The following is a 46,153-nucleotide window of genomic DNA, read 5'->3' as shown; positions in this document are numbered from 1 at the left end:
CACGCTCGACGCGGCCGGTCACAACCGTACCACGGCCCGAGATCGAGAACACGTCTTCGATCGGCATCAGGAACGGCTGGTCGATCGGACGCTCAGGCGTTGGGATGTAGGCGTCGACCGCTTCCATCAGTTCGCGGATCGCGTCTTCGCCGATCTTCTTGTCCGAATCTTCGAGAGCGGCCAGAGCCGAGCCCTTGATGACCGGGATGTCGTCGCCCGGGAAGTCGTAGGACGACAGAAGTTCGCGAACTTCCAGCTCGACGAGCTCGAGGAGTTCTGCGTCGTCAACCTGGTCGACCTTGTTGAGGAACACGACGATGGCAGGAACGCCAACCTGACGAGCCAGCAGGATGTGCTCGCGGGTCTGCGGCATCGGGCCGTCGGCAGCCGAGCAAACCAGGATCGCGCCGTCCATCTGGGCAGCACCGGTGATCATGTTCTTGACGTAGTCGGCGTGGCCGGGGCAGTCGACGTGCGCGTAGTGGCGGTTCGGCGTCTCGTATTCGACGTGTGCCGTCGAGATGGTGATGCCGCGTGCCTTTTCTTCCGGAGCAGCGTCGATCTGGTCGTACGCCTTGAACTCGCCGAAGAACTTCGTGATCGCTGCCGTCAGAGACGTCTTGCCGTGGTCAACGTGGCCGATCGTGCCGATGTTAACGTGCGGCTTGTTGCGCTCAAACTTACTCTTTGCCATTTAGGCTCTCCAATTCTGCTAGTCCCCGAGGGGATCTAATTCTTGTTATCGGTCAATTGGTATTCCGGTCACTTCTGACCGGAATACTTTGCCTGGATCTCGTTTGCGACGTTCGACGGGACCGGCGCGTAGTGATCGAAGGTCATCGTGTACTGGGCGCGGCCCTGCGACATGGAGCGCAGGTTGTCGACGTACTTGAACATGTTCGCCAGCGGGACGTTCGCGTTGATGACAACAGCGATACCGCGGGTTTCCTGGCCCTGGATCTGGCCACGACGCGAGTTCAGGTCGCCGATAACGTCGCCGACGTAGTCTTCCGGCGTTACGACTTCGACCTTCATCATCGGCTCGAGGAGCTGAGCGCCGGCCTTCTTGGCTGCTTCACGGAAGCAGGCACGCGAAGCGATTTCGAACGCCAGAACCGACGAGTCAACATCGTGGAAGGCACCGTCGATGAGCGTCGCCTTGACGCCGAGCATCGGGAAGCCAGCCAGCGGACCGGAGGACAGAACGCTTTCGATACCCTTCTGAACGCCCGGGATGTATTCCTTCGGAACTGCACCGCCGACGATCTTGGATTCGAACTTGAAGTCTTCGCCTTCCGGGTTCGGTTCGAAGATGATCTTGACGCGCGCGAACTGACCGGTACCACCGGACTGCTTCTTGTGCGTGTAGTCTTCTTCGTGCTGACGCGTGATGGTTTCGCGGTAGGCGACCTGCGGAGCACCGACGGTTGCTTCGACCTTGAACTCACGACGCATACGGTCGACGAGAATGTCGAGGTGAAGTTCGCCCATACCGGCGATGATCGTCTGACCGGATTCCTGGTCAGTCTTCACGCGGAAGGACGGATCTTCAGCAGCCAGACGGTTGAGCGCGAGACCCATCTTTTCCTGGTCGCCCTTGGTCTTCGGCTCGATCGCGATCTGGATGACCGGCTCGGGGAATTCCATGCGCTCGAGGATAACCGGCTTCAGCGGATCGCAGAGCGTATCGCCAGTGGTGGTTTCCTTGAGGCCGGCAAGAGCAACGATGTCGCCTGCGAAGGCTTCTTCGATGTCTTCACGCGAGTTGGAGTGCATCTGCAGCATGCGGCCGACGCGCTCGCGCTTGTCCTTGACCGTGTTCATGACCGACGCGCCCTTTTCGAGCTTGCCGGAGTAGATGCGGGCGAAGGTGAGCGAACCGACGAAGGGGTCGTTCATGATCTTGAACGCGAGCATGGAAAGCGGCTCGGCGTCGTCAGCATGACGTTCGATTTCGGCTTCCGTCTTGAAGTCGATACCCTTGATCGCCGGAATGTCGAGCGGCGACGGCAGGTAGTCGACAACAGCGTCGAGGAGCGGCTGAACGCCCTTGTTCTTGAAGGCGGTGCCGCAGAACATCGGGTGGAACTTGACGTCGATCGTGCCGCGACGGACGAGCGCGCGGATCTGGTCGTTGTCGGGCATGTTGCCTTCGAGGTAGGCTTCCATCGCGGCTTCGTCGATCTCGACAACGGTCTCGATCAGCTTTTCGCGATATTCTTCAGCCTTTTCCTTCATGTCGGCAGGGATTTCGACAACGTCCCACTGGGCGCCGAGCGATTCATCGCGCCAGATGAGCGCGTTCATCTCGATCAGGTCGACAACGCCCTTGAATTCGCTTTCAGCGCCGATCGGCAGCTGCATGACGACGGCCGTTGCACCGAGACGGGTCTTGATCATCTCGACGGAGCGGTAGAAGTCAGCGCCGGTCTTGTCCATCTTGTTGCAGAAGATCATGCGCGGAACGTTGTACTTCTCAGCCTGACGCCAGACGGTTTCCGTCTGCGGCTCTACGCCTGCGTTGGCGTCGAGAAGGGCAACAGCACCATCGAGAACGCGCAGCGAACGCTCGACTTCAATGGTGAAGTCGACGTGGCCGGGAGTGTCGATGATGTTGAAGCGGCGCATCTTGCCGTCGCGACCCTTCCAGAAGGTCGTGGTCGCAGCGGAAGTGATCGTGATGCCACGTTCCTGTTCCTGCTCCATCCAGTCCATCGTGGCCGCGCCATCGTGCACTTCGCCGATCTTGTGCGACTTGCCGGTGTAGTAAAGGATACGCTCGGTCGTCGTCGTCTTGCCGGCGTCGATGTGCGCCATGATACCGAAATTACGGTAGTCTTCGATTTTATATTCGCGAGCCATAATGGACTGCCTTTCGGAACCGTTCGGGATTACCAGCGATAGTGCGAGAACGCACGGTTGGCATCAGCCATCTTGTGCGTGTCTTCGCGCTTCTTGACGGCGCTGCCACGGTTGTTGGATGCATCGAGAAGCTCGCCGGACAGGCGATCGACCATCGTCGTTTCATTGCGCTTGCGAGCGGCAGTGATCAGCCAGCGAATTGCGAGGGCCTGACGACGCTCGGGACGAACATCGACTGGAACCTGATACGTAGCACCACCAACGCGGCGCGAACGGACTTCTACGTGCGGAGCAATGTTGTCGAGGGCGGCGTGGAAAACAACCAGCGGCTCCTGCTTCGACTTGTTCGCTACGGAGTCAAACGCGCCGTAAACAATGCTTTCAGCGACGGACTTCTTGCCGTCGAGCATGATCGCATTCATGAACTTGGTGACGATGAGATCGCCGAACTTCGGGTCCGGGTTGATCTCGCGCTTTTCTGCTCTGTGACGTCTGGACATACTTCTCGTCTCTTAACCGTTAAGGCGCTTTACCACGCGGAGGACCTCACGCAGCGCCGAATTCAAAAAAAGTCCGAATTACTTCGGACGCTTCGCACCGTACTTGGAACGACGCTGCTTGCGGTTCTTGACACCCTGGGTATCGAGAACGCCGCGGATGATGTGGTAACGGACACCCGGAAGGTCCTTTACGCGGCCGCCGCGGATCATGACAACGGAGTGTTCCTGAAGGTTGTGACCTTCGCCAGGAATGTAACCGATGACTTCAAAGCCGTTGGTGAGACGAATCTTGGCGACCTTACGGAGAGCCGAGTTCGGCTTCTTCGGCGTCGTGGTGTAGACGCGGGTGCAAACACCACGCTTCTGCGGGTTTTCCTGCAGTGCAGGAACCTTGTTACGCTTTACGTTTGGCTGGCGCGGCTTGCGGATCAGCTGGTTTACGGTAGGCATTCAACCATCCCTTACGTTTCTATCTCAGAACCCTTGCGGGCGTAACTCACGCCGTCTCCGGCAAGATCACACGCTTGTCTCAATGCGCAAAACGTGGCCCGATCTGTTTTTGCAGATGGACCACCGAGAGCAGAGGACGCAAAAGAAATGCGTCATGCGTGCAGGCAACATATCTTCAACGTGCGTTTCGAACCTTGTTTGAGGTGATATCAGGGGCGCGTCGCTCCCGATGGCCATGCCTCACATGGGTTCCGATGGCGCGGGTACTACTGGTTTCCCGTCCTCGCGTCAAGGCTGTTAAGAAATAATCTTCGGCGGAACGCCTTGAAACGCAGCCTTTCGGCCCTCTTTGGGGAGCTTATGGCAAAATCGGCGGGAGACGCCAAGTTAAACTTGGGCATTGCGGCGAAAGCGGCTAAGGAATCACAGATTGCAAGGGCCAAGTGCCTGAAAACAGATTCAAATCCGAATCGAAGGACTTAGGATGATTACTTCTCCCGACAACGACAACAATTCCGAAGGCCCGATGGTCTTCATCATCATCGGCAAAGGATATGAAACCGATGCCAGTGAGGGTGTCGACCTTCACATCATGCTGAGGGGCGCCGACGAGGACAGCGCCGTACGCACGGCGCTCAACGCACTGGCCGAAGAAGGCTTCATCGAGGCCGACCTCGACCAGATCGGTATGCTGACGGAAGTACCGGCGGAAGAGCCGCACGCTTCCGCCTATCAGGGCGCCGTCGACGGCGAAGTCGCCATCATCCGGTTCAGCTGAGACGGGCATGGAGCCGGATGCGCTGAAAGTGCTGATCTACGCCACATGGCGTGACCGGCTTCTGGTTTTCGATGAGCCTGAGTTTCCGGACGTACGGCATGGAACATTGCCTGCCAATGATCGGCTGAACCACGCAGCCCCTGCCCGCTTCAAAATCTGAAACGAAAAAGCCGCCCGGATCGCTCCGGGCGGCTTTCTTGTCTTTTCCATCGCGCGGACCGCGCTGCCGATTACTCGGCAGCCGGTGCGTTTTCGCTGGCGAGATCCTGGAGCATCGGGGTTGCGACATCCGCACCCGTACCCTTGCGGCGCTCTTCCAGGATCAGCTCGTCGCGCGAGGTCGCGATACGGCGGATCTGCGTCATGGTGCCACCGGTACCGGCCGGGATGAGGCGGCCAACGATGACGTTTTCCTTCAGACCCTGCAGGCCGTCGGTCTTGCCGGCGATCGCAGCTTCCGTCAGCACCTTCGTCGTTTCCTGGAAGGAAGCGGCCGAGATGAAGGACGGCGTCTGCAGCGACGCCTTGGTGATGCCGAGCAGAACCGGATCGCCGTAGGCCGGCTTCTTGCCCTGTTCGATCAAGCCGTCGTTGACGTCTTCGAGCTCGATACGGTCGACGTTGTCGCCGACGATATAGGTCGAGTCGCCTGCATCGGTGATTTCCACCTTCTGCAGCATCTGACGGACAATCACTTCGATGTGCTTGTCGTTGATGACAACGCCCTGAAGACGATAGACTTCCTGGATTTCGTTGACCAGGTACGAAGCCAGAGCCTCGACGCCCTTGATCGCCAGGATGTCGTGCGGAGCCGGGTTACCGTCGAGGATGTAATCACCCTTTTCGATGTAGTCGCCTTCCTGAAGGTGGAAGGGCTTGCCCTTCGGGATCAGGTATTCGACAGGCTCGACACCGTCTTCCGCCGGCTCGATGATGACGCGACGCTTGTTCTTGTAGTCGCGGCCGAGGCGGATCGTACCATCGATCTCAGCGATGATGGCGTGGTCCTTCGGACGACGCGCTTCGAACAGTTCGGCAACACGCGGCAGACCACCGGTGATGTCCTTGGTCTTTGCGCTTTCCAGCGGCGAACGTGCAAGCACGTCACCCTGGGAAACCTTCTGACCAGGCTCGACCGACAGGATCGCGTCGACCGACAGCTGGAAGCGTGCATCGGCACCGCGCGGCAGCTTCATGACGCTGCCGCTGGCATCGAGAATGACGATTGCCGGCTTGAGGTCCGAACCGCGCGGGGTCGAACGCCAGTCGATAACCTGACGCTTGGTGATACCCGTGGATTCGTCGGTCGCTTCGAGAACGGAGAGACCGTCGACAACGTCTTCGAACTGAACGGTACCAGCCACTTCCGTCATCATCGGACGGGTGTAGGGGTCCCACTCTGCCAGACGCTGACCGCGCTTGACCTTGTCGCCTTCGTCCACATGCAGCTTCGAACCGTAAGCAACACGCTGCGAGGAGCGCTCGACACCACGCTCGTCCAGGATCTGAACGGTCATGTTGCGGCCCATCGCGACGAGGACGTTGTCCGAGTTGCGCAGAACGTTGCGGTTCTTGATCTGGATCGTACCTTCGTACGAGGCTTCCAGGAACGACTGGTCGACCACGTTTGCCGTGCCACCAAGGTGGAACGTACGCATGGTGAGCTGCGTGCCCGGCTCGCCGATCGACTGAGCCGCGATAACGCCGACGGCTTCGCCCATGTTGACGGGCGTACCGCGTGCAAGGTCGCGACCGTAGCAGACGGAGCAAACTCCGGTCTGAACTTCGCAGGTCAGAGCCGAACGGATGCGGATCGACTGGATACCAGCCTTTTCGATCTCGATGACATCGGGCTCGAGGATCATCTTGCCGGCGTCGACGAGACGTTCGCCGGTAACCGGATGATCGATATCGTCGAGAGCCGTACGGCCGAGGATACGAGCGCCGAGCGAAGCAACGACCTGACCGGCATCGACGATGGCGGTCATGGTGAGGCCCTTGTCGGTGCCGCAATCCACGAGGTTGACGATGCAATCCTGGGCGACGTCGACGAGACGACGGGTCAGGTAACCGGAGTTAGCCGTCTTCAGAGCCGTGTCCGCAAGACCCTTACGTGCACCGTGGGTCGAGTTGAAGTACTCGTTGACGGTCAGACCTTCCTTGAAGTTCGACGTGATCGGCGTTTCGATGATTTCACCCGACGGCTTGGCCATGAGACCGCGCATGCCGCCCAGCTGACGCATCTGGTTCGGAGAACCACGGGCACCCGAGTGCGACATCATGTAGATGGCGTTCATCGGCTTCTGGCGACCGGTCTTGTCGTCGAATTCGACGGCCTTAATGCGGGCCATCATGTCTTCGGCGACCTTTTCGGTTGCCTTGCCCCATGCGTCAACGACCTTGTTGTACTTTTCGCCCTGAGTGATCAGGCCGTCATTGTACTGCTGCTCGTATTCCTTGACGAGGTTTTCGGTGTCGCCAACGATCTTCGCCTTGGAATCCGGGATAACCATGTCGTCCTTGCCGAACGAAATGCCGGCGCGGCAGGCGTGGGTGAAGCCGAGCTGCATGATGCGGTCGCAGAAGATGACCGTGTCCTTCTGACCGCAATGACGGTAGACCGTGTCGATCATCTTGGAGATGTTCTTCTTGGTCATTTCCTGGTTGCAGATGTCGAAGGTCACCTTGCCGTTCTTCGGCAGCAGTTCGCCGATGAGCAGACGACCAGGGGTCGTTTCATAGATCTTCGAGTAGGGCTTGCCATCCTCGTCAATCGACTTGAAGCGGCCGCGGATCTTGGAGTGCAGCGTCACGACCTTGTTTTCGAGCGCGTGATGCAGTTCACCGAGGTCGGAGAAGGCCATGCCTTCGCCCGGCTCGTTCTGGTTCATGATCGCGAGGTAGTAGAGGCCGAGAACCATGTCCTGCGACGGAACGATGATCGGTGCACCGTTTGCCGGGTGCAGGATGTTGTTCGTCGACATCATCAGGACGCGGGCTTCGAGCTGGGCTTCGAGCGACAGCGGCACGTGAACGGCCATCTGGTCACCGTCGAAGTCGGCGTTGAAGGCCGTGCAGACGAGCGGGTGCAGCTGGATGGCCTTGCCTTCGACCAGGATAGGTTCGAAGGCCTGGATACCCAGGCGGTGCAGCGTCGGTGCGCGGTTCAGGAGAACCGGATGCTCGCGGATGACCTCATCGAGGATATCCCAGACCTCAGGCTTTTCCTTTTCAACCAGCTTCTTGGCCTGCTTGACGGTCGAGGAGTAACCCTTGGCGTCGAGGCGGGCGTAGATGAACGGCTTGAAGAGCTCGAGCGCCATCTTCTTCGGCAGGCCGCACTGGTGCAGCTTCAGTTCCGGACCGGTCACGATGACCGAACGGCCGGAATAGTCGACGCGCTTGCCGAGAAGGTTCTGGCGGAAGCGGCCCTGCTTGCCCTTCAGCATGTCGGACAGCGACTTCAGCGGACGCTTGTTGGCGCCGGTGATGACGCGGCCACGGCGGCCGTTGTCGAACAGCGCGTCCACAGATTCCTGCAGCATGCGCTTTTCGTTGCGGATGATGATGCCGGGAGCGCGCAGTTCGATCAGGCGCTTCAGACGGTTGTTACGGTTGATGACGCGGCGGTACAGATCGTTCAGATCGGACGTCGCGAAACGGCCGCCATCGAGCGGAACCAGCGGGCGCAGGTCCGGCGGGATGACCGGGACGACCTTCATGATCATCCATTCCGGACGGTTGCCCGACTCCATGAAGTTCTCGACGATCTTCAGGCGTTTCATCAGCTTCTTCTGCTTGAGATCCGACGTGGTGTCGGCCAGATCCGAGCGCAGGTCGCCCGCGATCTTCTCAAGGTTCATCGATGCCAGCATCTCGAAGATGGCTTCGGCGCCGATCATGGCTGTGAACTGGTCTTCGCCGTATTCATCGACGGCCAGCATGTACTCTTCTTCCGTCAGGAGCTGGTGCTCCTTGAGCGCGGTGAGGCCCGGCTCGGTGACGATGTAGTGTTCGAAGTAGAGAACGCGCTCGACATCCTTTAGCGTCATGTCGAGCAGCGTCGAGATGCGCGAGGGCAGCGACTTCAGGAACCAGATGTGGGCAACGGGAGCTGCGAGCTCGATATGGCCCATGCGCTCACGGCGAACGCGCGACAGCGTAACTTCGACGCCGCACTTTTCGCAGATGATGCCCTTGTACTTCATGCGCTTGTACTTACCGCACAAGCATTCGTAGTCCTTGATCGGTCCGAAGATGCGGGCGCAGAACAGACCATCGCGTTCAGGCTTGAACGTACGATAGTTGATCGTTTCCGGCTTCTTGATCTCACCATAAGACCAGGAGAGAATCTTCTCCGGAGACGCAATCGAGATCCGGATGGAATCGAAATTCTGCGCAGGCACCTGCGGATTGAAAAGATTCATGACCTCTTGGTTCATGCCTGTCTCCTTCATGGGCTGAAAGCCCTCAAACTGCGATGGTCAGCGGCAAATCCCGGGCGCCGCGCCATCGCGAAAAAACGACAATAACCGCAGAATGCGGCGAAATCGTCCCTTCCCGGCCAACACGTTACGGGGCCAGAGCTGGGACGGTGCGCGCTGCAGGACAGCGCGCACCCTATCAGGTGGTTACTCGGCGGCGTCCGGCAACTGGCCGGTCTGCTGCTCGTCAACCTTCGAGTTCTCGAGCTCGACGGAAAGACCCAGTGAGCGCATTTCCTTGACGAGAACGTTGAAGCTTTCGGGAATACCCGCTTCGAACGTGTCGTCGCCACGGACGATGGCTTCGTAGACCTTGGTACGACCGGCGACGTCGTCGGACTTGACCGTGAGCATTTCCTGCAGCGTGTAAGCTGCGCCGTATGCTTCCAGAGCCCAGACTTCCATTTCCCCGAAGCGCTGACCGCCGAACTGCGCCTTACCACCGAGCGGCTGCTGGGTGACGAGCGAGTAAGGACCGATCGAACGAGCGTGGATCTTGTCGTCGACAAGGTGGTTCAGCTTGATCATGTACATGTAGCCGACGGTGACCTTGCGGTCGAAGGGTTCGCCCGTGCGGCCGTCGTACAGAACCGACTGACCACTTTCGTGCAGACCTGCCTTCTTCAGCATCGAGGCAACGTCAGGCTCATGCGCACCGTCGAAGACCGGCGTTGCGATAGAGACGCCACGGCGGGACTGTTCGGCCAGCTTGACGAGCGAGTCGTCGTCGAAGTTGGCGACTTCGTCCTTGGCCTGCGACGAGTAGACGTCCGTCAGCTCTGCCTTCAGGTCGGCGATGTCCATCGTCTTGCGGTACTGGTCGAGCAGCTCGCCGATCTTCTTACCCATGCCGGCGCAAGCCCAGGCAAGGTGGGTTTCGAGGATCTGGCCGACGTTCATGCGCGAAGGCACGCCCAGCGGGTTCAAGCAGATGTCGACATGCGTGCCGTCTTCGAGGAACGGCATGTCTTCGACAGGCACGATACGCGAGACCACGCCCTTGTTACCGTGACGGCCGGCCATCTTGTCGCCCGGCTGAATCTTGCGCTTCACAGCGACGAAGACCTTGACCATCTTCATGACACCAGGAGGCATTTCGTCGCCGCGCTGGACCTTCTCGACCTTGTCCATGAAGCGCTGTTCAAGGCGCGACTTGGATTCGTCGTACTGGCCACGCAGGGCTTCGAGCTCGGACTGAACCTTTTCGTCCTCGACGGCGAACATCCACCACTGCGAGCGGGGGTATTCGGAGACGACGGCGTTCGACAGCTCAGTGCCCTTCTTGAAGCCCTTCGGGCCCGCGATGGACGACTGGCCGCGGAGCATCTCGATCAGACGGCCGTAGACGTTACGGTCGAGGATCGCCTGCTCGTCGTCGCGGTCCTTTGCGAGACGTTCGATCTCTTCGCGTTCGATCGCCATTGCGCGTTCGTCTTTTTCAACGCCGTGGCGGTTGAAGACGCGGACTTCGACGATCGTGCCGTAGGTGCCCGGAGGCATGCGCATGGACGTGTCGCGAACGTCGGAAGCCTTTTCACCGAAGATGGCGCGCAGAAGCTTTTCTTCCGGCGTCATCGGGCTTTCGCCCTTCGGCGTAATCTTGCCGACGAGGATGTCGCCCGGCTGAACTTCAGCGCCGATGTATACGATGCCTGCTTCGTCGAGGTTCTTCAGCGCTTCTTCCGAAACGTTCGGAATGTCGCGCGTGATTTCTTCCGGACCAAGCTTGGTGTCACGGGCCATCACTTCGAATTCTTCGATGTGGATGGAGGTGAACACGTCGTCAGCGACGATGCGTTCCGACATCAGGATCGAGTCTTCGTAGTTGTAACCGTTCCACGGCATGAACGCGACGAGCGCGTTGCGGCCGAGAGCCAGGTCGCCCAGGTCCGTCGACGGACCGTCGGCGAGGATATCGCCACGGTTGACGACGTCACCGACGGTAACCAGCGGGCGCTGATTGACGCAGGTGTTCTGGTTCGAACGCTGGAACTTCTGCAGGCGGTAGATATCAACGCCGGACTTGCCGGCATCGAGGTCTTCCGTCGCGCGGATAACGATACGCGTCGCGTCGACCTGGTCGACCACACCGCTACGACGGGCACCGATGGCGGCGCCGGAGTCGCGAGCAACGACCGGCTCCATGCCGGTGCCGACGAACGGAGCTTCGGCACGCAGCAGAGGCACGGCCTGACGCTGCATGTTCGAGCCCATGAGCGCGCGGTTGGCGTCGTCGTTTTCCAGGAACGGGATGAGAGCGGCTGCGACCGAAACGACCTGCTTCGGCGAGACGTCCATCAGGTTCATGCTGTCGCGCGGTGCGAGCATAACTTCGCCGGCGTGACGGCAAACGACGAACTCGTCGACGAACTCGCCGTCGGCCGACAGTTCCGCGTTGGCCTGTGCGACGTAGTACTTGGCCTCCTCCATTGCGGAGAGGTAAAGAACGTCGTTCGTGACCTTGCCATCGACAATGCGGCGGTACGGCGATTCAATGAAGCCGTACTTGTTGACGCGCGCGAAGGTAGCCAGCGAGTTGATCAGACCGATGTTCGGTCCCTCAGGCGTTTCGATCGGGCAAATACGACCGTAGTGGGTCGGGTGAACGTCGCGGACTTCGAAGCCTGCGCGCTCGCGGGTCAGACCACCCGGGCCAAGAGCCGAAAGACGGCGCTTGTGGGTGATTTCCGAAAGCGGGTTCACCTGGTCCATGAACTGCGACAGCTGCGAGGAGCCGAAGAATTCGCGAACAGCGGCTGCTGCCGGCTTGGCGTTGATCAGGTCCTGCGGCATGACCGTGTCGATCTCGATCGAGGACATACGTTCCTTGATCGCACGCTCCATGCGGAGCAGGCCGAGACGGTACTGGTTTTCCATCAGTTCGCCGACGGAGCGAACACGACGGTTGCCGAGGTTGTCGATGTCGTCGATCTCGCCCTTGCCGTCGCGCAGTTCGACAAGCATCTTGACCACGGCCAGAATGTCTTCCTTGCGGAGCGTGCGAACGGTGTCGGCGACGTCGAGGTCGAGACGCATGTTCATCTTCACGCGGCCAACGGCGGAGAGGTCGTAACGCTCCGCATCGAAGAACAGCGAGTTGAACATGGCTTCGGCCGATTCCATGGTCGGCGGTTCACCCGGACGCATCACGCGGTAGATGTCGAACAGAGCGTCCTGGCGGTTCTCGTTCTTGTCGGCGTTCAGCGTGTTGCGGATGTAGGCGCCGACATTGATGTGGTCGATGCCGAGAACCGGGATTTCGTCGAAACCGTGCGACAGGATGACCGGCAGGGTCTTCTCGTCGATTTCGTCGCCGGCCTCGAGGTAGATTTCACCCGTCGAGTAGTTGACGATGTCTTCGGCAAGGAAGTTGCCGTACAGGTCTTCGTCGGTCGCCTTGAGAGCCTTGAGGCCCTTTTCGGAGAGCTGGCGAAGCAGACGCGGGGTCAGCTTCTTGCCGCCTTCGACGACCACTTCGCCGGTGTCGGCGTCGATCATGTCGGTGATCGTCTTCGCACCCTTGAGGGTCTCAGGGGTGAACGGAATACGCCAGCCGTCGCCGTCGCGCTCGTAGTTCGACTTCGTGTAGAAGGTCGACAGGATTTCTTCGCCGTCCATGCCGAGGGCCATCAGCAGCGACGTTGCCGGAATCTTGCGGCGACGGTCGATACGGGCGTAGACGATATCCTTGGCGTCGAATTCGATATCGAGCCAGGAGCCGCGATACGGAATGACGCGAGCCGCGAAGAGCAGCTTGCCGGAAGAGTGGCTCTTGCCCTTGTCGTGGTCGAAGAACACGCCCGGCGAACGGTGCATCTGCGAAACGATGACGCGCTCGGTGCCGTTGACGATGAACGTACCGTTATTGGTCATGAGCGGCATGTCGCCCATGTAGACGGACTGTTCCTTGATGTCCTTGATCGACTTCGCGCCCGTATCCTCATCGATATCGAACACGATCAGACGAAGCGTCACCTTCAGCGGCGCCGCATAGGTCAGGTCGCGCTGCCGGCATTCATCGACGTCGAACTTCGGCGGCTCGAATTCGTAGGACACGAACTCCAGCATCGAAGCGCCGGAAAAATCCGTGATCGGGAAAACGGACTTGAAAACTGCCTGAAGGCCCTCGTCAGGGCGACCGCCCTTGGGCTCTTCAACCATCAGGAATTGGTCGTAGGACGCCTTCTGAACCTCGATGAGGTTCGGCATCTCTGCGACTTCTGGGATCTTACCGAAAAACTTGCGTACGCGCCTACGACCATTGAACGAAAGGGTCTGAGCCATCGTCGCTCCTTCAAAATTGCATCCGGGCCTGCAACGGACGGGAACCGATGGCCAGTCGACCCCGTCGATCATGAGTAATTCAATCTCGTCTCACTTCCCGAAACACGAGGCCGGATTGCCTTCGCGTCTTGGTTCGAGACTATCCTCTTGAAGAACCCATTACCCAAAAGCCGTTTTCACGCGGCTTTTGGGTAATTCGTTCAACGAAACGACAAATGGGAGGTGAGAAACCTCACCCCCCACATGTAGTTCAAGATTACTTAACGTCGACCTTAGCGCCGGCGTCTTCAAGCTTCTTCTTGATGTCGGCAGCTTCAGCCTTCGAAACGCCTTCCTTGACAGCCTTCGGAGCGGCTTCAACGAGGTCCTTGGCTTCCTTGAGGCCGAGGCCGGTGATGCCACGGACTTCCTTGATGACGTTGATCTTGTTAGCGCCGGCGTCAGCCAGGATAACGTCGAACTCGGTCTTTTCTTCTTCAGCAGCAGCCGGAGCAGCGCCACCGCCAGCAGCAGCAACTGCTACCGGAGCAGCAGCGGAAACGCCCCACTTTTCTTCGAGAAGCTTGGACAGTTCTGCAGCTTCCAGAACGGTCAGCGAGGAGAGGTCGTCTACGATCTTTGCGAGATCAGCCATTGTATCAATTCCTTTTGTTCGGTTCGAACCGGTTGTTTATAAACAGCAAAAAACCGCCTTATGCGGCTTCGTCCTTCTTGGCGTAAGCCGAAAACACGCGAGCAAGCTGGCTTGCCGGTGCTGCAACAACGCCTGCAATGCGGGTAGCCGGAGTCTGGATCATGCCCAGCAGCTTCGCGCGCAGTTCGTCCAACGAAGGCAGGGTCGCGAGCGACTTGACTGCATCGGCGTTGAGCGTCGTTGTTCCCATGGCGCCGCCCAAAACAACGATCTTATCGTTGGTCTTGGCGAAATCCACGACGACTTTCGGAGCGGTGATCGGGTCATTGCTGTATGCAATGAGCGTCTGACCGGTGAAGAGACCAGAGATCCCTTCCGCTTCCGTACCCTGAAGGGCGATTTTGGCCAGGCGGTTCTTCGCGACTTTGACGGTACCGCCAGCTGCGCGCATCTTGGAACGGAAGTCGTTCATCTGCGCGACTGTAGCACCAGCATAGTGGGCCACGACAACCGAGCCCGAAGCCTTGAAGACTTCGTTCAGTTCCGTGACGAATTCGCGTTTTTCCGCTCTTTCCACTGCCTATCTCCAGTAGATGAGACCGTGACCGGCCCCATCGGGTTGCCTTTGCCTCCTGAGATCACGAATGATCCCAAGCGACGCTTGAGGATCCTGTCCCCTCGCGCTCCGCGCCAGAAAGGCTAAGAGGCACAAGGCATCCAAGGTTCGAACCAAATCGATGAAGCGGAGCTTCAAAAATTCGGGCCTTACCCGTCTCATGCAGGCCAAGTGATTAAGGGAAAACCACCTGCAATCTCGGACAGGATTCCGGATTTCTCCGGAATATCCCGGCCCCTTGCGAGGCCGGAATCTGATGAGCCGGGCCGAAGCCCGGCGAAACTTGATTAAGCGGTCGTGACCGAAGCGACTTCGATCTTGACGCCCGGGCCCATGGTCGAAGAGATCGCTACGCGCTTGACGTAGTTACCCTTGGCGCCAGCCGGCTTTGCCTTGATGACGGCGTCAGCGAAGGCCTTGATGTTTTCTTCAAGAGCCTTGGCGTCGAACGAAGCCTTGCCGATGCCGGCGTGGACGATACCAGCCTTCTCGACGCGGAACTCGACAGCGCCGCCCTTGGAAGCCTTGACGGCACCGGCGACGTCCATGGTGACGGTACCGACTTTCGGGTTCGGCATCATGCCACGCGGGCCGAGAACCTTACCGAGGCGGCCGACGAGCGGCATCATGTCCGGGGTCGCGATGCAGCGATCGAAGTCGATCTTGCCGCCCTGAACGATCTCGACGAGATCTTCAGCGCCGACAACATCAGCACCTGCAGCCTTGGCTTCATCAGCCTTGGCGCCACGTGCGAAGACGGCGACGCGAACGTCACGGCCCGTGCCGTTCGGCAGGTTGACAACGCCGCGAACCATCTGGTCGGCATGACGCGGGTCAACGCCGAGGTTCATCGATACTTCGACGGTTTCGTCGAACTTGGCGACAGCCCGTTCCTTGACCATGCTGATAGCGAGGTCGAGAGCGTAGAGCTTCGTGGGATCAACACCTTCGTTGATCTTCTTGGTGCGCTTGCCTGCCATGGTCTTATCCTACCACTTCCAGGCCCATGGCGCGGGCAGAGCCCTCGATCATCGCCATTGCGCCTTCGATATCAGCTGCGTTCAGGTCCTTCATCTTGGCTTCGGCGATCGACTTGATCTGAGCCTTGGTGAGCTTGCCTGCGTTGGCGCCCTTGCCAGGCGTCTTCGAGCCGGACTGGATCTTCGCTTCCTTCTTCAGGAAGTAGCTGACAGGCGGCTGCTTCATGATGAAGGTGAAGGACTTGTCCTGGTAGTAGGTGATGACGACCGGAATCGGCATACCCTTTTCCATTTCCTGCGTGGCGGCATTGAACGCCTTGCAGAATTCCATGATGTTAATGCCACGCTGACCAAGCGCCGGGCCGATCGGCGGGGACGGGTTAGCCGATCCTGCCTTGACCTGAAGCTTGAGCTGGCCTGCAACTTTCTTAGCCATATCTCTCTGCCTTTCACTGACGGCCGGTTGCCCGGCCAATAAATGCCGAATTACTCCGGCGGCTGCGGTTGCGTGGTTCGGATTTTAGGACCCGGCTAAGGTGCCCTCACCTTCCACGCGCTTCGCGGCTTGCGCCGCAGGAAAACAAGTCGCTTACGACCGCCTCCCGGCTCAGACCTTCTCGACCTGAGCGTATTCGAGTTCGACCGGCGTAGCGCGACCAAAGATGGATACTTCGACCTTCAGACGCGAACGCTCTTCGTCCACATCCTGCACAGTGCCGTTGAACGATGCGAAAGGACCGTCGGAAACACGGACCTGCTCGCCGATCTCGAAGGTAACCGAAGACTTCGGACGCTCGACACCTTCCTGGACCTGACCAAGAATGCGCTCCGCTTCGGAGTCGGGAATCGGAACCGGACGATTGTCGGAACCGAGGAAGCCGGTGACCTTCGGCGTGTTCTTGATCAGGTGATAGGCCTCGTCCGTCAGATTCGCGCGAACCATGACGTAGCCCGGGAAGAACTTGCGCTCGCTATCGACCTTACGGCCGCGACGCACTTCGACCACCTTTTCGGTCGGCACGAGAATCTTCTCGAACAGGTGCTCAAGCCCCTTCTGGCGAGCCTTGTTCTCGATGTCCTCAGCGACCTTCTTTTCAAAATTCGAATATGCGTGGACGATATACCAACGTGCCGCCATGTTATATCTCCACCCTATCAGTTGCCGACGTTGAGCACGAAGCTCAGGAGCCAACCGATAAGCTGGTCCGCGGCAAAGAAGAACAGCGCGGCAAATACCACCATTACCAGCACCATGATCGTCGAGATCATCGTCTCGCGGCGCGACGGCCAGGTAACTTTCGACGTTTCCGTGCGAACCTGCTGAAGAAACGTAAACGGATTGGATTTGGATGCCATCGACTGCCCACGCAATTACGGCGCGTAAAGCTGAAATATCAGCCCCACGCACCGCGTGTCTGTTGAACCCTACATAACCACCGCTTCCCGTTAACACAAGAGGGGAAACCGAAGTTTAACGAAATTAACGGATACGCAGCATCAAGCCCTGAGGCAACGCCGGCGCTTCGCAAGACACGGAACATTTCCATGCCGAGGGGCCCTGTTAACATAGACTGCCTTCGCTTTGCAATGCGCCGATCTCATCTTTTGCCGGATACTTTTCAACATCAGGGAGGCGACCGCTCGAAGAGCCGAGCTTTCACGAGGCCGAATGCGAGTTCTTCAGCCAAGCGACCCATCCGCGCAACGGCGGTGAGAGCGAGACTGTCAGGATCGTACAAATCAGATCGGCGAGTGACCAACCAGATGCGGGAGTAACCGGCCAGCCGCTCGTCAAGATCGGCCACATCGCCGGCGATGACCTGTGGCGCTCCAAGATTACCTACGTGGCTTCGGCTGCCGGCTTGAGCAAGATAGGGAAAAGGGCCTGGCAAATAGATCACCGGCGGAGAGCGCGATGCCGATCCATAATAGTCAAAAGCGACATTGAGTTCATTGGGAATGGCAATGACGATATCGCCGGGACGGGCACGTGCGGTCAGTTCCGTGCTCAGTGCGCGAAAATCCTCGGTCGGCACCGCCGCATAGTCCTGCGTCACCATCCGGAGACTTGCGGCGAGAACGACGCAGCAGACGACGAACCTGATCGGCGGGCTCTTGAACACGCAGACAATGCCACATGCCGCCAATAGCATTAGCGGCGGGGCCATCCAGCCAAAAAGCCGGTCCAGATAAATAGGCTTCATCAGGAAGCTCAGCGTCAGGACGAGTGACAGCGGCAAGACAAGCACGACGCAGAGGCCGGCAAGCAACGGCCGGTGACGTTGCCACAGCGCCAACGCGCCGGCGCCGGCAAGAAGAAGGGCGAGAGCGGCAGGCCCGAGCCCGCCGCCCGCCAGAACCCAGGCGCTGGCGAGATCGTATGGCATCGGCGTGATCCAGAACCGCATCGCGCCGAAGCTCTGGCTTTGCCGGATGAACCAGGGAAGAAACGGCGCCCAGATCAACAAGGCGCCGATGCCCGCCAAACAGGCTAGCGCGAACATTCGCCCTCTGTGAATGGAACCGGACACCAGGATCGCCACACCCAACGCGCACCAAATGCCGAAGGCCACGAAGAGCGCCGTGTTGTGCGACCACAGGAGAAGCCCGCCGGACAATGCAAGCGCCATCGCCCAAACAGCCGCACGCGGACGGACGACATGGCGCCCGAACGCCGAGACAAATCCCGCCGACGCGACAAGGGCGCAAGTCACCGCAAGCGTTTCAAGCGCGTAGGGCCGCGCCTCCTGTGCATATTTGATGCTTCCAGCATTGACGGCGAGCAACAGTCCGGCAATCAACGACACGGCCTCGCCCGTCGCCCCGACCCGAAGCAGGCGCCCGGAGATCGAGAGAAGGAAAACGGTCGTGACGCTTGCCAGCACGGAGAAACTTCGCAGCCCAGCCTCGCTGGGACCGAAGAAGAAGCGCCAACCCTTCAGGAGCGAATAGTAGAGCGGCGGGTGGGTTTCATAAGCCGGAACTTCGCTCCAAAGCTCGCGGAGCGGCAACGCGGAAAACCAGGCGCTGTAGGTTTCATCCAACCAGAGCGGGCGACTTGCCAGCATCGGGAGCCGCAACCCCACGGCGATCAACAGGATGCCGGCCGCGCATAGCCAGAAGAGAGACGTTCCAAGAGCTTGGCTGCTCTTCTCGGGTCCGGGCTCCACCGCCGTCAAACCCTGCTCCCGTGACGGCCTTTCACGATGTAGATCGGTCGCCCCTTTACCTCGAAATAGATCCGGCCGACATACTCGCCGAGAATACCGATGCCGATCAGCTGCACGCCGCCCAAAAGAAGGATCGCGGTGGCAAGCGAAGCATAGCCCGGAACATCCACGCCCCAGATCAAGGTCCGCACCGTCAGCATGACGGCGCGAATGACCGCGCAGAAAGCGACGAAGGTGCCGATGTAGGTCCAGATGCGCATCGGCAGCGTGCTGAAACTCGTGACGCCCTCCATCGCGAAGTTCCACAGCTTCCAAAAAGAGAACTTGGTCTTGCCCGCCGCGCGTGGTTCGCGGCGATATTCAATTTCCGCCGTTCGAAAACCAACCCAGGCGAACAGGCCTTTCATGAAGCGATGCCGCTCAGGCAATTGCGCCAGGGCATCAACCACCTCGCGGGTGATCAGGCGGAAATCGCCGGTGTTTTCGGGGATGGCGACATCAGACAATGCATTGTGCACGCGGTAGAACGCCGAAGCCGTCCAACGCTTGAGCACGGTGTCGGCCGACCGATCCATCCGTTTCGCGAGCACGACATCATATCCTTCCCGCCATTTTTCGACCATTTGGGCAATCAGTTGCGGAGGATCCTGGAGGTCGGCGTCGATCGGCACAATGATATCGCCACGCGCCTCGGCAAGTGCTGCGGAAAGCGCGGCCTCTTTGCCAAAATTCCGGCTGAGATCGATAACCCGGATACGGGCATCGGCCCGACAAGCGCCGAGCAACACCGCCAGAGTCCCGTCCCTGCTGCCATCGTTGACGCATACGATCTCGAAATCGATACCGTCGATCCGCTCGAGTTCATCGACCACGCGCGAAAAAAACAAGGGAAGGACATCCTGTTCGTTGAAACAGGGGACGACCAGGGAAAGAAGTGGGGGGACTTTCTCGACGGCGGACTTTGGTGCAATGCCATCCGGCACGGCCGAGGCGGAGCGCACCTCCGCCGGCAGCGGCCGCTTCTTGCGACCGGCTTTCGTGCCTTGCCTCTCCACGGATTGTGGCGTCAACTTCCTTCTCCGGCACTGATCGACCGGTGACTGTGAAAACGCCACAACAAACCAGCCGGTTCAATTCCAGCTAGACATAGACGGACAATGTATAAAGAAGTCTGAAAATGGCAGGGGCAGAGGGGCTCGAACCCACGACCTGCGGTTTTGGAGACCGCCGCTCTACCAGCTGAGCTATACCCCTTCGCGCTTTGCATTCACTCCTGTGGCCGCTTGGCCTCAGGACGTTCGTGCAAGCATGGCGCACCCTTTACGGCGACTACGCAGGAATGGCAAGTGCGTTTTTCGATTTTTCCAACGCCGCATCCACTCCCGAAGCGGCGCTCAAGCTTTCACATAGTTTCGCCAGTCGTGCTCCTCCTTGAAACCGAGCACCTCGCGGATCTTGCGGTTGGACAGCAGGCCTTCATATTCGCCGATCTCGCGGGTGAAGGGAACGTTCGGATAGAATCGCTCGGCGAGCTTTCTCGAGGGAGTATTGGCCGAAACGGTGTCGTTCGCCGCGTTGAAAACCTGGAAGCCAAGACCGTCTTTCTCGATGCAGAGATGGCAGATCTGGCCAAGGTCGCGCGCGTCGATGTAGCTCCACGCGATCCGCTTGCGCATCTCGGGATTGGCGAAATAGGTGGGAAAATTTTCGTATTCATGCGGCTCGATGACATTGCCGATTCGCAGCGCGTAAATATCCGCCCCGCTGCGGTCGGCGAAAGCGCGCGCGGTCTTCTCGTTGACGACCTTGGACAGGCCGTAGGAGTCCATCGGATCCACGTCGTAGTCTTCATCGAGCGGGAACTGATGAAAATCGCGATGCCCCTCGGCGAAGCAGACGCCATAGGTCGTTTCGCTGGAAGCGACGACGATCTTGCGAACGCCCAGCTTCACGGCCGCCTCTATGACGTTGTACGTGCCCATCGTATTGATTCGGAAGGTCTCGTTGTCGGGCTTGATGAGGATGCGCGGGATGGCAGCGAAATGGATGACGGCATCATATGGCCGCACACCCCTGCCCGCCTCCAGATCCGGAAAGTCCGTATGCATGGAGAGCGCGTTGAAGACCTGACCGCTATCGGTAATGTCGGCGATCAGGTTTGTGACGCCGGGGCTCTGCAACGGCACGAGATCGACATTATGCACCTCGTAGCCGGCATTGACGAGCCACGGCACCGCGTGACGGCCCGCCTTGCCCGAGCCACCGGTAAACAGAATACGCTTGGCCATGAAACTTCTCCTCATCCTGCCTGACAATTGGCAGTATTCGACGGACAAGGCAAGCAATGCCAAGCCCCGCCAATCTTTTCCTTCCGGGGATGACGCCGACGCCAGCATCCTCTATCCATGACACTTGGGAAATGAGGATCGGACCGAAACTACGATGCGGATGCAAGGGGAAGACTTTGAGGCCATTCTGGCCGACTATGAAATGGTAGCGCTGATCGCCAACAGCGAAGCCGTCGACATCGATGCCATCACACGGTCTTTGCCTGAACGTACACTCTATGTATTTTTCACCGGCTGCGCCAAGGTCTTGTCACGCCCGTTCGAACATGATGCGATACTCTGCCACCGGCTTGTTGCCGGCGGCACCCGGTTCCTGAAGTCACAAAAACACTTCAACCGGGCCTACAGCCTGTTTTCGAAACCGCTCAAGGCGGAGGTCGGCGTGCTTGCAAGCCCCGGCGTCCCCGACGGGACGCCGCCTATCCCCGCCGCGCGGTCAAGCGACTTGGTGCCTTACACGCTCGATTTCGACTACAAGATCGGCCACATCTATCCGATCAAACGCGTGCCGACTACGGGCTTTGCAGTCGCCATGTGGATCGCCGAGACGATGCCGAAGGCGCAGGTCTGCCTCTGCGGCTTCACCGGCGTTGCCAGCCTGAACCTGAGCATGTACGCCGAACATGACTGGACGTGGGAGCAGATCCTGCTGCAGCTCTTCGTCAAGAAGGGACGCATCCTGCGGTTCGAAGAGACACTCGGCGAGGCGACCGGTTCCAGTGCGCGTATTCACGCCCGTTTTCCCGAATTCAGCGAGGCTACGATCGCGCTCGTCGCCTCCAATGTATTGGCCAACCGCTTCACGGGCATGGAACGGCAGATGGCCAAACTCTGGGGGATGACAAAGTTCCAACGCCGGGTACGCGGTTTCGTGCGACGCTTGGGCAATCGTTTGAAGCGCTTCAAACGATAAGGCCCGCCACTGTGTGACGGGCACTACCGATCGGAAACATCCGTCGGTCGAAATCAGCGCTGAGCGACGGAAAGCACCCGCTCGCGCGCGGCGAACCATTCCTCGGCATAGTCATCGTTCTTGTATGCCTCGAAGTACGGGCCGCCATCGGTGAAATGCACGAGATCAGCCTGCTCGTTGTAGTCATATTCATTGACGAGCCAATTCCATGTCGGCGGCAACTCACCGATCAGATCTTCGGATTCCAGCCACTTGAACTGATGCAGCTGCAGGCCGGTTGCCTCGTTGACGTAATCCTTGGTCAACGCGCGGCATTTCGCATTATTGAACAGGATGACGCTCGACCAGTTCTTCTTCTCGTATTTCGTCTGCGCGTTTCCGAGGAACTTGGTCTCCACCTTCGGAGTATAGTCGTGCTTGACGCACATGGCGGCGTAGCGATCGTCACGTAGCGCCCATAGCTTGGCGATATCGGTACGCATCAGCATGTCGCAATCCGCAAACAGGCTCCAACCTTCATAGCTACTCAGGTATGGAACCAGGAAACGCGAAAACGAAAATTCGGTCGACTGCAACGCATTTCGTTCACGTGTGAAGATTCCGCCAAGGCTGGTCAGCGAAATCGGCAGGAACTCGACCGGTATCGAGCTTTTCTCAAGAATACTCTGGCAAAAGACATGATAGGCAACGACCTCCTTGCTGTCGAAACCAATAAATACGCGCGCATTGTCCGCCATCTCTTCTCCCATCGAAACATGTTAACGGCTGCTTCGAACACGAAGCAGCACCTCGTTCCATATTGTTCATCCCGTGCGCTCCCATCCGCGGCATCGGGAATAACGTAAACACTTTATTAGCGCCGACGGATAACTCAACCGCACGGCCGTCAAGATTTGGAGCGCATGGAATGATTGTAAAGGGCGGATATTTCGGCGGAGCAGCATGCGTATATGCCATGGGTCGAAGCTGACCGTCGCCGAGCGCAGCAAAAAAGGCCCCGCCGTCGCCGGCGAGGCCTTTCCAAAATCATGGTAATCCGAAGATTACTCGACGATCGAAGCGACGATGCCGGCGCCGACGGTGCGGCCGCCTTCGCGGATCGCAAAGCGCAGCTTTTCTTCCATCGCGATCGGAACGATCAGCTCGACGGCAACGGTGACGTTGTCGCCAGGCATAACCATTTCCGTGCCTTCCGGCAGCGAGACGATACCGGTCACGTCAGTCGTACGGAAGTAGAACTGCGGACGGTAGTTGGTGAAGAACGGCGTATGACGGCCGCCTTCTTCCTTCGTCAGGATGTAGGCTTCGGCCATGAACTTCTTGTGCGGCTTGACAGAGCCCGGCTTGCACAGGATCTGACCACGCTCGACGCCATCACGGTTCACACCGCGAACCAGTGCGCCGATGTTGTCGCCGGCCTGGCCCTGATCGAGCAGCTTGCGGAACATTTCAACGCCGGTAACCGTCGTCTTCGAGGTCGCGCGGATGCCGACGATTTCGACTTCTTCGCCAACCTTGACGATGCCACGCTCGACGCGGCCGGTCACAACCGTACCACGGCCCGAGATCGAGAACACGTCTTCGATCGGCATCAGGAACGGCTGGTCGATCGGACGCTCAGGCGTCGGGATGTAGGCGTCAACAGCAGCCATCAGTTCGCGGATCGCGTCTTCGCCGATCTTCTTGTCCGAATCTTCGAGAGCGGCCAGGGCCGAACCCTTGATGACCGGGATGTCGTCGCCCGGGAAGTCGTAGGACGACAGAAGTTCGCGAACTTCCAGCTCGACGAGCTCGAGGAGTTCTGCGTCGTCAACCTGGTCGACCTTGTTGAGGAACACGACGATGGCAGGAACGCCAACCTGACGAGCGAGCAGGATGTGCTCGCGGGTCTGCGGCATCGGGCCGTCGGCAGCCGAGCAAACCAGGATCGCGCCGTCCATCTGGGCAGCACCGGTGATCATGTTCTTGACGTAGTCGGCGTGGCCGGGGCAGTCGACGTGCGCGTAGTGGCGGTTCGGCGTCTCGTATTCGACGTGTGCCGTCGAGATGGTGATGCCGCGTGCCTTTTCTTCCGGAGCAGCGTCGATCTGGTCGTACGCCTTGAACTCGCCGAAGAACTTCGTGATCGCTGCCGTCAGAGACGTCTTGCCGTGGTCAACGTGGCCGATCGTGCCGATGTTAACGTGCGGCTTGTTGCGCTCAAACTTACTCTTTGCCATTTGAATGCTTCCTGTGAACGAAATGGGTGACCCCGGCGAACCGGTTTAGTGCCGCCGTTTAAGGGTTTCGGCGGAATTGCGCAAGACTTAATTGCGGACGCCATTGGACGCTGCGCCCGCATATAAGAAGGTAGCCTTCAATCGGCAACCTCCGTTGCGGGAGGCGACGCTCGAGCATTGCCGGCAATTAGACACAACCATCTGATTATATGGTACAACTTCGCGACCGCGCTTGAGGAAAGCGCATCGTGAGGGCAAACAAATGGAACAGATGCAAATCGCCAAACGATCGGCAAGCAACTTTCTGATCTTCGCCGCCTGCGCATTCGTCTTGTGGATACTTGCCGCGGCGATCGATTGGTTCGCTCAGATCATTCGCCTTTCGACGCCCGAGCGACTGCCGGCGCTGGCGGCATCGATCGTCAGTTCCTCGACATTGCAGGCAATCGTCGCCATCTGGCTGCTGACGGCCGCCTTCGCAATCGCTTTCCCGCGCATGCTGACGCCGCTATCAGCGACCACCAATCTTATGTTCGACGTCGGATACGGCATTCTTGGCGCGCTTGCCGGTTTCGGCATCGCCATCGGGCTCTTCGGCGGCGGCTGGGCAATCCTTTTGCGGGCGCTCATCTACAGCGCGATCATCGCGGTGGGCTTCGCGGCGGTGCGCAAGTGGCTCGGACGCGAGGAACTCAAAGCCTACGGCAGCGCGCGCTGGACGGCCGCGGGTATCATCGCACTGGCCTCGCCATTCGTTCTCTTGTGGGGATGAGATCGAGACACGAACCCGCCGCGCCGGAAAGCCGGTCAGCAAGCCAGATCGATAAAGAAAGTGGAGCGGGTAGCGGGAATCGAACCCGCGTATTCAGCTTGGAAGGCTGCTGCTCTACCATTGAGCTATACCCGCGGGGTTGGTCCGATCCAAGGACGAATGGTGGAGAGAGTTGGATTTGAACCAACGTAGGCTGAGCCAACGGATTTACAGTCCGTCCCCTTTAACCACTCGGGCATCTCTCCAGTTTTTCGTCCGGATCGTTAGACCAAGTCTGCAAGCCTTCGAAGCGTTGCCGCCCCTCGGTCTGCGCCGCGTATATGACCGGACGACTTCCGCATGTCAACACGATGACGGTGGAAAAAATGTGAAAAATTTCATCGACGATCGAAAGGCGCTGCACTGTAAAGAAATCCTATGCGGACAGAAGTGCCGCCGTTATAAAGCGGCATGAGCAAAGACAACAAGACAGGCGGCCCGTCCGCCGAAGACCGATCCGCCAAGGACACGCATTACGCGACGCTGCGTCGTGCGCACCGCGACAACAAGCGCGAGCGTGGCGAAATCCCAACCCCTGCCCCGCAGAAGCGCAGACGCGGCAGCGATGACTGGAAGCCGCCGGCGTTGGCGCCGGACCAGGTGTTTCTCTACGGCCTGCACACGGTGCGCGCCGCGCTCGAAAACAATGAGCGCAAGAAGATCAAGCTATCAGTGACGCAGAATGCGCTTGCGCGGCTTGAGATCGATGCCGAGACGTTGGGCATTCCCATCGAGATGGTCTCGCCACAGGATATCGACAAGGTTCTCGGCCCCGAAGCCATCCACCAAGGCGTCATGCTCGAGACCCGACCACTGCCCGTGCGCCGCCTTGAGGCGCTGAAGAGCAGCCCGTTGCTCCTGGTGCTCGATCAGGTGACAGACCCGCACAATGTCGGCGCCATCATGCGCTCGGCCGTCGCCTTCAATGCCGGCGCAGTTATCACAACGCAGCGCCACAGCCCAACCGAATCGGGCGTGCTCGCCAAATCCGCCTCCGGCGCGCTGGAAATGATCCCCTATATCCAGGTCACCAACCTCGCCGACGCGCTCGGCGAATTGCACAAGCTCGGCTTCTTCACGATCGGCCTCGATTCGGAAGGACCGGCTCCGCTGGAAGGCACCTTCTCCGGCGACAAGGTCGCGCTGGTTCTCGGCGCCGAAGGCAAGGGACTGCGTCAAAAGACCCGCGAGACGGTGAGCGCGCTCGCCCGACTCGACATGCCCGGCGCCATCAAGTCGCTCAACGTGTCCAACGCGGCGGCGATCGCGCTCTATGCCGCGCGACTACATTTGAGGAATTGAGGTCGACAAGGATGACGGCGGCGAAAGCGCCGCCGTCATCCGGAACTTGGCGCGCTAACCAAGCGAGCACCCGAGAAAATCTTCGGCTGCCTCGGTTTCGACTCGGCTTTCTGCTAAAAGCTGCCATTCCCGAACGGAAGGAACAGCACTCGATATGGCAGGACGCTCCCTCATATTCGGCATTCTCTTTGTCGCCACTTTCGTCGCGCTTATCGTCAGCATCGCCTGGATCGACAAGACACAACCGCTGCATCAGCCGGATCCCCTGTCTGCAGACCGTCCCCAGCCCGTCCCCCCGCCTCCCACCCAATAGTCGCCTCGGTCCCCTCGGAACCTAGTGGCCGTGCCGCGCGTTTATCGGTGCCTCAACAAGGAGACTTCACGTGCGGATAATGATCGCAGTCATAGGCGTCATGGTGGTGTCGGTGCTCAGCATCATCGTCATGGCACCGTCGGGTTCGGACGAAAGTACAGCTGGCGGCAACCTGCAGACCAGCGTGCGGCAAACAGCGACGAACTGACCTCGCGGCGGCGCGAAGAGTTTCAACAGCGAAATCAACATATCGCCGATTTCTCCTTTACAGGACCGCAGAATCTGGTAGTTGGCAGGCATTGCCCTTGTAGCTCAGTTGGTAGAGCACCTGATTTGTAATCAGGGGGTCGCGGGTTCGAACCCTGCCGGGGGCACCATAAATCTCTGTTAGAAATCGATGCTTTACAGTCGCCGACAAGCCTCGGGAAGCGAGCTTTTCGTGTTGCAGTCAATCACCCTTGGTTTTCCAAGGTTCCCCAGCATTCCCGGCTTTTCCGTGCAGGATGCGATACAATATTCCAAGAGGTTCCCGAAATGTTGAAACTAACCCCATCTCAGACGGCGGGACTTAAACTCGCCCGTGACGGCGACCTTTACCCGCAGCCGGGAAGCAAGTGGACGCATGAGAACGCTACCGTCACCTATGCGAAGAACGACCGCTGGAAAGAACGTCCCCAGAAAATCAAGACAGTCACGGCGAAGACGCTCGTGGATTTGTGCGAGCACGGTTTTCTGGAGCGCCGTAACCTGACCCAGGATGGTGTAACGGACGCTTATGGTATCTCGATGGCGGGCAAGATCTGGTTGCTGCAGAACAAATAACGCACGCCGTCAGGACGACACGCGAAACTCGTTATTCGGTGCCGGACGCGCGTGCCTAACCTGCTCGTGCGATCGGCCCTCGGCGCCCCCTCGAACAACGGCAGACGCAATTTCACTTCACGATTGTTTCCGCCGTTTGCGCGAGCGCAAACACGCAAAAGTATTACAATTCATAAAATCTTCCTTTGCATCTCACCCGCTCGAAACCTAAGTAGGCAGTAGCGAACTCTCGCACTCGGTGGGTGGCATTCCACTTCGAGCTGGGTCAAACCTTGTCCCGGCCTCCTGAATAGATTTCGAAAGGACGAATTATGACAATCTCCGGCGACCTTCTAATCGGCGGCGTTGCCGTGCGCGGCACGGCGAAGGAATTCAAGGGGGTGAACGCTGCCACCGGCGGGTCTCTCGAACCTGGCTTCGCGGGCGCCACGACGGATGACGTGGCGAAGGCAGCGGCGCTCGCGTGGGAGGCTTTCCCTGTCTATCGCGAGACCTCGCTGGAGCAGCGCGCTGCTTTCCTTGAGGCGATCGCAGAAGCCATCATCGAGATCGGCGACGAGCTCATCGTTCGCGCGATGGAAGAAACCGGCCTGCCGCGCGGCCGCCTCGAAGGCGAACGCGGCAGAACAGTCGGCCAGTTGCGTCTGTTCGCCAAGGAGGTGCGTGACGGCACTTTCCAGGAACTGCGCTTCGATCCGGCCGATCCGGACCGCAAGCCTGCACCGAAACCCGATCTTCGCCTTCGCAACCTCGCCGTGGGCCCGGTCGCCGTATTCGGCGCGTCGAATTTCCCGCTCGCCTTCTCGGTCGCCGGCGGCGATACGGCGTCGGCACTTGCAGCCGGTTGCCCTGTCGTCGTGAAGGGGCACTCGGCGCATCCGGGAACATCCGAACTGGTCGGCAAGGCCGTGCAGAAAGCCGTTGCGGCAAGCGGGCTGCCAGTCGGCACCTTTGCCCTCCTGTTCGATGCCGGCTTCGAAGTCGGACAGGCGCTGGTCGCCGATGAACATATTCGCGCTGTCGGCTTCACCGGCTCGCGCCGCGGCGGCACCGCGCTGATGAAAATCGCCTCCGAGCGCAAGCAGCCCATTCCCGTCTATGCAGAAATGAGCAGCATCAACCCCGTCATTCTCTTCCCCAACGCGCTCAAGAACCGCGGCGAGGCAATCGGCAAGGCGTTCGTGTCCTCGCTCGTCCTCGGCGCCGGCCAGTTCTGCACCAATCCAGGCCTGATCCTCGCCATTGACGGCGATGGTCTGAACAACTTTGTTGCCAGCGCCACGGCGGCTCTCGCAGAGGCACCGGCGCAGACCATGCTGACCGGCGGCATCTGCGAAGCCTACCGCAAGGGCGTCGCACGACTGGCCAGCCATGGCGATGTGAAGAAGCTCGCAACCGGCAAGGCCGGCAACGAGCAGGAGGCTTCGGCGAACCTGTTCGAAACCAGCGCCGCGGCCTTCCTCGCACATACCTCGCTGCAGGAAGAAGTCTTCGGCGCAGCGGGCTTGATCGTTCGTTGCCGCGACGAAGCCGAGCTTGCCCGCGTCGTGGATGCCCTTGAGGGGCAGTTGACCGTCGCGCTTCATATCGACGAAGCCGACTTCCTAGCTGCCAAGGCGTTGGTGCCGACGCTGGAACTGCTTGCCGGACGCGTGCTGGTCAACGGCTTCGGCACGGGCGTGGAAGTGTCCCCGGCCATGGTGCATGGCGGCCCCTTCCCGGCGACATCGGACGGCCGCACGACCTCGGTCGGCACGCTGGCGATCTATCGCTTCCTGCGCCCGGTATCCTATCAGGACTTCCCGCAGGAACTTCTGCCGGCGCCGCTGCGCAAGGCCTAAGACAATTGCGCTCGCTGCCGGGTGTTCCGGCAGCGAGCAGCATAAAGCTTTTATAGCTTTGCATCACGATCGTGATCACCGACTGCGCAGCCGGCGCAATGCACAACTCTTCCTCAGCATTTCCTCAAGCCCGGAAGAAGAGATAAAATATCGACCGGCCCCACCGACAAGCACGACTTCCTGCCCTTATCAAGCACTTCAACAAAAGTTGAAGGTGCCGGATATACTTTATAAAAACTTGACATGAGCGGAATATATAATTGAATAATACTTTTACCGCCCATGGAAAAGAATATGACTTTAAGACATTTCGAACCGCGCGATAGGGTCTGCACTGTCATTACCGATGCTTCGAAGATGGCAGCATTGGAGAATGACTGGAATAACCTGTGGTTCAAAGCCAAGGGCTCGGTTTTTCAAACCTACTCACTTACCTTGCATAGCTGGAATGAAGTTGCCCGTCCGAACGGGCATTCACTGTTCTGCGTCGTCGTGTATGAAGCAGGCCAGATGTCGCTTGTGTTCCCGCTAGTACGATATCGCAGAGGGCCTTTTTGGATCGTGCGCCCGCTGAGTCCGAACAGCGTGAAGATTACTGATGTCTTGGTCGATCCAGATTCCGACGTTCGGCAAAATATCCGGCTTGCTTGGTCAACGATCGAAAAATCTTCTCAAGCATGCATCATCGACATGCCCCATGTGGTGGTCGGATCGGCGCTGGAGTTGCAGATTCAATCCAAGCGACACATCGGCCGCGATGCGAACATCGCTCCCTTTGCCGATTTCCATAACCAAACCGACTGGAGCCAATTTATTGAAAAATCAGGAATAAATTCAAAGCAGCAACTTAACAGAAAGCGGAAGAAGCTAGCTGAGATGGGCAGATTTGAGGTGGTGGAGATCGATCCGGTTGCGGATCCGACCTATGCCGCGCAACTGCTCGATTGGATGTTTGGCCAGAAGCGGCTTTGGGGCGAACGCGTGGGCAAGAACGGCAACTGGTTGACGTCCGACGCCTACCGTAGATTTCTCATCGGCTGGGCAACGGATCCGGCAAGCACCGCGAAGACCAAAATATACGCAATACTCATCGACAATCAGCCGATCGCAGCCAACGTCGCGTCGTTTTGCCTATCGCATGTGGACGGAATTATCGCTGGTTTCCACGCTGATCCGAAATATGCAAAGTATTCGCCTGGCTTGGTCCTCGATGAGTTTATAATGCGAGGTGCGTTCGATAAACGCCTCAACGTCGAATTCGGAATCGGCAGCGAGGCATTCAAGTTGCAATGGTCGCGAAATGCCAAGACGGATATAATGAGTTATTATATCCCTCAGAATCTGAGTGGCGCCGCGATAGCAAAGTGGTGGCATATCAAGCAGCAGATAGACTCACATCGGGAAGAACGCGCCGGCAGACGGCGCGCGCAGCAGACGAAACGGTAATCCGCCTTCTTGGCCGGGCGTGGAAAATGGTCCGGCGCCCTTGCCCTAAGCGCCTCGCTCTTCGTGCATAATCGCTATATAGAGAGCTCCACACTGCCAGGCTTCGCGGTGTTACACACGAATCTGTCTTCGGAGCTCCTGTTTGCCAATAGACCCTAGTGTTGATGATCACCCCCGTCGTGCCGTTGGCGCGACCAAACCCCACGAAATGGATCGTGGCGTTCTCGCGGTGGTTACTAAGAACATCCGCAACGCAAGTCTGTTGCTTGCCCTCTATCTGCTCCTGACTGTCGCCGTGCGCGCGCTCCTTCCGTGGTCGCTCCTTCTTGACGAGGCCGAGCAGTCCTTCCTGTCGCAGTTCATGCTCGCCGGATATGGGCCGCAGCCGCCGTTCTATAATTGGATCCAGGCGATCGTTGTCTCGATCATCGGCCTTTCCATGTGGTCGCTGTCGGGCACCAAGTTCGCAATGCTCTTCATCTGCTACATCCTCTACGGCCTGGCGGCCTACGAGGTGCTGCGCAGTCGTTCCTTGGCGGCCTTCGCCATGCTTTCCCTGCTGACGCTACCGCAAATCTCCTACATGCCACAGCAGGATCTGACGCACACAGTCGCCGTGCTGACCGCGACGTCGCTGCTGTTTTACGGTGTTTTCCGCACCCTGATGCGACCAAGCCTGCTGAGCTACCTGCTGATCGGGATCGCAAGCGGTATCGGTGTGATTTGCAAGTATAACTTTGCAATCCTGCCAATAGCCATCTGTCTGGCGCTGCTATTCGATTCCAACTGGCGGCGAAAACTCCTGGATTGGCGAATGCTGCCGGCAATTGGGGTCGCGCTGGTGATCGTTGCACCACATGCCATCTGGCTGATCGGGAACTTCGATAGCGCCTCGGCTCAAACACTCGGAAAGATGGAGCTCGACAAGAGCCTCAACCTTTTTGAGCAGACGATCCGAGGCATAGTTTCACTGCTGCGTGCGACGCTCGCCTACTGCGCGCTGACAGTCGTTATTTTTCTTCTCGCCTTCCGACGCGACAGTCTGGCGATCATGCGGGCCAGTGATCAGCTGACGAGGCTGATCGAGCGGATCGTCCTCATCAGCCTGTTGATGATTGTCGCGATCATCATGATCACAGGCGCCACGCATATTACCGAGCGGTGGCTCAATCCGTTCCTCGTCATCGTGCCGCTCTACCTTTTCGCGAAGATGCGCGCCGCGAACATCGACCTATCGGCTGGCCTCCGGCGACTGCGGCCGGTGTTTCCGGTTTTGATGATCATAACGCTGATCCCGCTTGCGGCACGTAGCGTGATCGTCGCTCGATATACAGGCGATTACACAAACATCAATCTGCCGATGGCTGACTTGGTAAAGCAACTGACCTCGAAGCAAATGCCCGGTTCCGTGATCACCGAGGATGTACACCTCGCAGGCAATATCCACATGCAGTTGCCGAAGCTGCCTGTCCGCACAGCGGGCCCGATCGGCTCGGATGTCCCACTCAATTACCCCATCCTCGTTGTGTGGAAGCCCCGCAGCGAGAGCGACAAGGCCATCCCACGCTGGCTTGCGCAGGTCGTGCCAGAGGTCTCCGTGCCGAATCCTGTCGTCGAAACGGTCGAGGCTCCCTACAATTTCGGCAGGGACAGCGACCGGTACCGGCTTAATTACGTGTGGCTTCACAAAGATGACTAGACTTTGCAGATAGAAACGGCTGCTATCGCCCGCCTGGCAATTTCAGGTTCACCATTTCATGCGTTTTGAAGACGACAAGGGTATTGCATGGCTGATTCATTGCTGACGCTATCGTTTCTCGCCTCTCCGGCGACGGAGGCGCTTGCGGCGCGTGAGGAGTTGATTCGAATCTATGGCGACGTTCCAGCAGAGGAAGCCGATGTGATCGTCGCGCTCGGCGGTGACGGTTTCATGCTGCAGACGCTGCACGGCACGATCAACTCCGGGAAGCTGGTTTATGGGATGAACCGAGGCTCAGTCGGATTTCTGATGAACGACTATCGCACCGACAAGCTGCGCGAGCGGATCGAGAATGCGGTCGAGAACGTCTTCCGGCCGCTGCAGATGACGACCGCAAATTTTGACGGGACTAATTCCTCGGCGCTGGCGATCAACGAAGTTTCGCTCTTCCGGCAATCCTACCAGGCAGCCAAGCTGCGCGTAGAGGTCGATGGCGTGGTCCGGCTTGAAGAGTTGATCTGCGACGGATTGATGGTGGCAACGCCTGCGGGATCGACGGCCTATAATTTGTCCGCCCATGGGCCGATCCTGCCGCTAGACGCTCCCCTGCTTGCTATGACTCCGGTCAGCGCCTATCGCCCCCGGCGCTGGCGCGGCGCGCTATTGCCGAACAAGGTGACCGTCGACATCCACATTCTCGAAGCAGAGAAACGGCCGGTGAACGCGGTTGCCGATAACAACGAAGTCAAATCGGTTCTGCATGTCAGGATCGCGCAGTCGGAGCACATGACGGCCCGCATCCTGTCCGATCCCGACCGCTCCTGGTCGGACCGTATCCTTGCCGAACAATTTGAGGATTGACGTATGGCGTTCTATCGAAGGGCACTTTTCGCGCTCGCGCTGAGCGGATGGGCTATCGGTGCGGCACACGCGGGTTCCGCCGAGGATGCGATATTGCCGGCCTCCATTCTGTTTGCGACCAGCACGGGCTATTGGGAAGATGATGGCGGCGCTCCCGCGGTTCAACATGCGCCACAAGCCAACGAGACCGGTGGCTTGGAAAAGGCATCGGCCGCACCTACCGCCATCAAGACCGCTCCCCGGCACGGCTATTACAAGCTCTTCGCCGTTCGCCAGGCCGACCGCACCGCGAAAATCTATCTGCAGCAGATCGCGCAAAATGAAGACGGACCTTCCATTTTGTCGACGGTCGAGGTTCAGGAGATCAACGATCTCAAACCCTATGTTACCGACATCCGCCCCGAAAGTTCGGGTGGGATGATCAAGGAACCGGGGCTTTTCGCTATGGTGCACCTGAAGACCGATCCGGATGCCGATTCGGAGAGCTGGACGGTTATCATCGACGAATTCGGCGAAGTCAGCGTGGACAAGGCCGGCCACTAGACCGCATCGCTGGAGACATGAAAAAGGCCCCGATCGGGGCCTTTTTCATGGTTGCGAATGCGGATCAGTCGACATCGTCGACAACGGCATCGGGCTTGCCGCTGATGCGGTGCGCGAGCGCCGCCTCCATAAAGTCGTCGAGTTCGCCATCAAGAACATCATCAGGTGCCGTGCTGGTCACGCCGGTGCGCAGGTCCTTGACGAGCTGATAGGGCTGCAGAACGTAGGAGCGGATCTGGTGGCCCCAGCCGATGTCGGATTTGGAGGCGGCTTCCGCATTGGCGGCGTCTTCGCGTTTCTTCAGTTCGGCTTCATAGAGACGCGCGCGCAGCATGTCCCAAGCCTTGGCGCGGTTCTTATGCTGCGAGCGTTCCTGCTGGCACTGAACAACGATGCCCGAGGGCATGTGAGTGATGCGGACGGCGGAATCGGTCGTGTTGACGTGCTGACCGCCGGCGCCCGACGAGCGGTAGGTGTCGATGCGGCAGTCGCTTTCGTTGATGTCGATCTGGATCGAGTCGTCGATGACCGGGTAGACCCAGATGGACGAGAACGAGGTGTGGCGACGGGCGTTGCTGTCATAGGGCGAGATACGCACCAGGCGGTGAACGCCCGATTCGGTCTTCAGCCAGCCATAGGCATTGTGACCCTTGACGAGCAGCGTCGCCGACTTGATGCCGGCTTCTTCACCGTCATGGACTTCGAGCAGTTCGACCTTGAACTTCGAGCGTTCGGCCCAGCGGGTGTACATGCGCAAAAGCATGTTCGCCCAGTCCTGGCTTTCGGTACCGCCGGCACCCGAGTGCACTTCGAGATAGGTGTCGTTGCTGTCGGCTTCGCCCGACAGCATGGCCTCGACCTGCTGGCGCGCGGCTTCCGCCTTCAACGCCTTCAGAGCGTCTTCGGCTTCCTTGACGATGGCCTCGTCGCCTTCGTCCTCACCCATCTCGATCAGCTCGATGTTGTCTTTCATCTGCTGTTCGAAGCGCTTGACGCCGTTGATGCCGTCATCCAGTTGCTGGCGCTCGCGCATCAGCTTCTGTGCTTCGGTTGCATCGTTCCAGAGGTTCGGGTCCTCTGCCTTGTTGTTCAACCAGTCCAGTCGTCTTACCGCCTGGTCCCAGTCAAAGATGCCTCCTCAGCAGGGTGATAGCCTGCTTGGTTTCATCGACTACGTTCTGGATTTCCGCTCGCATTTTTCCGCTTCTTTGCGTTGCTATGAAAGTCGCCCGTCAAATAGTTGTGGCGGTCGCGGATGTAAAGACCGCGGCCGCCACAGACTGTTGCCGGAATGATCAGTAGAGGCCGCCCGCGCCCGATTGGACCGCCTGATTGGCCTGCGGCGAGGTTTTCAGGATTTCCTCCGGCGCCATGGTGTTGTCCATGCCGATGACGGAGTAGCTGTCGGCGGGGCCGGTGCCCGGCTTGAAGGCTTCGATGATCGTATTGGGATCGCCGTCCATCGCGGCCATGCCGGTCTTACGGTCGATCGGGATCAGGTTCATGCCAGCGGGAATGACAAACTTGGACACCGGCATGTCCTTGACGGCCGCCTGCATGAACTCGTTGAAGACAGGCGCCGAAAGCGAGCTGCCGGTGCCGCCGCGTCCAAGCGTCGACGGGGAATCGAAGCCGATGTAGAGGCCAGCGACCAGATCCGGGGTAAAGCCCACGAACCACGCATCCTTTTCATCATTGGTCGTGCCGGTCTTGCCGGCGACGTCGCGCTCGCCGAGCTTGACCTTGCCGGCCGCCGTACCACGCTGGATGACGCCCTGCATCATCGAGGTGATCTGGTACGAGGTCATCGGATCGAGAACGGTCTCGCGGTTGTCGACGACGTTAGGCTCTTCCTGGTTCTGCCAGTCGCTGGCGTTGCAGCCTTCGCAGACACGTTCCTCGTGCTTGAAGATGGTCTTGCCGTAGCGGTCCTGGATGCGGTCGATGAGCGTCGGCTTGATCTGCTTACCGCCATTGGCGATGACCGAATAGGCAGAGACCATGCGCAGGACCGTCGTCTCGCCGGAGCCAAGCGACATCGCCAGAACCGGCATCATCTTGTCGTAGATCCCGAAGCGCTCGGCATATTCAGCCACGACGTTCATGCCGAGGTCGTTTGCAAGGCGCACGGTCATGCGGTTGCGCGAATGTTCGATGGCGAAGCGCAGCGTGTTGGCGCCACCGCCCTCGCCTTCATAGTTGTCAGGTGCCCAAACCTGGCCGTTGCCGGTCTGGATCTCGAGCGGATCGTCGCTCACCACCGACGCTGGCGTGTAACCGTTGTCCATCGCGGCAGCGTAAACGAAGGGTTTGAAGGACGAGCCCGGCTGGCGCATCGCCTGTGTCGCGCGGTTGAATTCCGACTGGGCGTAGGAGAAGCCGCCGACCATGGCGAGAACGCGGCCGGTCTTCGGATCCATCGCCACGAGACCACCGCCAACCTTCGGCGGTTGGCGCAGACGGTAGGATGAGGAGTTGTCGTCGCCAAGGCGCTCGACGAAGACCACATCGCCGGCGGAGAGAACGCCCTGCGGCGAGCGTGCGGTCTTGCCGCCGGTCGCCGAGCGATAGGCCCACTGCATGTTCTTCGCGTCGATCACGCCGCGTTCGCGCTCCGCCGGAATCTTGCCGGCGCTGTCCTTGGCCGGCTGCAGGCCGATATCGACGCTGTCGTCGGATACCGCGAGAACGACGGCGAGCCGCCATTCAGGAACGTCGGAGAGAGCGGGAATATCGGCAAGCGCCTTGCCCCAGTCGGCAGTCGCGTCGATCTCCTTGATCGGCCCATGGAAGCCGCGACGCTCGTCATAGGTGATCAAGCCATCCTGTAGCGCCTTGCGGGCGAAGACCTGCAGTTGCGGGTCGAAGGACGTACGGACGGAAAGGCCGCCTTCATACAGCATTTTCTCGCCATACTTGTCGATCAGCTGGCGACGGACCGCTTCGGCGAAATAGCCGGATGCGAAGAGCGACGGGCCGCTGCTGCGGCCGGTCACGCCGAGCGGCTGCTTCTTGGCTTCAGCACCATCCGATTGGCTGACATAGCCATTCTCGACCATGCGGTCGATGACCCAGTTGCGGCGGGTGACAGCGGCCTCCGGATGACGGAAAGGATGATAATTTGCCGGGCCCTTCGGCAACGAGGCCAGATAGGCGGCGTCGGCGATCGTCAGTTCGTTGACAGATTTGTTGAAATATGTGAGCGCAGCGCTGGCGATGCCGTAGGAGTTCAGGCCGAAGAAAATCTCGTTCAGATAGAGTTCGAGGATCTTGTCCTTGCTGTAGGCCTGCTCGATGCGGAAGGAGAGAATGGCTTCCTTGGCCTTGCGCTCCATCGTCTGTTCGCTCGAGAGCAGGAAGTTTTTGGCCACCTGCTGTGTGATCGTCGAACCACCCTGGGTCGGGCCGCCGGTCAGGTAGGCGACGACGGCGCGGCCGAAGCCGGTGACGTCGATGCCGGGATGCTGGTAGAAATTCTTGTCCTCCGCGGAGAGAAAGGCAGCCTTGACGCGGTCGGGCACGGCCTGGATCGGCAGGAACAGGCGGCGCTCCTTGGCATATTCGGCCATCAGCGCCCCGTTGCCGGCATGCACGCGCGTTGTTACCGGCGGCTCGTAGCTGCTCAGCACGGCATAGTCGGGGAGATCCTTCGTGATCGTCGCCAAATACACGGCAACGACGCCTGCAACGCCCAGAAACAGGACGCAGGCGACGCCGAAGAAATATCCAAGAAGTCTGATCATATCTAAGCTACCGGTATCTCAAACATCGATCGGCGCGAACGTTACTATCGCATGGATCGGGCTATTTTGCATGATGCGCGACTTACTCCATGAGCGTTATCGCCACAAGCCGATTCAGTTTTGACTGAACACATACAGGTGAGTAATGGCCTGAATGTGAGTAAAATAGGGCTTCGACCACTATTCCCAAATGAGCACAGGACGTTACTGCCCCGGTGTGACACCGGGGCCACGTCATTCTTCAGCCGCCATTCGCCATCATAGACGTGCGATAGCGCTTCACCGCATCGGTCAACAGATCCGCAATCTTCTGGCGCCAAGTCTCGTCGAGCAAAAGCTTCTCATCTTCCTTGTTGGAAAGGAAGCCGAGCTCGAGAAGGATCGAGGGCATATCGGGCGCCTGGAGAACACGGAAGCCAGCGTGGCGATGCGGATTATTGATCGTTCCGACCTGATCCTTGAAGGATGTCAGGACGCTCTGGGCCAGCGAAATCGAGAAGGCCTGAGTTTCGCGGCGCGTCAGGTCGAGCAGAATATCGGCCACCTCGGGCGGCTCAGCTACGGTCTCCTTGCCGGCAATCTGGTCGGACAGGTTTTCACGATCGGCCAGATCGGCCGCGAGCTTGTCGGAGGCCTTGTCGGAGATCGTGTAGACGGTCGAGCCGCGGATATCTTTCTGCTTCAGCGTATCGGCATGCAGCGAGATGAAGAGGCTGGCATGGGCCTGACGAGAAATCTGCACGCGCTCGGACAGCGACAGGAATGAATCATCGGTACGGGTCAGGAATGCCTTGATGCCGGGTTCGCGATTGAGGCGGTCGGCAAGCGCCTTTGCGAAGGCGAGCGTGACATCCTTTTCCTGGGTCTTGGTATCGACGCCGATGGCGCCGGTATCGATGCCGCCGTGGCCGGCGTCGACGGCGATGATGAAGTCGCTGCCGGCGGGGGCGGGCTGCGGAATGGCGCTGGTCGTCTGGGCGCTCGCAGGATCGCTCCAGGATTGCGCCTTCACCAATCCGGCAACGGTGGCCTTGTCCGTCATCTCCGCGTCGAGCACCAGGCGATGTCCCTTGCCGCCTTCATCGGCTTGTACCTTGGCGACAGCCATCTTCGCGGGCTTGCTCGTCGTTAGAACGATGCGGGCGCTGTCCTCGTCCATCTTGCCGTAGCGGATGTCCTTGAACAGTCCCCTCGCCCCGAGATCGTCGGCGGGAAAACCGAAGGCGGTGGCCGGCAGGTCGATGACGATGCGTTCCGGATTGGCAATATAGTGAATGGAGAAGGCAGGCTCGCGATCGAAATCGATGACGATTCGGGTTCTGGCATCATCACCGACGATACGCGCACCATAAGCAAGGAGTGGCTCAGGGCTGGCGCCATCGATGGCAGACGACACGGCCGGCACTGCAAAACAGATCGCCGCGGCGGTCGCTGCACGTATTCCAGCGACCCGGCCGACAAACCAGATCCTCCGCAATCGGCCGCTCACATTCGCGGGTCTCACCCTCTTAAACAACCGACCGCCATGCCTTTCTGATTGATCCACCCGGCTAACGCGAATATGGCACCGCTAAAACGCGCGCCATCATTACCACCGAATCGGCGTCTTTTATCCCCGATTTCCTATGCAATTCAAATTCCATCAATAATATGGCGCAATTGGCTTTTCCCTTGCTATTGTGACAGAGAAACCATACAAGGATTCTCAGGGTAGAAGTGCTGACGGGATAGAGTCTCCGCGAAGGCAGCCAGCCAATATGGACCTGGCGCCACAACCGGCAATCGTCCGCCGTCGTATGTATTTCCACTCGAAGGTTGAATCCTGGAATTTCCGGCGTAGGCGGAAAGTTCATCGGTGGATAGCCACCAAACGCTCTTTACAGAGAGAGCAAACTCATCGGACCCCCGAAACAGGGTCTTAAATATTGTCGATCTCGCTTGGTCCTTGATGGTGTCGCAGCAGGTTTTATCTGAAGTCTACAGGCCCCGGGAGAAGAACTCCCCCGCTGTTGTCTGGCTGCTGCCTTCCACACCGCACCAATCGCGACTTTCATTATCCGGCGCCGCTGTGGATCATATCCCCCCTGTTCTAACGACAGCTGGGGATGCCGACATGCGGCTGCGCCGAGGAGCTCAGCTTACATGGCAGACAAAATGCTTATCGACGCGTCTCACGAGGAAGAGACGCGCGTCGTTGTCGTTCGCGGGAACCGCATAGAAGAGTTTGACTTCGAGTCGCAGCACAAGAAGCAAATTCGCGGCAACATCTATCTCGCAAAGGTAACCAGGGTCGAACCCTCGTTGCAGGCCGCCTTCGTGGATTACGGCGGCAACCGGCACGGCTTCCTCGCCTTTGCCGAAATCCATCCCGACTACTATCAGATTCCGCTGGCGGATCGTCAGGCGCTGCTGCGTGCGGAAGCCGAAGAGCATCGCCGCGACGACGACGTCGAGCATGTCGAGACGGCCGTCATGGCCGATCCGGCAAACCAGGACCAGCCCGATATCGGCATCGTTGCCAAGAGCGAGCCAGAAGTCGAAGCTGAAGCCGCTCCGGCCGAGGATGTCGTCGAGGCTGTAGAGGCTGTCGAAGAAAAGCCGGCGAAGAAGGCCGCCAAGCCGCGCCGCAGCCGCAAGAAGGCAGCGCCGGCCGCCGAGGAAGCAGCGGGCGAAGAAGCCACCGCGACCGAAGCATCCGCAGACAACGAAGACGACGGCTCCACCGGCGGCGAAATGGCTGCCATGGTCGAGACCGACACGATCTCGGAAGACGTCGGTAGCCGCCGTCGCAACGATGACGATGATGACGACGATCACGACCACGAAGAGGAAGTGATCGAAAGCGTCGGCGCCGAAGACGCGATGGAAGAGGTTCCGGATCGCACGCAGCGCAAGCCGCGCAAGCAGTACCGCATCCAGGAAGTCATCAAGCGCCGCCAGATCCTGCTCGTTCAGGTCGCCAAGGAAGAGCGTGGCAACAAGGGCGCGGCACTGACCACCTACTTGTCGCTCGCCGGCCGCTATTCGGTCCTGATGCCGAACACGGCACGTGGCGGTGGCATTTCCCGCAAGATTACCAATCCGCAGGACCGCAAGCGCCTGAAGGAAATCGCCAAGATGCTCGAAGTGCCGCAGGGCATGGGCGTCATCCTGCGCACGGCCGGTGCGAACCGCACCAAGGTCGAAGTGAAGCGTGATTTCGAATATCTGATGCGCCTGTGGGAGAACGTCCGTACGCTGACGCTCGCATCGACCGCGCCCTGCCTCGTCTACGAGGAAGGCAGCCTGATCAAGCGCTCGATCCGCGACCTCTACAACAAGGACATCGGCGAGATCATCGTTTCCGGCGAGGAAGGCTATCGTGAAGCGAAAGACTTCATGAAGATGCTGATGCCGAGCCACGCCAAGGTGGTTCAGCCCTATCGCGACATTCATCCGATCTTCTCGCGCTCCGGCATCGAAGCGCAGCTCGACCGCATGCTGCAGCCGCAGGTCACGCTGAAGTCCGGCGGCTACCTGATCATGAACCAGACGGAAGCGCTGGTTTCGATCGACGTCAACTCCGGCCGTTCGACCCGCGAGCATTCGATCGAGGACACCGCGCTGCAGACGAACCTCGAGGCTGCCGACGAAGTTGCCCGCCAGCTTCGCCTGCGTGACCTTGCCGGCCTCGTCGTCATCGACTTCATCGACATGGAAGAGAAGCGCAACAACCGCGCCGTCGAGAAGAAGCTGAAGGAATGCCTGAAGAACGACCGCGCCCGCATTCAGGTCGGCCGTATCTCGCACTTCGGCCTGCTCGAAATGTCGCGCCAGCGCATCCGCGCCTCGGTTCTGGAATCGACCACCCAGGTCTGCTCGCATTGCGGCGGCACCGGTCACGTCCGTTCGCAGTCCTCCGTCGCCCTGCACGTTCTGCGCGGCATCGAGGAATACCTGCTCAAGAACACGACGCACGACATCACGGTTCGCACCACCCCCGATATCGCGCTTTACCTGCTCAACCACAAGCGCCAGTCGATCGTCGATTATGAAGCACGCTTCGGCGTCGCTATCATCATCGATGCGGATGGCGCCGTCGGCGCACAGCATTTCGCGATCGATCGCGGCGAAGCGGTTGAAAACCCGGTAAAGATCGAAACACTGTTCAACTTCGCGGCTATCCCCGATGACGATGACGACGATGTCGTGATCGAGGCGGATGAGGACGAAGACGAAGAGCTGGAAGAAAAGGCCGCATCCACCGAACGTCCGGCCGCTCGTGCCGAGGGCGACGGTGAAGGCCGCAAGCGCAAGCGTCGTCGTCGCCGTCGTGGTCGCAATGGAAACGGCGAGCAGCAGGCTGCAGCCGATGCCAATGGCGAAGCATCCGACGGTGAAGACGATAGCGACGAGGAAGGCAGCGAGGGCGAAGAAGCCGTAGCAGCCGGCGCTTCGGAAGACCGTGACGAGGGTGACGAATCGCAGCGCCGCAAGCGCCGCCGTCGCGGCAAGCGTGGCGGTCGTCGTAACCGCGAAGACGGTTCCGAGCAGGAAGCGGGTGCCGAGGCAGCGGACGGTTCGTCTGAGGTCGAGGCCGCCGACGAGAGCGCTGAGGTTGCCATTACCGAAGTCGAGGCCGTCGAGGTCGCTTCCGAGGAGGCTCCCGAAACGCAGTCGGCCATGGCTGCCGTTGAAACGGCTGCATCCGTAACGGAAGACGTCAAGCCGAAGCGCGCCCGCCGCAGCCGCAAGGCATCGCCGGTCGAAGAGCCAGCGGAAGCTCCTGCCGCCGTGGAAACGGAAGTGGCCGAAGCCGTTGCCGATGTCGCCGCCCCTGCGGTCGAAGAGGCAGCGCCCGTTGCAGAAGAAGCAGCGCCGGCGGCCGAAGACGAAAAGCCGGTTCGCGCCAACCGCGAGTCCAACATCTCCTCTTCCGAACCGACCGTGAAGTCCACGAGCGAGGGCGACGGCAAGCCGAAGAAGGCCGGCTGGTGGCAGCGCCGCGGTTTTTTCTGAGACTGATTTTCGGACGTGAGTAATAAGATCCGGCTGTGGCGACACAGCCGGATTTTTTCGTTCTCACGAACGAACGGAAGAGCGGCTATTCACGGCCCGCGTCAGGCATCCGTGTTCATCGGCCCTGTTGCTACCGGAGGCGCCGGTCTTCCATCGAGTGCAGTGGTCGTTCAACGTAAAAGCATAGGCCTCACCTCACCCCTCACCCCGTTTCCAACGAAAAATGCCGGCCACGGGGTGACCGGCATTTGCGTGTTTGAACGATGGCTTGAATGCTGTATCAGTCCCGCTCAGCAATAACCGTCGCACGAGGATATTCGCCATAAAAGGCGCGCCAGTTGGCGATGGCGAAACCGAAGACGACAAGCGCGCCGCCCTGGTGCAGCAAGCCCCAGTGGAGGGGAACCTCAAGCAGCAGGGTCATGACGCCGATTGCTGCCTGCACCAGAACAAGCAGGAACAGCAGTACAGCGCGGCGCGCATGCGTCGTCGAGGGCGCCGCCTTCAGTGCGACCAGCATGTTGATCAGGGTAAGGGCGAACAGCGTGTAGGCGCCGACGCGATGGATGAATTGCACTGTCTTGGGGTTCTCGAAGAAATTGATCCATGCAGGCTGCTGGATAAGCAGATCCGAGGGAATGATCGAGCCGTCCATCAGCGGCCAGGTGTTATAGGTGAAACCGGCATCAAGCCCGGCGACGAGTGCGCCGAGGTAGATCTGGAAGAGCGCGAAAACTGCGATCACGCCGGCCCATATGTGCGCGCTTGGTGTCGGCGGGGCATCGTCGGAATGCGGTGCTAGGCCGCGCATGATCCACATGCAGGAAGCGAAGATCAGGCAGGCCATGATCAGGTGCGTGGCGAGCCGGTACTGGCTGACGTCGGTACGCACTGAAAGCCCCGAAGAGACCATCCACCAGCCGATCGCGCCCTGGAAACCACCGAGCGCCAGGATGCCGACCAGCGGCCAGCGCAGACGACGTTCGACCCTGCCGGTGATCCAGAAATAGAGGAGCGGCAATGCGAAGATGACGCCGATGCCGCGGGCGATCAGCCTGTGTGCCCATTCCCACCAGAAGATGCCCTTGAAATCCTCGACGGTCATGTCGCTGTTCATCTGCTGGAATTCCGGGATGCGCTGGTAGAGCTTGAACTCTTCCTCCCACTCGGCTGCATTGAGCGGCGGGATGACACCATGGATCGGCTTCCATTCGGTGATGGAAAGGCCGGAATTCGTCAGCCGCGTCGCACCGCCCACTATGACGAGACAGAAGAGCGCCAGAAGCACGAAGCCCAACCAGATGCGCACCGCGCGTCGGTTGCCATCCTGCTTACGGATTTGACGGCGAATTTCCAGGGCCGGTCCTGCGTCAGCGACTGTCATGGGTACTCCTTGGCTTGCGCCAGTTGATTTGCCCCACCGGCTGATGCAAAACAAGCCTGCACCTTTGCGGCATGCCGTCGCGGCCGTAGAACCTATGCGAGATAAGAGCTTATGCCCGTTCGCCTGCGCAAATTCATCGGCACGATCCTGATCGTCGTCCTCGTCATTGTCTATGCGCTCGTCGCCAACACCATCGCCGTTGCCACGCTCGGCACCGCGCCATGGTGGGCTCACCTGCTCTATTTCTCGCTAACCGGATTGCTCTGGGTGCTGCCGGCCATGGTGATCATCAAGTGGATGGCCGGGCCGAAGCAGCAGTAGGCATTAACGGCGGGATAACCGTGATCGTCGGAAAATGGCCGGCATAAACGAAATGAACGGCTTCGTTTCCTATTCTTTCCATTCAGCACCATCGAACGGAGAGAACCGTGCAGACGCAGACGCTTCACGTTGCCGATATCACGCGCCTCGACCTAGCGGATACGGACGAGACCGTCTTTCCGCCTCCCCGGTCGATTGCCGCCGACGATCTTGAGATCGTTGTCAGCGAAGCGATTCAGCCGCTCGAAGCGGCATGGCGGCATCTAGAAGGTGACGATCTGAACTCCCTGCACCAGGGCTATGATTGGTGTCGTTCCTGGGTGAACGCCTACCACAACCCGTTGGCAATCGTGCATGGCATGATCGGCGCGGAAACGGCATTCATCCTGCCAATCGAGATTGTCCGCCAGCGCGGCGTGCGCGTTGCGAAGTTCATCGGCGCCGATCACAGCAACATCAATACCGGTCTGTTCTCGGGACAATTCTCCGACGCGTTGCGCAGCCTTGGCGGCAAGTACCTGACCCATCGGCTGCGAACTGCGCTTCGCGGCAAGACGGATCTCATCCTGCTGCAGAACATTCCGCTGGAGTGGCGCGGGCGCGTGAGCCCGCTTGCCGCACTGCCAATGGTCCAGAACCAGAATCACGCCTATCAGCTTCCGCTCCTCGACAATATGGAGATGACGCTCAAGCAGGTGAACGCGAAAAGCCGCCGCAAGAAGTTCCGCGTGCAATCGAAGCGGCTGGAAGCGCTTGGCGGTTTCGACTATGTCACCGGCGGCACTTCTGACGAGCAGCATAACCTGCTTGACCGTTTCTTCCGGCAAAAGGGCGAACGCTTCAAGGCGATGGGGCTGCCCGACGTCTTCGCCGATCCGGAAACCAAGGCTTTCCTCCATGGCGCCATCGATATCCGCAGCGGCGACGGAAAGACCTTCGGGCTTCAGATGCATGCCATCCGGCTCAGGGGTGACCACGAAGGGCATATCGCGGCGCTGTCAGGGATTTCCCGCAAGGGCGACCACGTCATCTGCCAGTTCAGCTCGATCGACGAGAGTATCGCGGCGGATGCCAGCCCGGGCGAATTTCTCTTCTGGCAGATGATCGCCGGCCTGCACGGCAAAGGTATCGCGCTGTTCGATTTCGGCCTCGGCGACCAGGGCTACAAGCGCTCATGGGCGCCGGAAGATACCGCGCACTACGATGTGGTTATTCCCCTCAGCGCGCGCGGCAACATTGCCGGGATTGCTCATCGCGTGATCACGCGCAGCAAGGCGTTCGTAAAGTCGCGTCAGGGCCTCTACCGTTACGCTCAGCGCATGCGACGTGTTGCTGGCGTCTGATCAGGCCGCGTGACGCGACGGCGCCATGTCAGCATCGTCACCACCACCGGACATCAGCGCGACACGCTCGTAGCCAGCAGCCTCGAATTCGGTCATGGCGGCCACGAACTCGGCCTCGACGATTTCAGGCATCGACAGGATGATCTCGACGCTTCGGCTTTGCGTCAGGCGCGAGACGCCTGCGACATCGGCAGCACCGCATTCGACGATCACCAGATCATAGGCCGACGCCAGCGCATCGAGAAGCAGTGAGAGACGATCGGCACCGCGCATAGCGCGGCGCATATCGCTGGTACCTTGCGGGATAAAGTGTGCATCGGAGGCACGGTCGCCATGAATGGTTTCGCCGAAAGCCGCCTCGCCGCAAAGCAGATCGGTGATGCCAAGCGCACTGCGATCCTCGGTCATGAGTTCGCTCGGGAGACCGGAACCGGTCATGTCGACGAGAACCACACGGGAGCCCACCTTGGCCAGGGTTCTAGCCAGGA

36 protein-coding genes, 4 tRNA genes and 1 pseudogene (1 of these 41 cut by a window edge) are annotated in these 46,153 nt (G+C 59.4%); 16 read left to right on the top strand and 25 right to left on the bottom strand.

Annotated features, from left to right (window positions below; all coding sequences use genetic code 11):
* The 4 genes from QTL95_RS25950 to rpsL form a co-directional block, all read right to left on the bottom strand.
* Positions 1-694 (bottom strand): GTP-binding protein (locus tag QTL95_RS25950; RefSeq protein WP_289722757.1); only part of this gene is annotated, 694 nt, incomplete at its 3' end.
* A gap of 68 nt (positions 695-762) precedes the next feature.
* Positions 763-2,862, bottom strand: a complete 2,100-nt coding sequence (fusA, locus tag QTL95_RS25945) for an elongation factor G (RefSeq protein ID WP_289722756.1) — start codon at positions 2,860-2,862, stop codon at positions 763-765.
* Between the two features lie 29 nt (positions 2,863-2,891).
* Positions 2,892-3,362, bottom strand: a complete 471-nt coding sequence (rpsG, locus tag QTL95_RS25940) for a 30S ribosomal protein S7 (RefSeq protein ID WP_289722755.1) — start codon at positions 3,360-3,362, stop codon at positions 2,892-2,894.
* 78 nt (positions 3,363-3,440) lie between these two features.
* Positions 3,441-3,812: a 30S ribosomal protein S12 gene (rpsL, locus tag QTL95_RS25935; protein WP_018902683.1), complete on the bottom strand. Its 372-nt coding sequence runs from the start codon at positions 3,810-3,812 to the stop codon at positions 3,441-3,443.
* A gap of 484 nt (positions 3,813-4,296) precedes the next feature.
* Between rpsL and QTL95_RS25930 the strand changes: the two genes are divergently transcribed.
* Both QTL95_RS25930 and QTL95_RS25925 read left to right on the top strand, forming a co-directional pair.
* Positions 4,297-4,590, top strand: coding sequence for a transcriptional regulator (locus tag QTL95_RS25930; protein ID WP_289722754.1), 294 nt, complete (start codon positions 4,297-4,299; stop codon positions 4,588-4,590).
* A gap of 7 nt (positions 4,591-4,597) precedes the next feature.
* Positions 4,598-4,684 (top strand): annotated as a pseudogene (locus QTL95_RS25925) (DNA mismatch repair protein MutT); the annotation flags it as partial.
* 136 nt (positions 4,685-4,820) lie between these two features.
* Here the strand turns inward: QTL95_RS25925 and rpoC are convergent.
* The 12 genes from rpoC to QTL95_RS25865 all read right to left on the bottom strand — a co-directional run bounded on the left by rpoC (position 4,821) and on the right by QTL95_RS25865 (position 21,046).
* A complete protein-coding gene (gene rpoC, locus QTL95_RS25920) occupies positions 4,821-9,032 on the bottom strand; it encodes a DNA-directed RNA polymerase subunit beta' (protein ID WP_037187142.1) in 4,212 nt (1,403 codons plus the stop codon).
* A gap of 189 nt (positions 9,033-9,221) precedes the next feature.
* Positions 9,222-13,358 carry a DNA-directed RNA polymerase subunit beta gene (gene rpoB / locus QTL95_RS25915; protein ID WP_289722753.1) on the bottom strand — a complete coding sequence of 1,379 codons (4,137 nt, stop codon included), beginning with the start codon at positions 13,356-13,358 and terminating at the stop codon, positions 9,222-9,224.
* Positions 13,359-13,614: 256 nt separating this feature from the next.
* Positions 13,615-13,992, bottom strand: a complete 378-nt coding sequence (gene rplL, locus QTL95_RS25910; RefSeq protein WP_112536934.1) for a 50S ribosomal protein L7/L12 — start codon at positions 13,990-13,992, stop codon at positions 13,615-13,617.
* A gap of 58 nt (positions 13,993-14,050) precedes the next feature.
* Entirely contained in the window at positions 14,051-14,569 is a 519-nt protein-coding gene (gene rplJ / locus QTL95_RS25905) for a 50S ribosomal protein L10 (protein ID WP_016553543.1), read from the bottom strand.
* A gap of 326 nt (positions 14,570-14,895) precedes the next feature.
* Positions 14,896-15,588: a 50S ribosomal protein L1 gene (gene rplA / locus QTL95_RS25900; protein WP_289722752.1), complete on the bottom strand. Its 693-nt coding sequence runs from the start codon at positions 15,586-15,588 to the stop codon at positions 14,896-14,898.
* 4 nt (positions 15,589-15,592) lie between these two features.
* Positions 15,593-16,024, bottom strand: coding sequence for a 50S ribosomal protein L11 (gene rplK, locus QTL95_RS25895; protein ID WP_289722751.1), 432 nt, complete (start codon positions 16,022-16,024; stop codon positions 15,593-15,595).
* A 171-nt stretch (positions 16,025-16,195) separates the two neighbouring features.
* Positions 16,196-16,726 carry a transcription termination/antitermination protein NusG gene (nusG, locus tag QTL95_RS25890; RefSeq protein ID WP_037187132.1) on the bottom strand — a complete coding sequence of 177 codons (531 nt, stop codon included), beginning with the start codon at positions 16,724-16,726 and terminating at the stop codon, positions 16,196-16,198.
* A gap of 17 nt (positions 16,727-16,743) precedes the next feature.
* Entirely contained in the window at positions 16,744-16,944 is a 201-nt protein-coding gene (secE, locus tag QTL95_RS25885; RefSeq protein ID WP_037187131.1) for a preprotein translocase subunit SecE, read from the bottom strand.
* 269 nt (positions 16,945-17,213) lie between these two features.
* Positions 17,214-18,767 (bottom strand): glycosyltransferase family 39 protein, encoded by a 1,554-nt coding sequence (locus QTL95_RS25880; RefSeq protein ID WP_289722750.1) that lies wholly within the window; start codon positions 18,765-18,767, stop codon positions 17,214-17,216.
* Positions 18,764-19,873 (bottom strand): glycosyltransferase family 2 protein, encoded by a 1,110-nt coding sequence (locus QTL95_RS25875; protein WP_289722749.1) that lies wholly within the window; start codon positions 19,871-19,873, stop codon positions 18,764-18,766. The genes QTL95_RS25880 and QTL95_RS25875 overlap by 4 nt, the downstream gene beginning before the upstream one ends.
* Before the next feature lie 63 nt (positions 19,874-19,936).
* Positions 19,937-20,012: transfer RNA gene (locus QTL95_RS25870), tRNA-Trp, on the bottom strand.
* A gap of 140 nt (positions 20,013-20,152) precedes the next feature.
* Entirely contained in the window at positions 20,153-21,046 is an 894-nt protein-coding gene (locus QTL95_RS25865) for an NAD-dependent epimerase/dehydratase family protein (protein WP_289722748.1), read from the bottom strand.
* 202 nt (positions 21,047-21,248) lie between these two features.
* On the opposite strand from QTL95_RS25865, the gene QTL95_RS25860 reads away from it, so the two are divergent.
* Positions 21,249-22,019: a hypothetical protein gene (locus QTL95_RS25860; RefSeq protein WP_289722747.1), complete on the top strand. Its 771-nt coding sequence runs from the start codon at positions 21,249-21,251 to the stop codon at positions 22,017-22,019.
* Between the two features lie 53 nt (positions 22,020-22,072).
* Here QTL95_RS25860 and QTL95_RS25855 read toward each other — a convergent pair whose 3' ends face one another.
* On the bottom strand, positions 22,073-22,756 hold the full coding sequence (locus tag QTL95_RS25855) for a glycosyltransferase (RefSeq protein WP_289722746.1): 684 nt from the start codon (positions 22,754-22,756) through the stop codon (positions 22,073-22,075).
* 306 nt (positions 22,757-23,062) lie between these two features.
* Positions 23,063-24,238 (bottom strand): elongation factor Tu, encoded by a 1,176-nt coding sequence (gene tuf, locus QTL95_RS25850; protein WP_289722745.1) that lies wholly within the window; start codon positions 24,236-24,238, stop codon positions 23,063-23,065.
* A gap of 262 nt (positions 24,239-24,500) precedes the next feature.
* Between tuf and QTL95_RS25845 the strand changes: the two genes are divergently transcribed.
* Positions 24,501-25,010 carry a hypothetical protein gene (locus tag QTL95_RS25845; RefSeq protein ID WP_289722744.1) on the top strand — a complete coding sequence of 170 codons (510 nt, stop codon included), beginning with the start codon at positions 24,501-24,503 and terminating at the stop codon, positions 25,008-25,010.
* Positions 25,011-25,071: 61 nt separating this feature from the next.
* On the opposite strand, the gene QTL95_RS25840 is transcribed toward QTL95_RS25845, so the two are convergent.
* Both QTL95_RS25840 and QTL95_RS25835 read right to left on the bottom strand, forming a co-directional pair.
* A tRNA-Gly gene (locus QTL95_RS25840) sits at positions 25,072-25,145 on the bottom strand.
* Positions 25,146-25,170: 25 nt separating this feature from the next.
* Positions 25,171-25,255: transfer RNA gene (locus QTL95_RS25835), tRNA-Tyr, on the bottom strand.
* A gap of 205 nt (positions 25,256-25,460) precedes the next feature.
* Here QTL95_RS25835 and rlmB point away from each other — a divergent pair.
* The 9 genes from rlmB to QTL95_RS25790 all read left to right on the top strand — a co-directional run bounded on the left by rlmB (position 25,461) and on the right by QTL95_RS25790 (position 33,876).
* Positions 25,461-26,351 carry a 23S rRNA (guanosine(2251)-2'-O)-methyltransferase RlmB gene (gene rlmB / locus QTL95_RS25830; protein ID WP_289722743.1) on the top strand — a complete coding sequence of 297 codons (891 nt, stop codon included), beginning with the start codon at positions 25,461-25,463 and terminating at the stop codon, positions 26,349-26,351.
* 392 nt (positions 26,352-26,743) lie between these two features.
* Entirely contained in the window at positions 26,744-26,872 is a 129-nt protein-coding gene (locus tag QTL95_RS25825; protein WP_289722742.1) for a hypothetical protein, read from the top strand.
* A 93-nt stretch (positions 26,873-26,965) separates the two neighbouring features.
* Positions 26,966-27,041 (top strand) — tRNA-Thr (locus tag QTL95_RS25820).
* 157 nt (positions 27,042-27,198) lie between these two features.
* Positions 27,199-27,486, top strand: coding sequence for a hypothetical protein (locus QTL95_RS25815; RefSeq protein WP_289722741.1), 288 nt, complete (start codon positions 27,199-27,201; stop codon positions 27,484-27,486).
* A gap of 311 nt (positions 27,487-27,797) precedes the next feature.
* The gene (locus QTL95_RS25810) at positions 27,798-29,327 is read left to right on the top strand and encodes an aldehyde dehydrogenase (NADP(+)) (RefSeq protein ID WP_289722740.1); all 1,530 of its coding nucleotides are present in this window, start codon (positions 27,798-27,800) and stop codon (positions 29,325-29,327) included.
* 294 nt (positions 29,328-29,621) lie between these two features.
* Complete coding sequence (locus QTL95_RS25805; RefSeq protein ID WP_289722739.1) at positions 29,622-30,773, top strand: GNAT family N-acetyltransferase; 1,152 nt, start codon at positions 29,622-29,624, stop codon at positions 30,771-30,773.
* A gap of 229 nt (positions 30,774-31,002) precedes the next feature.
* Complete coding sequence (locus tag QTL95_RS25800) at positions 31,003-32,472, top strand: glycosyltransferase family 39 protein (RefSeq protein ID WP_289722738.1); 1,470 nt, start codon at positions 31,003-31,005, stop codon at positions 32,470-32,472.
* Positions 32,473-32,559: 87 nt separating this feature from the next.
* Positions 32,560-33,333 carry an NAD kinase gene (locus tag QTL95_RS25795; RefSeq protein ID WP_289722737.1) on the top strand — a complete coding sequence of 258 codons (774 nt, stop codon included), beginning with the start codon at positions 32,560-32,562 and terminating at the stop codon, positions 33,331-33,333.
* A 3-nt stretch (positions 33,334-33,336) separates the two neighbouring features.
* Entirely contained in the window at positions 33,337-33,876 is a 540-nt protein-coding gene (locus tag QTL95_RS25790; protein WP_289722736.1) for a hypothetical protein, read from the top strand.
* Positions 33,877-33,940: 64 nt separating this feature from the next.
* Here the strand turns inward: QTL95_RS25790 and prfB are convergent.
* From prfB to QTL95_RS25775, 3 genes are all read right to left on the bottom strand, one after another.
* A protein-coding gene (gene prfB, locus QTL95_RS25785) for a peptide chain release factor 2 (protein ID WP_289722735.1) occupies positions 33,941-35,072 on the bottom strand; the annotation gives its coding sequence in 2 pieces (ribosomal slippage) (positions 33,941-35,002 and positions 35,004-35,072; 1,131 coding nt in all).
* A 99-nt stretch (positions 35,073-35,171) separates the two neighbouring features.
* Entirely contained in the window at positions 35,172-37,619 is a 2,448-nt protein-coding gene (locus QTL95_RS25780) for a penicillin-binding protein 1A (RefSeq protein WP_289722734.1), read from the bottom strand.
* Positions 37,620-37,860: 241 nt separating this feature from the next.
* Positions 37,861-39,135, bottom strand: coding sequence for an N-acetylmuramoyl-L-alanine amidase (locus tag QTL95_RS25775; protein ID WP_442981355.1), 1,275 nt, complete (start codon positions 39,133-39,135; stop codon positions 37,861-37,863).
* 626 nt (positions 39,136-39,761) lie between these two features.
* Between QTL95_RS25775 and QTL95_RS25770 the strand changes: the two genes are divergently transcribed.
* A complete protein-coding gene (locus QTL95_RS25770; protein WP_289722733.1) occupies positions 39,762-42,617 on the top strand; it encodes an Rne/Rng family ribonuclease in 2,856 nt (951 codons plus the stop codon).
* Positions 42,618-42,897: 280 nt separating this feature from the next.
* On the opposite strand, the gene QTL95_RS25765 is transcribed toward QTL95_RS25770, so the two are convergent.
* Positions 42,898-44,001 (bottom strand): COX15/CtaA family protein, encoded by a 1,104-nt coding sequence (locus QTL95_RS25765; RefSeq protein WP_289722732.1) that lies wholly within the window; start codon positions 43,999-44,001, stop codon positions 42,898-42,900.
* Positions 44,002-44,112: 111 nt separating this feature from the next.
* Here QTL95_RS25765 and QTL95_RS25760 point away from each other — a divergent pair, with 111 nt between their 5' ends.
* Both QTL95_RS25760 and QTL95_RS25755 read left to right on the top strand, forming a co-directional pair.
* Positions 44,113-44,322 (top strand): DUF2842 domain-containing protein, encoded by a 210-nt coding sequence (locus tag QTL95_RS25760; protein WP_037180151.1) that lies wholly within the window; start codon positions 44,113-44,115, stop codon positions 44,320-44,322.
* 107 nt (positions 44,323-44,429) lie between these two features.
* Complete coding sequence (locus QTL95_RS25755) at positions 44,430-45,665, top strand: GNAT family N-acetyltransferase (protein WP_442981354.1); 1,236 nt, start codon at positions 44,430-44,432, stop codon at positions 45,663-45,665.
* Here the strand turns inward: QTL95_RS25755 and QTL95_RS25750 are convergent, their stop codons facing one another.
* Positions 45,666-46,153: the final stretch of a GumC family protein gene (locus QTL95_RS25750; protein ID WP_289722731.1), read on the bottom strand. It continues 1,690 nt past the right edge of the window; only the last 488 of its 2,178 coding nucleotides appear in the window; its start codon lies off the right edge, out of view — the gene reads right to left on this strand; its stop codon occupies positions 45,666-45,668.

Source organism: Rhizobium sp. S152, assembly GCF_030380735.1.
In the GTDB taxonomy this organism is placed as follows: domain Bacteria; phylum Pseudomonadota; class Alphaproteobacteria; order Rhizobiales; family Rhizobiaceae; genus Rhizobium.
Note: the sequence above shows the minus strand (reverse complement) of the source record. Positions and strands in the feature narration are given on the sequence as shown.

What these genes read in the sequence shown, in the direction of transcription:
- secE (WP_037187131.1), bottom strand. Translation starts at nt 16,944, where the DNA reads ATGGCATCCAAATCCAATCCGTTTACGTTTCTTCAGCAGGTTCGCACG.
- rplL (WP_112536934.1), bottom strand. Translation starts at nt 13,992, where the DNA reads ATGGCTGATCTCGCAAAGATCGTAGACGACCTCTCCTCGCTGACCGTT.
- QTL95_RS25780 (WP_289722734.1), bottom strand. Translation starts at nt 37,619, where the DNA reads ATGATCAGACTTCTTGGATATTTCTTCGGCGTCGCCTGCGTCCTGTTT.
- nusG (WP_037187132.1), bottom strand. Translation starts at nt 16,726, where the DNA reads ATGGCGGCACGTTGGTATATCGTCCACGCATATTCGAATTTTGAAAAG.
- QTL95_RS25845 (WP_289722744.1), top strand. Translation starts at nt 24,501, where the DNA reads ATGGAACAGATGCAAATCGCCAAACGATCGGCAAGCAACTTTCTGATC.
- rpoC (WP_037187142.1), bottom strand. Translation starts at nt 9,032, where the DNA reads ATGAACCAAGAGGTCATGAATCTTTTCAATCCGCAGGTGCCTGCGCAG.
- QTL95_RS25855 (WP_289722746.1), bottom strand. Translation starts at nt 22,756, where the DNA reads ATGGCGGACAATGCGCGCGTATTTATTGGTTTCGACAGCAAGGAGGTC.
- rpoB (WP_289722753.1), bottom strand. Translation starts at nt 13,358, where the DNA reads ATGGCTCAGACCCTTTCGTTCAATGGTCGTAGGCGCGTACGCAAGTTT.
- QTL95_RS25930 (WP_289722754.1), top strand. Translation starts at nt 4,297, where the DNA reads ATGATTACTTCTCCCGACAACGACAACAATTCCGAAGGCCCGATGGTC.
- QTL95_RS25795 (WP_289722737.1), top strand. Translation starts at nt 32,560, where the DNA reads ATGGCTGATTCATTGCTGACGCTATCGTTTCTCGCCTCTCCGGCGACG.
- QTL95_RS25865 (WP_289722748.1), bottom strand. Translation starts at nt 21,046, where the DNA reads ATGGCCAAGCGTATTCTGTTTACCGGTGGCTCGGGCAAGGCGGGCCGT.
- QTL95_RS25815 (WP_289722741.1), top strand. Translation starts at nt 27,199, where the DNA reads ATGTTGAAACTAACCCCATCTCAGACGGCGGGACTTAAACTCGCCCGT.
- QTL95_RS25760 (WP_037180151.1), top strand. Translation starts at nt 44,113, where the DNA reads ATGCCCGTTCGCCTGCGCAAATTCATCGGCACGATCCTGATCGTCGTC.
- rplA (WP_289722752.1), bottom strand. Translation starts at nt 15,588, where the DNA reads ATGGCAGGCAAGCGCACCAAGAAGATCAACGAAGGTGTTGATCCCACG.
- rpsG (WP_289722755.1), bottom strand. Translation starts at nt 3,362, where the DNA reads ATGTCCAGACGTCACAGAGCAGAAAAGCGCGAGATCAACCCGGACCCG.
- QTL95_RS25810 (WP_289722740.1), top strand. Translation starts at nt 27,798, where the DNA reads ATGACAATCTCCGGCGACCTTCTAATCGGCGGCGTTGCCGTGCGCGGC.
- QTL95_RS25805 (WP_289722739.1), top strand. Translation starts at nt 29,622, where the DNA reads ATGACTTTAAGACATTTCGAACCGCGCGATAGGGTCTGCACTGTCATT.
- QTL95_RS25825 (WP_289722742.1), top strand. Translation starts at nt 26,744, where the DNA reads ATGATCGCAGTCATAGGCGTCATGGTGGTGTCGGTGCTCAGCATCATC.
- rpsL (WP_018902683.1), bottom strand. Translation starts at nt 3,812, where the DNA reads ATGCCTACCGTAAACCAGCTGATCCGCAAGCCGCGCCAGCCAAACGTA.
- QTL95_RS25860 (WP_289722747.1), top strand. Translation starts at nt 21,249, where the DNA reads ATGGTAGCGCTGATCGCCAACAGCGAAGCCGTCGACATCGATGCCATC.
- tuf (WP_289722745.1), bottom strand. Translation starts at nt 24,238, where the DNA reads ATGGCAAAGAGTAAGTTTGAGCGCAACAAGCCGCACGTTAACATCGGC.
- rlmB (WP_289722743.1), top strand. Translation starts at nt 25,461, where the DNA reads ATGAGCAAAGACAACAAGACAGGCGGCCCGTCCGCCGAAGACCGATCC.
- rplK (WP_289722751.1), bottom strand. Translation starts at nt 16,024, where the DNA reads ATGGCTAAGAAAGTTGCAGGCCAGCTCAAGCTTCAGGTCAAGGCAGGA.
- fusA (WP_289722756.1), bottom strand. Translation starts at nt 2,862, where the DNA reads ATGGCTCGCGAATATAAAATCGAAGACTACCGTAATTTCGGTATCATG.
- QTL95_RS25770 (WP_289722733.1), top strand. Translation starts at nt 39,762, where the DNA reads ATGGCAGACAAAATGCTTATCGACGCGTCTCACGAGGAAGAGACGCGC.
- QTL95_RS25790 (WP_289722736.1), top strand. Translation starts at nt 33,337, where the DNA reads ATGGCGTTCTATCGAAGGGCACTTTTCGCGCTCGCGCTGAGCGGATGG.
- QTL95_RS25765 (WP_289722732.1), bottom strand. Translation starts at nt 44,001, where the DNA reads ATGACAGTCGCTGACGCAGGACCGGCCCTGGAAATTCGCCGTCAAATC.